The 56526-nt window shown below is 68.9% G+C and carries 54 protein-coding genes and 2 pseudogenes (1 of these 56 only partly in view); 21 read left to right on the plus strand and 35 right to left on the minus strand.

What is annotated here, in order from left to right; all coding sequences use genetic code 11:
* Window positions 1-40 precede the first annotated feature (40 nt).
* The 4 genes from NB3_RS25100 to infC all read right to left on the minus strand — a co-directional run bounded on the left by NB3_RS25100 (window position 41) and on the right by infC (window position 2282).
* Window positions 41-832 carry a TrmH family RNA methyltransferase gene (locus NB3_RS25100; RefSeq protein WP_067808308.1) on the minus strand — a complete coding sequence of 264 codons (792 nt, stop codon included), beginning with the start codon at window positions 830-832 and terminating at the stop codon, window positions 41-43.
* 40 nt (window positions 833-872) lie between these two features.
* A complete protein-coding gene (gene rplT / locus NB3_RS25105) occupies window positions 873-1253 on the minus strand; it encodes a 50S ribosomal protein L20 (RefSeq protein WP_040777418.1) in 381 nt (126 codons plus the stop codon).
* Window positions 1254-1363: 110 nt separating this feature from the next.
* Complete coding sequence (rpmI, locus tag NB3_RS25110) at window positions 1364-1558, minus strand: 50S ribosomal protein L35 (RefSeq protein ID WP_067808310.1); 195 nt, start codon at window positions 1556-1558, stop codon at window positions 1364-1366.
* A 58-nt stretch (window positions 1559-1616) separates the two neighbouring features.
* Window positions 1617-2282: a translation initiation factor IF-3 gene (gene infC / locus NB3_RS25115; RefSeq protein ID WP_084823654.1), complete on the minus strand. Its 666-nt coding sequence runs from the start codon at window positions 2280-2282 to the stop codon at window positions 1617-1619.
* Window positions 2283-2619: 337 nt separating this feature from the next.
* Here infC and NB3_RS25120 point away from each other — a divergent pair, with 337 nt between their 5' ends.
* The 3 genes from NB3_RS25120 (at window position 2620) to NB3_RS25130 (ending at window position 4372) form a co-directional block, all read left to right on the plus strand.
* Window positions 2620-3147, plus strand: coding sequence for a DinB family protein (locus NB3_RS25120; protein ID WP_067808312.1), 528 nt, complete (start codon window positions 2620-2622; stop codon window positions 3145-3147).
* A 4-nt stretch (window positions 3148-3151) separates the two neighbouring features.
* Window positions 3152-3493, plus strand: a complete 342-nt coding sequence (locus tag NB3_RS25125) for a DUF1844 domain-containing protein (RefSeq protein WP_039797319.1) — start codon at window positions 3152-3154, stop codon at window positions 3491-3493.
* Window positions 3494-3661: 168 nt separating this feature from the next.
* Window positions 3662-4372, plus strand: coding sequence for an alpha/beta fold hydrolase (locus NB3_RS25130; protein WP_067808313.1), 711 nt, complete (start codon window positions 3662-3664; stop codon window positions 4370-4372).
* A 47-nt stretch (window positions 4373-4419) separates the two neighbouring features.
* On the opposite strand, the gene uvrA is transcribed toward NB3_RS25130, so the two are convergent.
* Window positions 4420-7371: an excinuclease ABC subunit UvrA gene (uvrA, locus tag NB3_RS25135; RefSeq protein ID WP_067808315.1), complete on the minus strand. Its 2952-nt coding sequence runs from the start codon at window positions 7369-7371 to the stop codon at window positions 4420-4422.
* Window positions 7372-7733: 362 nt separating this feature from the next.
* Between uvrA and NB3_RS25140 the strand changes: the two genes are divergently transcribed.
* Window positions 7734-9290, plus strand: coding sequence for a sensor histidine kinase (locus tag NB3_RS25140; protein ID WP_067808317.1), 1557 nt, complete (start codon window positions 7734-7736; stop codon window positions 9288-9290).
* Window positions 9291-9465: 175 nt separating this feature from the next.
* Here the strand turns inward: NB3_RS25140 and NB3_RS25145 are convergent, their stop codons facing one another.
* Window positions 9466-10608 (minus strand): beta-ketoacyl synthase N-terminal-like domain-containing protein, encoded by a 1143-nt coding sequence (locus tag NB3_RS25145; RefSeq protein WP_067808377.1) that lies wholly within the window; start codon window positions 10606-10608, stop codon window positions 9466-9468.
* Window positions 10609-10887: 279 nt separating this feature from the next.
* On the opposite strand from NB3_RS25145, the gene NB3_RS25150 reads away from it, so the two are divergent.
* The 3 genes and pseudogenes from NB3_RS25150 (at window position 10888) to NB3_RS25160 (ending at window position 15001) form a co-directional block, all read left to right on the plus strand.
* Window positions 10888-12237, plus strand: coding sequence for a diguanylate cyclase domain-containing protein (locus NB3_RS25150; RefSeq protein ID WP_067808319.1), 1350 nt, complete (start codon window positions 10888-10890; stop codon window positions 12235-12237).
* Between the two features lie 10 nt (window positions 12238-12247).
* Window positions 12248-12532: pseudogene (locus NB3_RS25155) on the plus strand (antibiotic biosynthesis monooxygenase family protein); the annotation flags it as partial.
* Between the two features lie 171 nt (window positions 12533-12703).
* Window positions 12704-15001 carry a HelD family protein gene (locus NB3_RS25160; RefSeq protein WP_067808378.1) on the plus strand — a complete coding sequence of 766 codons (2298 nt, stop codon included), beginning with the start codon at window positions 12704-12706 and terminating at the stop codon, window positions 14999-15001.
* A gap of 81 nt (window positions 15002-15082) precedes the next feature.
* Here NB3_RS25160 and NB3_RS25165 read toward each other — a convergent pair whose 3' ends face one another.
* The 3 genes from NB3_RS25165 to NB3_RS25175 form a co-directional block, all read right to left on the minus strand.
* Window positions 15083-15535, minus strand: a complete 453-nt coding sequence (locus tag NB3_RS25165; RefSeq protein ID WP_067808321.1) for a universal stress protein — start codon at window positions 15533-15535, stop codon at window positions 15083-15085.
* A 489-nt stretch (window positions 15536-16024) separates the two neighbouring features.
* Window positions 16025-16438 carry a DoxX family protein gene (locus NB3_RS25170; RefSeq protein WP_067808323.1) on the minus strand — a complete coding sequence of 138 codons (414 nt, stop codon included), beginning with the start codon at window positions 16436-16438 and terminating at the stop codon, window positions 16025-16027.
* Window positions 16439-16466: 28 nt separating this feature from the next.
* Window positions 16467-17366: a helix-turn-helix domain-containing protein gene (locus tag NB3_RS25175; protein ID WP_084823656.1), complete on the minus strand. Its 900-nt coding sequence runs from the start codon at window positions 17364-17366 to the stop codon at window positions 16467-16469.
* 52 nt (window positions 17367-17418) lie between these two features.
* Between NB3_RS25175 and NB3_RS25180 the strand changes: the two genes are divergently transcribed.
* A complete protein-coding gene (locus tag NB3_RS25180; RefSeq protein WP_067808325.1) occupies window positions 17419-17889 on the plus strand; it encodes a VOC family protein in 471 nt (156 codons plus the stop codon).
* Window positions 17890-17948: 59 nt separating this feature from the next.
* Here NB3_RS25180 and uvrB read toward each other — a convergent pair whose 3' ends face one another.
* A complete protein-coding gene (gene uvrB / locus NB3_RS25185; RefSeq protein WP_067808327.1) occupies window positions 17949-20138 on the minus strand; it encodes an excinuclease ABC subunit UvrB in 2190 nt (729 codons plus the stop codon).
* Between the two features lie 496 nt (window positions 20139-20634).
* Between uvrB and NB3_RS25190 the strand changes: the two genes are divergently transcribed.
* A complete protein-coding gene (locus NB3_RS25190; protein WP_084823657.1) occupies window positions 20635-21288 on the plus strand; it encodes a ribonuclease FAU-1 family protein in 654 nt (217 codons plus the stop codon).
* A 57-nt stretch (window positions 21289-21345) separates the two neighbouring features.
* Window positions 21346-21870 (plus strand): ribonuclease FAU-1 family protein, encoded by a 525-nt coding sequence (locus tag NB3_RS25195; protein ID WP_067808328.1) that lies wholly within the window; start codon window positions 21346-21348, stop codon window positions 21868-21870.
* Window positions 21871-21884: 14 nt separating this feature from the next.
* Here NB3_RS25195 and coaE read toward each other — a convergent pair whose 3' ends face one another.
* Both coaE and NB3_RS25205 read right to left on the minus strand, forming a co-directional pair.
* The gene (gene coaE, locus NB3_RS25200) at window positions 21885-23096 is read right to left on the minus strand and encodes a dephospho-CoA kinase (RefSeq protein ID WP_067808329.1); all 1212 of its coding nucleotides are present in this window, start codon (window positions 23094-23096) and stop codon (window positions 21885-21887) included.
* A gap of 1064 nt (window positions 23097-24160) precedes the next feature.
* On the minus strand, window positions 24161-24583 hold the full coding sequence (locus NB3_RS25205; protein ID WP_157111997.1) for a MarR family winged helix-turn-helix transcriptional regulator: 423 nt from the start codon (window positions 24581-24583) through the stop codon (window positions 24161-24163).
* Window positions 24584-24683: 100 nt separating this feature from the next.
* Here NB3_RS25205 and NB3_RS25210 point away from each other — a divergent pair, with 100 nt between their 5' ends.
* Window positions 24684-26120: an MFS transporter gene (locus NB3_RS25210; protein WP_067808333.1), complete on the plus strand. Its 1437-nt coding sequence runs from the start codon at window positions 24684-24686 to the stop codon at window positions 26118-26120.
* A gap of 61 nt (window positions 26121-26181) precedes the next feature.
* On the opposite strand, the gene NB3_RS25215 is transcribed toward NB3_RS25210, so the two are convergent.
* Window positions 26182-26541 carry a hypothetical protein gene (locus tag NB3_RS25215; protein ID WP_218020640.1) on the minus strand — a complete coding sequence of 120 codons (360 nt, stop codon included), beginning with the start codon at window positions 26539-26541 and terminating at the stop codon, window positions 26182-26184.
* A gap of 61 nt (window positions 26542-26602) precedes the next feature.
* Between NB3_RS25215 and NB3_RS25220 the strand changes: the two genes are divergently transcribed.
* Window positions 26603-27214 (plus strand): TetR/AcrR family transcriptional regulator, encoded by a 612-nt coding sequence (locus tag NB3_RS25220; protein WP_067808335.1) that lies wholly within the window; start codon window positions 26603-26605, stop codon window positions 27212-27214.
* 36 nt (window positions 27215-27250) lie between these two features.
* Here the strand turns inward: NB3_RS25220 and NB3_RS25225 are convergent, their stop codons facing one another.
* Window positions 27251-27952: a TetR/AcrR family transcriptional regulator gene (locus NB3_RS25225; RefSeq protein WP_067808336.1), complete on the minus strand. Its 702-nt coding sequence runs from the start codon at window positions 27950-27952 to the stop codon at window positions 27251-27253.
* Between the two features lie 85 nt (window positions 27953-28037).
* On the opposite strand from NB3_RS25225, the gene NB3_RS25230 reads away from it, so the two are divergent.
* Window positions 28038-28712, plus strand: a complete 675-nt coding sequence (locus NB3_RS25230) for an NAD(P)-dependent oxidoreductase (protein ID WP_067808338.1) — start codon at window positions 28038-28040, stop codon at window positions 28710-28712.
* A gap of 192 nt (window positions 28713-28904) precedes the next feature.
* Window positions 28905-29405, plus strand: a complete 501-nt coding sequence (locus NB3_RS25235; protein WP_067808340.1) for a hypothetical protein — start codon at window positions 28905-28907, stop codon at window positions 29403-29405.
* 69 nt (window positions 29406-29474) lie between these two features.
* On the opposite strand, the gene rpsA is transcribed toward NB3_RS25235, so the two are convergent.
* Window positions 29475-30941, minus strand: a complete 1467-nt coding sequence (gene rpsA / locus NB3_RS25240; protein WP_039797295.1) for a 30S ribosomal protein S1 — start codon at window positions 30939-30941, stop codon at window positions 29475-29477.
* Window positions 30942-31181: 240 nt separating this feature from the next.
* On the opposite strand from rpsA, the gene NB3_RS25245 reads away from it, so the two are divergent.
* Window positions 31182-32033, plus strand: coding sequence for a class I SAM-dependent methyltransferase (locus tag NB3_RS25245; protein ID WP_067808342.1), 852 nt, complete (start codon window positions 31182-31184; stop codon window positions 32031-32033).
* On the opposite strand, the gene NB3_RS25250 is transcribed toward NB3_RS25245, so the two are convergent.
* The 4 genes from NB3_RS25250 to NB3_RS25260 all read right to left on the minus strand — a co-directional run bounded on the left by NB3_RS25250 (window position 32011) and on the right by NB3_RS25260 (window position 34917).
* Window positions 32011-32319 carry a hypothetical protein gene (locus NB3_RS25250; protein WP_157111999.1) on the minus strand — a complete coding sequence of 103 codons (309 nt, stop codon included), beginning with the start codon at window positions 32317-32319 and terminating at the stop codon, window positions 32011-32013. The two genes, NB3_RS25245 and NB3_RS25250, sit on opposite strands and share 23 nt — an antisense overlap.
* A gap of 101 nt (window positions 32320-32420) precedes the next feature.
* The gene (locus tag NB3_RS35690) at window positions 32421-32579 is read right to left on the minus strand and encodes a type II toxin-antitoxin system antitoxin (RefSeq protein ID WP_168434213.1); all 159 of its coding nucleotides are present in this window, start codon (window positions 32577-32579) and stop codon (window positions 32421-32423) included.
* 12 nt (window positions 32580-32591) lie between these two features.
* Window positions 32592-33476 carry an SPFH domain-containing protein gene (locus tag NB3_RS25255; RefSeq protein ID WP_067808346.1) on the minus strand — a complete coding sequence of 295 codons (885 nt, stop codon included), beginning with the start codon at window positions 33474-33476 and terminating at the stop codon, window positions 32592-32594.
* A 79-nt stretch (window positions 33477-33555) separates the two neighbouring features.
* Window positions 33556-34917: an FAD-binding oxidoreductase gene (locus NB3_RS25260; RefSeq protein WP_067808348.1), complete on the minus strand. Its 1362-nt coding sequence runs from the start codon at window positions 34915-34917 to the stop codon at window positions 33556-33558.
* Between the two features lie 71 nt (window positions 34918-34988).
* Here NB3_RS25260 and NB3_RS25265 point away from each other — a divergent pair, with 71 nt between their 5' ends.
* Complete coding sequence (locus tag NB3_RS25265) at window positions 34989-35888, plus strand: LysR family transcriptional regulator (RefSeq protein WP_067808350.1); 900 nt, start codon at window positions 34989-34991, stop codon at window positions 35886-35888.
* A 73-nt stretch (window positions 35889-35961) separates the two neighbouring features.
* On the opposite strand, the gene NB3_RS25270 is transcribed toward NB3_RS25265, so the two are convergent.
* Genes NB3_RS25270 through NB3_RS25280 form a run of 3 tightly spaced genes read right to left on the minus strand, consistent with a single transcriptional unit; the run spans window position 35962 to window position 38633 of the window.
* A complete protein-coding gene (locus tag NB3_RS25270) occupies window positions 35962-36714 on the minus strand; it encodes an amino acid ABC transporter ATP-binding protein (protein WP_067808387.1) in 753 nt (250 codons plus the stop codon).
* A 32-nt stretch (window positions 36715-36746) separates the two neighbouring features.
* Window positions 36747-37706 (minus strand): amino acid ABC transporter permease, encoded by a 960-nt coding sequence (locus NB3_RS25275; protein ID WP_067808352.1) that lies wholly within the window; start codon window positions 37704-37706, stop codon window positions 36747-36749.
* A gap of 3 nt (window positions 37707-37709) precedes the next feature.
* Window positions 37710-38633 carry an ABC transporter substrate-binding protein gene (locus NB3_RS25280; RefSeq protein WP_084823658.1) on the minus strand — a complete coding sequence of 308 codons (924 nt, stop codon included), beginning with the start codon at window positions 38631-38633 and terminating at the stop codon, window positions 37710-37712.
* Between the two features lie 932 nt (window positions 38634-39565).
* On the opposite strand from NB3_RS25280, the gene NB3_RS25285 reads away from it, so the two are divergent.
* On the plus strand, window positions 39566-40027 hold the full coding sequence (locus NB3_RS25285; RefSeq protein ID WP_084823659.1) for an SHOCT domain-containing protein: 462 nt from the start codon (window positions 39566-39568) through the stop codon (window positions 40025-40027).
* A gap of 30 nt (window positions 40028-40057) precedes the next feature.
* Here the strand turns inward: NB3_RS25285 and NB3_RS25290 are convergent, their stop codons facing one another.
* Both NB3_RS25290 and NB3_RS25295 read right to left on the minus strand, forming a co-directional pair.
* Window positions 40058-40363 (minus strand): SHOCT domain-containing protein, encoded by a 306-nt coding sequence (locus NB3_RS25290; protein WP_067808354.1) that lies wholly within the window; start codon window positions 40361-40363, stop codon window positions 40058-40060.
* Between the two features lie 9 nt (window positions 40364-40372).
* The gene (locus tag NB3_RS25295; RefSeq protein WP_067808391.1) at window positions 40373-40825 is read right to left on the minus strand and encodes a DUF6325 family protein; all 453 of its coding nucleotides are present in this window, start codon (window positions 40823-40825) and stop codon (window positions 40373-40375) included.
* 259 nt (window positions 40826-41084) lie between these two features.
* On the opposite strand from NB3_RS25295, the gene NB3_RS25300 reads away from it, so the two are divergent.
* A complete protein-coding gene (locus tag NB3_RS25300; protein ID WP_067808356.1) occupies window positions 41085-41564 on the plus strand; it encodes a DUF7144 family membrane protein in 480 nt (159 codons plus the stop codon).
* Window positions 41565-41934: 370 nt separating this feature from the next.
* On the opposite strand, the gene NB3_RS25305 is transcribed toward NB3_RS25300, so the two are convergent.
* A complete protein-coding gene (locus NB3_RS25305) occupies window positions 41935-43029 on the minus strand; it encodes an isocitrate/isopropylmalate dehydrogenase family protein (protein ID WP_084823660.1) in 1095 nt (364 codons plus the stop codon).
* A gap of 79 nt (window positions 43030-43108) precedes the next feature.
* Between NB3_RS25305 and NB3_RS25310 the strand changes: the two genes are divergently transcribed.
* Both NB3_RS25310 and trxA read left to right on the plus strand, forming a co-directional pair.
* On the plus strand, window positions 43109-43639 hold the full coding sequence (locus NB3_RS25310) for a 2'-5' RNA ligase family protein (protein ID WP_067808358.1): 531 nt from the start codon (window positions 43109-43111) through the stop codon (window positions 43637-43639).
* A 47-nt stretch (window positions 43640-43686) separates the two neighbouring features.
* Window positions 43687-44058 carry a thioredoxin gene (gene trxA / locus NB3_RS25315; protein ID WP_067808360.1) on the plus strand — a complete coding sequence of 124 codons (372 nt, stop codon included), beginning with the start codon at window positions 43687-43689 and terminating at the stop codon, window positions 44056-44058.
* A gap of 152 nt (window positions 44059-44210) precedes the next feature.
* On the opposite strand, the gene NB3_RS25320 is transcribed toward trxA, so the two are convergent.
* The gene (locus NB3_RS25320) at window positions 44211-44648 is read right to left on the minus strand and encodes an alpha-isopropylmalate synthase regulatory domain-containing protein (RefSeq protein ID WP_067808362.1); all 438 of its coding nucleotides are present in this window, start codon (window positions 44646-44648) and stop codon (window positions 44211-44213) included.
* Window positions 44649-45074: 426 nt separating this feature from the next.
* Between NB3_RS25320 and NB3_RS25330 the strand changes: the two genes are divergently transcribed.
* Window positions 45075-45389, plus strand: a complete 315-nt coding sequence (locus NB3_RS25330) for a DUF6191 domain-containing protein (protein ID WP_067808366.1) — start codon at window positions 45075-45077, stop codon at window positions 45387-45389.
* 60 nt (window positions 45390-45449) lie between these two features.
* Here the strand turns inward: NB3_RS25330 and NB3_RS25335 are convergent, their stop codons facing one another.
* The 9 genes and pseudogenes from NB3_RS25335 to NB3_RS25370 all read right to left on the minus strand — a co-directional run.
* A complete protein-coding gene (locus NB3_RS25335; RefSeq protein ID WP_067808368.1) occupies window positions 45450-45944 on the minus strand; it encodes a beta-class carbonic anhydrase in 495 nt (164 codons plus the stop codon).
* 200 nt (window positions 45945-46144) lie between these two features.
* Window positions 46145-48889: a DNA polymerase I gene (gene polA / locus NB3_RS25340; protein WP_244892069.1), complete on the minus strand. Its 2745-nt coding sequence runs from the start codon at window positions 48887-48889 to the stop codon at window positions 46145-46147.
* A gap of 115 nt (window positions 48890-49004) precedes the next feature.
* Window positions 49005-50681 carry a DUF885 domain-containing protein gene (locus NB3_RS25345; RefSeq protein WP_244892070.1) on the minus strand — a complete coding sequence of 559 codons (1677 nt, stop codon included), beginning with the start codon at window positions 50679-50681 and terminating at the stop codon, window positions 49005-49007.
* A gap of 54 nt (window positions 50682-50735) precedes the next feature.
* Window positions 50736-51431, minus strand: a complete 696-nt coding sequence (locus NB3_RS36375) for an ABC transporter ATP-binding protein (protein ID WP_228828299.1) — start codon at window positions 51429-51431, stop codon at window positions 50736-50738.
* 87 nt (window positions 51432-51518) lie between these two features.
* Window positions 51519-52547: pseudogene (locus NB3_RS36380) on the minus strand (ABC transporter ATP-binding protein); the annotation flags it as partial.
* On the minus strand, window positions 52544-53962 hold the full coding sequence (locus NB3_RS25355) for a branched-chain amino acid ABC transporter permease (protein ID WP_067808371.1): 1419 nt from the start codon (window positions 53960-53962) through the stop codon (window positions 52544-52546). The gene NB3_RS25355 and the pseudogene NB3_RS36380, both read right to left, overlap by 4 nt.
* Window positions 53959-54996, minus strand: a complete 1038-nt coding sequence (locus NB3_RS25360) for a branched-chain amino acid ABC transporter permease (RefSeq protein WP_067808373.1) — start codon at window positions 54994-54996, stop codon at window positions 53959-53961. The genes NB3_RS25355 and NB3_RS25360 overlap by 4 nt, the downstream gene beginning before the upstream one ends.
* 93 nt (window positions 54997-55089) lie before the next feature.
* A complete protein-coding gene (locus tag NB3_RS25365) occupies window positions 55090-56331 on the minus strand; it encodes a branched-chain amino acid ABC transporter substrate-binding protein (protein WP_371855936.1) in 1242 nt (413 codons plus the stop codon).
* 184 nt (window positions 56332-56515) lie between these two features.
* On the minus strand, window positions 56516-56526 hold the end of the coding sequence (locus tag NB3_RS25370; protein ID WP_039797267.1) for an ANTAR domain-containing response regulator. Its footprint extends 607 nt past the window's final position; 11 of the gene's 618 nt are visible here — the last part of the coding sequence; the start codon falls outside the window, past its right edge; the stop codon is at window positions 56516-56518.

Raw genomic sequence — 56526 nt, forward strand, 5'->3', positions numbered from 1 at the left:
CAAGGGGGCCGCGAACACGCCGCGCCGAAGGCGCGGCAAATCAATACAGCACCCGCGAGTTGGCGTAGAGGCAGATCGCGGCGGCCGTCGCGAGATTCAGGCTTTCGGCGCGGCCGCGGATGGGGATGCGGATGCGGTGGTCGGCGCGGCGGGCGACGGCCGGGTCCAGGCCGTGCGCCTCGTTGCCGAACAGCCAGGCCACCGGTTCGGTGAACAGTTCGTCGGCGTCGTCGAGGTCGACCTCGCCGTTCGCCGCGGTCGCGAGGATCGTGATGCCCGCCGCGGCGATCGAATCCAGCGTCTCGGCGACATCGCGGTGCCGGGCGATCGGCACGTGGAAGATGCTGCCCGCGCTGGCTCGCACGCACTTGCCGTTGTGCGGGTCGACCGTGTCGCCCGCCAGCACCACACCGTCGGCGCCGACGGCATCGGCGACCCGGATGACGGTGCCCGCGTTTCCCGGTTCGGCCATCTCCACCGGAACGGCGAGCATTCGGGGCTTGGCGTCGAGGATCCGGGTCAGTGGCACGTCGAGCAGATCGCAGACCGCGACCAAGCCCGGCGCCGTGACCGTTTCGGCGAGATGCTGCGCCGCCCGGTCGCTGACCAGCGTGGTGCGGACCCCCGTCGCGGCCGCCCCCGCGATCAGGGCGTGGTCGCGTTCCGCGGCCGCCCGCGAATAGAACAGCTCATGGACGCGTTCGGTCTCCAAGGCCGCCGCGACGGCGTTGGCGCCTTCGGCGAGGAATCGCCCCGCTTTCCGCCGCTGCGCTCCGCGGTGGAGCTTGACAGCGGAAACGACCCGCGGATTGCGCTCGCTGAGCGCTTCCACGGGTCGTTCCGGAAGTCTTTCGGTCGTCAACGAACGCGACTCAGGCGGCCGGCGCGTTGACATCCTGCGGCAGGGCGGCCTTGGCGACCGCGACGAGACCGGCGAACGCCTCGGCGTCCGATACCGCGAGCTCGGCGAGGATCTTGCGGTCCACCTCCACACCGGCGGCCTTCAGGCCCTGGATGAAGCGGTTGTAGGTGATGTCGTTGATCCGCGCGGCGGCGTTGATGCGCGCGATCCACAGCTTGCGGAAGTCACCCTTGCGCGCCCGGCGGTCCCGGTAGGCGTAGGCGAGCGAGTGCAGCTGCTGTTCCTTGGCCTTGCGGTACAGCCGCGAGCGCTGGCCGCGGTAGCCCTTGGAGGCCTCGAGGATGGAACGGCGCTTCTTCTGAGCGTTGACGGCCCTTTTGACGCGTGCCACTGGTCAGTCCTGTTCGATCTGGGGGCGCGGGGCGGCGCCCGGAAATGGGTCGGGGGTGGCGACGGAGAGGCTCCGGTCGCGGGTGCGTGCCGGTCTGCGCGAAGGCGCGATCAGAGACCGAGCAGCTTCTTCACGCGACGGACGTCGGCGGCGGCGACGACCTCCACGCCGTCCAGACGACGAGTGCGGCGGGAGGGCTTGTGCTCGAACAGGTGGCGACGGTTCGCCTGCTGGCGCAGCAGCTTGCCTTTGCCGGACACCTTGAATCGCTTCGAGGCGCCGCTGTGCGACTTCATCTTCGGCATGGATTCCTCTATCTGTCGTCCCGGCGGTCGGGGCGGACCGCCGGTGTTCTGATCGGTGTTACTGCGGGCCGGCCGTCTCGGCCTGCTCCGCGGCGGGCTGACCGGCCGGGGCGGCGCTCGGCGCCGGGCGCGGGGCCGACTCCTGCTGCGCCTTCACCCGGGTCTTCGCGCCCTTGTGGGGGGCGAGGACCATGGTCATGTTGCGACCGTCCTGCTTGGCCGAGGTTTCCACGAAACCGAGGTCGGCGACGTCGGACGCCAGCCGCTGCAGCAGCCGGAAACCGAGTTCGGGGCGGGACTGCTCGCGTCCCCGGAACATGATCGTCACCTTGACCTTGGACCCGGCCTCGAGGAAACGCACGACGTTGCGCTTCTTGGTCTCGTAGTCGTGGTCGTCGATCTTCGGGCGGAGCTTCTGCTCCTTGATCACCGTCTGCTGCTGGTTCTTCCGAGACTCGCGCGCCTTCTGCGCCGTCTCGTACTTGAACTTGCCGTAGTCCATGATCTTGCAGACCGGTGGACGGGCATCCGGTGCCACCTCGACCAGATCGAGGTCGGCTTCGAGGGCGACGCGTAGTGCATCTTCAACACGCACGATCCCAACCTGCTCACCTCCAGGTCCGATGAGCCGGACCTCGGGAACACGGATGCGATCGTTGATGCGGGTCTCAGTGCTGATGGGGCCTCCTAGGTCAAGCGGTGTCGTCAGACGACCGCGCGCAATAACTGCAACCCCTGTTCAACACGAAGGCCCCGGTGCGGTATTCCGCGACGGGGCCCGATGTCGACCGATCGCCGACCACGAGTGAACTCGGGTCGACTCTCGCGCAACGGGCTCTCCACGAGAACCCCGGCACGAGAAACCCACCCTCGCGGGCGGGTGACCGGACCGTTGACCCGTACGATGACTCGTCGGCAACGGTGGGAGTCGGGCTCCACTTATCAGCCCCGGAGCAAGCCCGGGGCGGTCGTCAGCGAAAAGTCTAACATTCCGTTCGGCTATCGCCGAATCGGGTCGAAAATACCTTGCCCGGCCACAACCGGCGTGCCACGCTCCCCCGGTGCTCACACCACGCCGCGACCTGCTGCGATGGCAGCTCGACCTGACCTGGTCACTCGCCGGAATCCACCTCGACGCGCTCACTCCGGAGGATTTCCTCTGGGAACCCGCCGAGCCCGCTTGGACGGTACGCCCCGACGCCGACGGCGTATGGCGGCCGGACTGGGCCGACGTTGAGCCCCACCCGATTCCTGTGCCGACGATCGGCTGGCTGACCTGGCACATCGGCTGGTGGTGGGGCGCGGCCATCGACCACGTCGAGGGCGTCACCCCGCCCGAACGGGAGGATGTGCACTGGCCCGGTGACGGCACCGCGGCCGTCGCCTGCCTGCGGGAGCTGCACATCGAATGGGAGCGGGTACTCGACGGGCTCGACGAGGCCGATCTGGACCGGCCCTCCGCCTATCCGTGGCCCGCCGACGCGGGGTTGACGATCGCCCATCTGGCGGGCTGGGTGAACGCGGAGCTGATGAAGAACATCGCGGAGATCGGCCACCTCCGGATGCTCCGGGCGGCGTCGCTAGCCTGAAGGCATGACTGACGAGCTCGACGCCTCCGTACGCGAACTGGCCGACATTCCCGCCGTCGAGGTGATCAGCCGCGCCGCCGTGATGCTGATGAGTTCGGCGGCGGAGAAGCTCGGGCTCGCGGACGAGGACCCCGACACCAGCCCGCGCCGCGACCTGGACGAGGCGCGCCGGGTGATCACCGCGCTGGCCGGGCTCGTCACCGCCTCCGTGGAGTACCTGGGTCCGCACGCCGGACCGATCCGCGAGGGATTGCAGTCGCTGCAACGCGCCTTCCGTGAGTCCTCCGCGCATCCCGACGAGCCGGGCAAGGGACCGGGCGAGAAGTACACCGGCCCGGTCTACTGATCCGACGCCGCACGCGGTCGGCCGTGGCGAGCGCCCACGCCGGACAGCGGAGCGCTCGCGCGGCCAGCGCTCCAGGAAATTCCGAAGAGCGGCCGGAATTGTGACCGAAACACCTACCAGGACAACGAAGTTTAGGAAATTTCCCAACGGGTAAGGCACAGTGAGCCCATGGCTACTCGGATTCTTCTCGCTCCCGGATTCTGGCTCGGTGCATGGGCGTGGGACGAAGTCGCACCCGAGCTGCGGCGGCGCGGCAACGAGGTGGTGGCGCTCACGCTGCCCGGCCTCGACGAAACCGATCCGGACCGGTTGTCGGCCACGCTGGAGACGCAGGCGCAAGCCGTCATCGACGCCGTGCCCCAGGGCGAGACGGTCGTGCTCGTCGCGCACTCCGGCGGCGCGGCGCCCGCCTATCTGGCCATCGACCGCGCGCCCGAGCTGTTCCGCCGGGCGATCTACGTCGACAGCGCGCCGCTGCCGAACGGCTTCGTCATCAACTCGGCGCTCGACATCGCCGCACGCGAATGGACCCTGCCGCCATGGCCGGAACTGGAGGCCGCGGGCAACAGTTTGGCGGGCCTGGACGAGGCCGCCTTGGCCCGGTTCCGGGAGCGCGCCGTGCCGGAGCCCGCGTCCGTCGCGGCCGCCCCGCTGCGGTTGAGCGATTCGGACGCGCGCCTCGCGGTCCCGGCCACCGTGATCTGCAGCAGCATGACCGCCGACCTGGTGCAGAAGCTGCGCGACAACGGGGAAGCGCCCATCTTCGCCGAGCTGGCGCGCATCGACGCCGAGTACGTCGACCTGCCGACGGGGCACTGGCCGATGTGGTCCAGGCCGAAGGAACTGGCCGAACTGATCCACACCATCGCCAACCGCTGAGCACGAAGCGGCGCGGTCCTGGGACCGCGCCGCCTCGGACGAAAAGGTCAGCCGACCGCCGCGGCCTTTTTCGCCGGGCGCTTGGCGGCCTTGGCCGCTGCTTTCTTCGCCGGAGCCTTCTTCGCGGCACTCTGCCGCGCGGGCGGCTGGTCGAGCACTTCCTTCAGGAACTGGCCGGTGTAGCTGTGCGCGACGGCCGCGACCTCTTCCGGCGTGCCCTCGGCCACCACGGTGCCGCCGCCGGAGCCGCCCTCGGGACCCATGTCGATCACCCAGTCGGAGGTCTTGATGACGTCCAGGTTGTGCTCGATGACGATCACCGTGTTGCCCTTGTCCACCAGGCCGTTGATGACGTTGAGCAGCTTGCGGATGTCCTCGAAGTGCAGGCCCGTGGTCGGCTCGTCGAGGATGTACACCGTGCGGCCGGTGGACCGCTTCTGCAACTCGGCGGCCAGCTTCACCCGCTGGGCCTCGCCACCGGAGAGGGTGGGGGCACTCTGACCGAGGCGCACGTAACCGAGCCCGACGTCGACCAGGGTCTTGAGGTAGCGGTGGATCGAGGTGACCGGTTCGAAGAACTCGGCGGCCTCCTCGATGGACATGTCCAGCACCTCGGCGATGGTCTTGCCCTTGTAGTGCACCTCGAGGGTTTCCCGGTTGTAGCGGGCGCCGTGGCACACCTCGCAGGGGACGTAGACGTCCGGCAGGAAGTTCATCTCGATCTTCAGGGTGCCGTCGCCGGAGCAGGCCTCACAGCGACCGCCCTTGACATTGAACGAGAACCGGCCGGGCTGGTACCCGCGCACCTTCGCCTCGGTGGTGGCCGCGAACAGCGTGCGGATCTTGTCGAACACGCCGGTGTAGGTGGCCGGGTTGGATCGCGGCGTGCGGCCGATCGGCGATTGGTCCACCTGTACCAATTTGTCCAGATGGTCGAGCCCGTTGACCCTGGTGTGCCTGCCCGGCACCTGCCGCGCGCCGTTGAGCCGGTTCGCCAGCACCGTCGCCAGGATGTCGTTCACCAAGGTCGACTTGCCGGACCCGGAGACGCCGGTCACCGAGGTGAGCACCCCGAGCGGGAAGGCGACGTCGATGCCCTTGAGATTGTGCTCGCTGGCTCCGACGACGGTGAGCTGCCGTTTCTTGGTGACCGGTCGGCGCACCAGCGGCACCTCGATGCGCTCACGCCCCGACAGGTAGGCGCCGGTGAGCGAGTTCGGATCGGTGAGCAACTCTTCGTAGGGCCCGCTGTGCACCACCCTGCCGCCGTGCTCGCCGGCGAACGGGCCGATGTCGACCACCCAGTCCGAGGCGCGGATGGTGTCCTCGTCGTGCTCGACCACGATGAGCGTGTTGCCCAGATTGCGCAGCCGGGTCAGGGTTTCGATGAGCCTGCGATTGTCCCGCTGGTGCAGGCCGATGGACGGCTCGTCGAGCACGTACAGCACGCCGACCAAGCCGGAACCGATCTGGGTCGCGAGCCGGATGCGCTGCGCCTCACCGCCGGAGAGGGTGGCGGCGGCGCGGGACAGCGTGAGGTACTCCAGGCCGACGTCGAGCAGGAAGCCCAGCCGCGCCTGCACCTCCTTCAGCACCTGCCCGGCGATCGCCGCCTCGCGCTCCCCCAGAGTGAGCGAGTTCAGGAACGCCGAGCACTCGCCGATGGACAGGTCGCTGACGTCGGCGATGGACTTCTTGTCGCCGTTCGCGGCGATGGTGACGGCGAGGATCTCCGGGCGCAGCCGCGCGCCGTTGCACACCGGGCACGGAATGTCGCGCATGTACCCGTCGTAGTGCTCTTTCATCTGCTCGGACTCGGTGTTCTCCATGCGCCGCTGCAGGAACGGCATCACGCCTTCGAAGTCCGCGTAGTACGAGCGCTTGCGGCCGTAGCGGTTGGTGTAGGAGACGTGCACCTGGTCGGCGCTGCCCTCCAGCACGGCCTTGCGCGCCTTCGGCGGCAGATCCTGCCACGGGGTGTCCATGGAGAAGCCGATGGCGTCGGCGAGGCCGGACAGCAGCCGGGTGAAGTACTCGGCGGTCTGGCCGCGCGACCACGGCGCGATGGCGCCGTCGTTCAGGCTCAGCGCCGGGTCGGGCACCACCAGCTCCGGGTCGACCTCCTTGCGGATGCCGAGGCCGGTGCAGTCGGGGCAGGCGCCGTAGGGCGAGTTGAACGAGAACGAGCGCGGCTCCAGGTCCTCGATGTCGAGCGGATGGCCGTTCGGGCAGGCGAGGCGCTCGGAGAAGCGGCGCTCCCGGTCGTGCGCGTGCTCGTCGCGATCGACGAAGTCGAGCACGACGATGCCGTCGGCCAGGCGCAGCGCGGTTTCGATCGAGTCGGTCAGGCGCTGCTTGGAGCTCGGCTTGACCGCCAGTCGGTCGACCACGACCTCGACGTCGTGCTTCTCCTGCTTCTTCAGCTTCGGCGGATCGGTGAGCGGATACACCACGCCGTCCACCCGCACGCGCGAGTAGCCCTGGGTGTTGAGCTGGTCGAACAGATCGACGAACTCGCCCTTGCGGGTGCGCACCACCGGCGCGAGCACCTGGAAACGGATGCCCTCTTCCATGGCCAGCACCTGATCGACGATCTGCTGCGGCGTCTGCTTGGCGATCAGCTCACCGCACACCGGGCAGTGCGGCGTGCCCGCTCGCGCGTAGAGCAGCCGCAGGTAGTCGTAGACCTCGGTGATGGTGCCGACGGTCGAGCGCGGATTGCGGTTGGTCGACTTCTGGTCGATGGACACCGCGGGCGACAGGCCTTCGATGAAGTCGACGTCGGGCTTGTCCATCTGCCCGAGGAACTGCCGCGCGTACGCCGACAGCGACTCGACGTAGCGCCGCTGCCCCTCCGCGAAGATCGTGTCGAAGGCCAGGCTCGACTTGCCGGAGCCGGACAGGCCGGTGAACACGATGAGGCTGTCGCGGGGCAGGTCGAGATCGACACCCTTCAGGTTGTGCTCCCGAGCTCCGCGCACAGTGAGGCGTTCCGCCACAGGCCGTCCCTTCTCCTTCGTGTTCGGCGTCCAGACATACCCCCGGCCGCCATGCTAGGCATGGGCACCGACAAGTTTCGCGGACCGCCCGTCACCTGGACGAATGGCGGGAACCCCGGCGGCAGGACGTCACGGATGAGCCGGGAAACAGGCCAGGACGCCTCCGTAGCATCGCCCTCCCGGCACCACTGGTCAACAGCACGACGTCAACCGGCATTCCCCCGGTCGCCACCGTCACAGCGGACAGCCGAGCGGCGCCGCCACCGGTCGGTCACCGCTCGGCGCAACTGCGCCACGCGCCCACCGGCGCCCGTCTACACTGAGCCCGCTGTGCGCCACCCACCGGCCTCCCCCACTCTCCTATGACGACCCTCGCCTCGCACGTCCCGTCGACGGTGCTCGACACCCTGCGCGCCCTGCTGCGGACCGCCACCCGCTCGGTCGCCGCCCGCTACGGCGCGCTCGGCATCCGCGGACACGACGACCGGCCGGTCGAATTCCTCTTCCAGGGCGTCGACGACGCGATGCCCGCCCACATCGGCCGCTCCCCCGAAGGACACGGCGTCCTCGGATTGCTGCTCGCACACCCGCACCCGATCCGGCTGGACGATCTGTCCGAACATCCGGCGGCCGTCGGCTTTCCCGCGGGCCATCCGCCGATGGGCAGCTTCCTCGGCGTCCCGGTGCGCGTCGGCGAGGAGATCTTCGGCAATCTCTACCTCACCGAGAAGGCGGGAGGACAGCCGTTCACCGAGGACGACGAGGCCATCGTGCTGGCCATGGCCGCAGCGGCCGGTATCGCCATCGAGAACGCCAGGCTCTACGAATCCGCGCGGACCAGGCAGGCGTGGATCGAGGCGACGCGCGACATCGCGACCGAGTTCCTCGCGGGCACCGCGCCGGACCTGGTGCTCGCGCAGGTGGTGGCGCGCGCCCGCGCGCTGACCGGTTCGCAGCAGGCGCTGCTGGCCGTGGTGGCGCCGGCGACGCCGCCCGATGAGGCCACCGAACTCGTTGTGGCGCAATGGTTCGGCCCAGGACCGGGGCCGCGGCGGGTGCGCATCGCCGGTACCGCCACCGGCACGGCGTTCACCCGGCGCGCGCCGGTGCCGGTGCCCGACGCCGGGTCGGTCGATCTCGGCGCCGCGGTCGGTGCGGCGGGGCCCGCGCTGGTGCTCCCGCTGCGGACCGCGGATCTGGCGCTCGGCGTGCTGATCCTGGTGCGGCCGCCCGGGTCTGCGCCGTACCCGGGCGACCTGGTCGAACTGACCGCCGCGTTCACCGATCAGGCGGCGCTGGCCATGCAACTGGCCGAGACCCAGCGCAGAATGCGCGAACTCGACGTGCTCGCCGACCGCGACCGCATCGCGCGCGACCTGCACGATCACGTCGTCCAGCGGCTGTTCGCGGTCGGGCTCGGATTGCGGGCCACCGCCGCCCGCACCGACGATCCCGAAGTGCGGCGACGGCTTTCGGTGGAGATGGACGGTCTGCAGGAGGTCGTGCAGGAGATCCGCACGTCGATCTTCGACCTGCACGGCGGCGACCCGCTGCGCAGGCGGCTCGAGGACGCGATCCGCCAGCAGACCGCCGACGGCGCGTTCCGGACCAGCGTGCGGTTCTCCGGGCCGCTGTCGGTGGTCGGTGCGGCCCTGGCCGACCACGCGGAAGCCGTGGTGCGCGAATCGGTCAGCAACGCGGTGCGTCATTCCGGCGGCAACCGGCTCGCCGTCGAGATCACCGTCGGCGACGAGCTGACCGTGCTCGTGGAGGACAACGGCGCGGGACTGCCCGCAAACGTGACACCGAGCGGACTGGCCAACCTCGCCCAGCGCGCGAGCATGTCCGACGGCCGCTGCACGGTGGAGCGGACCGCGAGCGGCGGCACCAGGGTGCATTGGTCCGCACCGCTGGCCTGACGGTCGGGCGGGCGCCACGATCGCCAGGTCGCCGGCTTCCGAAATCGATTCGTCCCGTCCCATGCCAGCACCACGGGCGATGCCGGAAACTGGGCCGAAAAAGCCAGCGGACGAAAAAGACTGGTAGCGAGCGGTTTCGGCGACCGGCACCGACGCCGAGGCGTCGCGGCCACGGTCACGCGGCGCCGAGCACCACCGCGGAGTTGTTGCCGCCCATGCCGAGGGAGAGTTTCACGGTGATGCCGCCCTCGAACGGCGCGGGGCCGTCCAGCAGTCGTGGATGCGCGGGCGCGACGATCGGGGCCGCGGGCACGATGCCTCGTTCGTAGCCGAGCGCGGCGGCCGCGATCTCCACAGCGGCCGCCGCGCCTTGGCAGTGCCCCGCCAGCGGCTTCAGCGCGTAGATGTGCGGGCGGTCGGCGAACACGTGCTCGAGCAGATGGTGTTCGGCCGCGTCGCACTGCCGGGTTCCGGTGCCGTGCGCGTTGAAATAACGCACGTCCGCCGCGGCGACGTCCGCGGCGGCGAGTGCGCGGCGAGCGCAGTCGACGATCTGCTCGTATGTCGGGTCGACCGAGACCACGTGATAGGCGTCGTTGGACATGGCGCCGCCGAGCACCGCGGCGTAGGGCCGGTCCACCGAACGGGTCAGCACGAACGCCACCGAAGCCTCGCCCATGCTGAATCCGCGGCTGCCCGCTTGGAAGGGCCTGCACGCGTCCAGCGGTTCCGCGTCGGCGACCGCGGCGCCGAGCCGCACGAAACTGTCCAGCATGTCCGGGGTCGCGGACAGGTCGGTCGCGACGAAGAGCACGTCGTCGGCCATGCCCGCGTCCAGCCAGAGCTTCGCGGTGACGAGCGCGACGTTGGCGGAACTGCAGGCGGCGGAGATGTTCATCGCCGGGCCGTGGAAGCCGAATTCCTGCATCAGCATCGAGACCGGCGTAGACGGCAGCAGGCGCAGGTAGTCCCTCGACCGGCGGCGGCCGCCGTCGACGAGGTAGTAGTCGCGCCAGTCCGCCACGTCGCCGAGCACGATGGCGTGCAGCAGGCCGACGGTGCGGCCGGGCCGCCAGCCCCGTTCACGGGCGTCGGCGACGGCCTCCCGCGCCGCCTCGTGCACGGCCCGCCCGTACCGGCTCGCGCTCAGCTCCGGGTCCCCGCCGTCGGGGACGAGCGCGACCCAGGCGTCCTCGTCGCGGCCGGGCCCGTAGCCGGGTTGCAGCGCCGCCGCCGACTTGCCGCTGAGCAAGCCGTCCCACAGCTGTTCACGTCCCCATCCGTATCCGGTGATCGCGCCGATCCCGGCGATGGTCATCCGATTTCGGTGCCGCCGCGGATCGGTGCGGAACCACGGGGCGGTGTTGGGGTCGGCACCCGGCATGTATCGCTCCTTCACCGGCTCCCTGGGCGGGCCGAACCGTCTGCCCCGCCTCGACGCAGAAACCGGTTTCTGCCATGATCGCCGGATCCGGCCCGAGAACGTGCCAGTACTGTGATCGAAGCAATAGCGTGGAGGATGTGATCTTGTCCACGTCGATACCAGAATAATCCCGTGTTCCAATGGCCATAATGGGGTCGATGATCGGGGGTTCGAGTGGGTGACGACAAGCTGGCCGCCGCGGTCGACGCCGCCGAACAGCTGGCCGCGCGCTACCGCTCTCTGGTCGAGCACACCCCGGACGGGATCTGCGTGCACGAGCGCGGCCGGGTGGTCTACGTCAACCCGGCCACCGTCCGGATGCTCGCCGCGGACGATGCCGACGAGATCATCGGCCGTCCGCTGACCGACTTCGTCCACCCCGCCTCCGTGCCGGCGATGCTCGACCGCATCAGCACCCTCACCACCGCGGGCGCGGCCTCGGTCCCCACCGAGATGACCTTGATGCGGGTGGACGGCGGCACCGTACCGGTGGAGACGGTGTCGGTGCTGACCGCCTGGCACGACCACCTCGCCTATCAGGTGGTCATCCACGATCTCACCGCCCAGCGCCACGCAGAGGCCGCGCAGCGCAGGGCCGAGCACTACTTCACCACGGTGGTGTCCCAATTGGAGGAGGGCGTCGTGGTGATCGATCCGGAGGGGCGGATCGAGTCGATGAACCCGGCGGCCAAGCGCATCTTCGGGACCGAAGGGCCCGACGGCATGGTCATCGGGCGCACCATCCAGTCGCTGCCGCTGGTGCTGCTGGACGCCAACGCCCAGCCGCTGCCGCCGAGCCGCCATCCGGTGGCTCGCACGCTGGCCACGGGCGAGACCATCACCGGCTACGTCTTCGGCGTCGACCGGGTGGACGGCCAGCGGCGCTGGCTGTCGGGCAGCAGCCGCCTGCTCAATCCGGGCGACCCGCGCTCGTCGGCGGTGTCCTCCTTCGCAGACATCACCGAATTCCGGGCCAGCAGAAGGCAATTGGAGTATCAGGCCACGCACGACTCGCTCACCGGCCTGGCCAATCGCTCGCTGATCCTCTCGCAGCTGGCCGCCGCGCTGGCCAGCACCGACGAACTGCTGCCGGTGTCCACCGTGCTGTTCATCGACCTGGACGGGTTCAAGGCGATCAACGACACCCTCGGGCACGCCATCGGCGACACCGTGCTGCAGATCGTCGCCCAGCGCTTGCAGCGCGCGCTGCGCGGCGACGATATCGTCGGCAGGCTCGGCGGCGACGAGTTCCTGGTCCTGCTGTCCGGCCGCACCCGCCGCGTCGACATCGACGCCCTGGTGAACCGGCTACGCTCCACCATGGCCGAGCCGATCATCGCGCGCGGGCACCGGATCGAGGTGGACGCATCGATCGGCGTCACCGAACTCGAGGTGGGCGATCGGCGCAGCCCGGAAGCGGTGCTGCACGACGCGGACCTGGCGATGTACCGCGCGAAGCCCCCGGGGCGGCGGGAAGGCACCGTCACCAAAGGCCGCAGGCCCAACAGCACCCACGCGTCCTGACGATTCCGCCATGATCATCGAACACGTACTGCTGCCGGTTCGCCCCGAACTCGCCGCCGATTTCGAAGCCGCCTTCGCCGTGGCACGGCCGATCATCGCGAGCATGCCCGGCTTCCGGTCGCTGTCGCTGGCGCGCGGTGTCGAGTCGCCGGGCCGCTACCTGCTGCGGGTGGAATGGGACCGGCTCGACGATCACGTCGTCGGATTCCGCGGCTCGCCGGAATATCAGCGCTGGAAGGACCTGCTGCACCACTTCTACGACCCGTTCCCGGTGGTCGAGCACTTCGCACCGGTGCCGCTCGCATCGTCCGCCGACCGGGCCTCCACCCGCGGCACCGGGGCCTCACCTGCGGTTACGGCGAGCCCGTCGCAACCCCAGTAGACTCGACAACTCTGCTTTCCATGCGTGCGCGTGCCCGGTCCCGGCGGCGTGCTCGCGCCTGTTCGCGGTGACAAGGAGTTCAGTTTGCCCGACCTCACTCAGGACCGTGCCGCAGGCGGCGGCGCCCCCGAGCGGACCCGCGAAACCGAGCAGGAGCAGGCCTACCTGTCGGTGCTGTACGAGCGGCTCGACGAGATGCGCGACTACGCGCGCAACCGGTTGCGCACCGTGCTGCTGGAAACCGGCGGCACCCCGCAGGCCCGCAGCGAACGCGAATCGTTCACCCAGCTCTACTCCGAAGACCTGGCGAAATACGACGCCGCGGAGCACGGCCTGTGTTTCGGCCGCATCGACCTCGACGGGGAGCAGGACGAGTACCGCTACATCGGCAGGCTCGGCATCCTCGACGAGAAGGACGACTACGAGAGCCTGCTGCTGGACTGGCGGGCCCCGCTGGCGCGGCCGTTCTACCTGGCTACCACCGCCGCGCCGGACGGGGTGACCCGGCGCAGGCACATCCGCTCGCGCAACCGCCAGGTCACCGCGATCAACGACGAGTATCTCGATCTCGACGCCGCGCGCCGGGCGGGCGTCACCGACGCCGACGGCGGCGTCGGCAGCGAGAGCGCGCTGCTGTCCGCGCTCAACGCCGCGCGCACCGGCCACATGAACGACATCGTCGAGACCATCCAGCACGAGCAGGACGCGATCATCCGCTCCGAGCACAAGAGCGTGCTCGTGGTGCAGGGTGGTCCCGGCACCGGCAAGACCGCCGTCGCGCTGCACCGCGCGGCGTATCTGCTCTACACCTACCGCCAGCAGCTGGCCAAGAGCGGCGTGCTGATCATCGGTCCGAACGCCACCTTCCTCGACTACATCGGGCAGGTGCTGCCGTCACTCGGCGAGACCGGCGTGCTGCTGTCCACCATCGGCGATCTGTACCCCGGCGTACAGGCCGCCCGCGAGGATTCGTTGCGCGCGGGCGAGATCAAGGGAGCGCTGACCATCCTCGAGGTGCTCAAGCAGGCGGTGCGCGACCGCCAGGAAGTGCCCGCCGAACCGATCCGGTTGAGCTTCGACGGCTATCCGGTGACGTTGGATCGCAAGATCGCCACCAAGGCCCGCGGCCGCGCGCGCTCCTCGCGCCGCCCGCACAACCTGGCCAGGCCGATTTTCGCCGCCTCGGTGGTCGACGCGCTGACCGACCAGCTCGCCGCGACCATGGGCGCCGACCTCTCCGGCGGGCCGAGCCTGCTCAGTTCGGCCGATCTCACCGAGATCCGCGACGAGATGCGCGCCGACCCGCAGATCCAGGCGGCGATCGCGAAACTGTGGCCGATCCTGTCCCCGCAGGAGGTCCTGGCCGACCTGCTCGCCGACCCGAAGCGGCTGGACCGGGCGGCGAGCTCGCTGGACCCGGCCGACCGCGCCGAACTGCTCCGGCCGGACGACGGCCGGTTCAGCCCGGCGGACGCGCCACTGCTGGACGAACTGGCCGAACTGCTCGGCGTGGACGACACCGAGGAACGCGAACGCGCCCGCCGCCGCTGGCGCGCGCAGATCGCCGAGGCGCAGGACGCTCTCGACATCCTCACCGGCTCCGCGCCCCAGGATCTGGAGGACGACCTCGATCCGGAGATCCTGATGGCCTACGACCTCATCGACGCCAGCCAGCTGGCCGAGCGCCAGGACTTCCGCGCCCGCCAGACGACCGCGGAGCGCGCCGCGGGCGATCGCACCTGGACCTACGGCCACGTGATCGTGGACGAGGCGCAGGAACTGTCGGAGATGGCCTGGCGGATGGTGATGCGGCGCATTCCGAACCGGTGGGTCACCGTGGTCGGCGACGTGGCGCAGACCGGCGACCCGGCGGGCACGTCGTCGTGGCAACGGATGCTCGAACCCTACGTCGCAGCCCGGTGGAAGCTGACCGAGCTCACCGTCAACTACCGCACGCCCGCGGAGATCATGGACATCGCCGCCGACGTCCTCGCCGCCATCGATCCGGCGGCGACCGCGCCGCGCTCGGTCCGCGAGACCGGCGTCGCGCCACGCGCGCACCGGGTCGAGCCCGGCGAGGTGCACGCGGAGGTCGCCCGGCTGGTCGCCACCGAGACCGGACCTGGCACCACGGCGGTGATCGCCCCGCAGGCGCTGGTGGCGCGGCTGGCCGACCTCGCAGGGGAATCGGTGCGGGTGCTGACCGTGCACGAGGTGAAGGGCTTGGAGTTCGACGCGGTCTACCTGGTGGAACCGCAGCAGATCCTGGACGAATCGCCGCGCGGCCCCAACGATCTGTACGTCGCGCTGACCCGCGCCACCCAGCGGCTCGGCGTCGTGCACAGTGCGGACCTGCCCGGCGTGCTCGCCCGGCTGCGCTGATCACGGACCCGGCGAAACGACGAAAGGCTCCGTGCCGCATCGCGATTCGCGATGGCACGGAGCCTTTTGATCGAGGCGGGGTCAGCGCACGGTGTGCACGATCAGCACGTCGGAGCGCGACTTGCGCGCCACGTCCGACGGCACCGAGCCGAGCAGCCGTCCGGCCAGGGTGTTCAGGCCCCGGTTACCGACGACCAGCAGGTCGGCGTCGACTTCCTTGACCAGCGACAGCAGCGATTCCACCGGCTCGCCGACGATGGCGCGCTCGACGATGTCGGCCGCGCCCGCCGCGATCGCCTTGTCCCGGGCGATGCGCAGGATCTCGTTGGTCGGCGCGGAACCGCGTACCTGGTAGGCCTCCTCCTTGAGCACGTCGGCCGCGGCGGCGACGTCGCGGTCGTCGGTCGGGTAGTACGCGCAGGCCACGACCAGGGTCGCGCCGGACACACCGGCCAGGGCCCCTGCCTTCTCGACGGCGACATACGACGAGTCCGAGCCATCGGTACCGACGACAATGGTCCGGTAGGCGGTCATGCTCTCCTCCAACTATGCGGTAGGTCGGGTGCCGCGTGCGGGTCCGTCCGGGGTTCGACCGGGCGTCGGCGCGGCGACTGGGCTCGACCATAGCGGCAATCGGCGTGGAAATTTCAGAAATCGCAAGACATCACACCGGCCGTCCGCGACCATTCCCGCGGCGGGTTCGCCAGGGAATGCCGGAAAGGGCCGGACCAACCAGGGCAGACGCAATTCCGGAGAACTAAACCTGTGAAGTGCCACAACGGCGTCGAACCGCTTTGCCGCGCTGGGATATTCATCACAGAGCCAGGTCCGTCACATGCGGAGCGGCCTGCCCCGCGCGGTAATCGCGCGGTGGGAACGCAACGATCGGGCTTGGACCACCCCTGCGACCGAGACCGCTGCCGATCGTTTGCTCAGAATATGCCGCGAATCGCTCCGACGATGTCGGCGGCTTCTTCTTCCCGCAGTGAAAAGGCCGCGCAATATCGGCGCGCGAGGCGCGGACTAGAGGTCGAAAAGCGGCCCGGTGATGGTCAATCCGAGTTCGTCGACGTGCGCGAAGAACGCGAACAGCATCAGGGCGGCGCCCGCGAGGGCGACGTCCTTGTTGAAATGGATCATCTCGCCCTGCCTGGTCTGCGGGTCGGACTCCTGCCAGAACCGGTGCATCACGAGCGCCGTGGGCAACAGCGCGACGACCAGCAGCAGCGAACCGAGGTCGGCCCAGATGCCCAACAGCACGCTCAGGCCGCCCAGAAGGAACAGCGCCCCTGATCCGAACACGGCGGCCTTCGCCATCGGGACGCCTTTGCTCTGCGCGTAGCCCGCCATCGCCGCGGTCTGGGTGAAATGCCCCAGCGCGGAGGTCAGGAAAAGCAGCGCGAACAACACGCGGCCGATCAACACCACGACGTCCATGTCCAGCTCCTTGTCGGCTGTCCGGCGACTATGCCCGCGTCGGTATGACCTTGGCGGTGACTTCGTTCCGGAGACGTAGCGAATTCTTGGCATATTCCAGGGGGGCCATACCCACTTCCGCGGTGAACTCACGGGAGAAGTGCGCCTGGTCGAAATAGCCCAGTTCCGCGGCCAGCGCGGCGAGATCCTCGGTGCGGCCTTTAGCGAGCAGATCGGCGCCGTCCTGCAACCGATAACGCCGCAATACCCATTTCGGTCCGGCGCCGACGTAGCGACGGAACATGCGCTGCAGCGTGCGGGCGGGGATGTCGAACCGCTCGGCGATCTGATCGACCCTGGTGAGTTCCTGGTCGGCGGCCATGGCGTCGATGATGCGCAGCACCAGCCGATAGGTCGGATCCTCGACCGCGGGATGATCCGCGAGGTATTCCTCGACGACGCGGCGCCGGCCCTCCACGGTCGGCGCGTCCAGCACACGTTCGGTCAGGCTCCCGGCGTCGGGCAGCACCTCGGCGATGGGTACGGCGCGATCGCGGAAGGAGCCGACATCCAGGCCGGTGAACGCGCCGAACCCGCCCGCGCGGAAACGGATGCCGAACGTCTCACCGAGCCCGCTGAGTTCGCGGATGAATTTCGTGGTGGTCACGCCGTTGACGAAGCCGCCGGTGCGCGTCTCGGATCGCTCGAAGGTGACGTTCACGCTGGGATAGGACAAGACTTCCGCCCGGTACGGCGGCCTGCCGCGCAGATCCCAGCCCACCGCCCAGTACCACTCGACGTAGCGGTCCACGGCGGGGCCCGGCGGTAAGCGGACCAGCCAGCGATGCCGTGCCTGCTCGTCCGGATGCAGGATGCCCTTCGTGTCCGCGGGCGCGGCCGGATTACGGGCCTGCGGCGGCTCGGCTGATGGTTCGGCGCTACTCGGCACGGTGTCGCTTTCTTACAAGACCCACGGGCCCGAACCGGCGAAAGTGGTGGTTATGACGAACACAGTGAATCCCATCGCCGACGGCTACCACTCGATCACCTGTTTCCTCGCGGTCGGCGACGGCAACAAAGCCATCGATTTCTACACCGCCGTTTTCGAGGCCGAGGTGATCACTCGCAACGACCTGCCCGACGGGCAGCCCGCGCACGCCGAGCTGAAGATCGGCGACTCGACCCTGCAGCTGGGGATGCCCATCCCGGACAACGGCGTGCTGGCGCCCAACGGCGAGTGGGTGCACACCTCGATCGTGCACTACTGCCCCGACGTCGACGCGGTGGTGCGGCGCGCGGTCGAACACGGCGCCCGCAAGGTCGAGGAGCCGCAGACCTTCGTGACCGGTGACCGGTTCGGCGTGGTGATCGATCCCTTCGGACACCGCTGGGCGGTGCTCACCAAGGTGGAGGACGTCTCGCGCGAAGAGGCCGAGCGCCGGGTGAACGAATGGATGGCCACCCAGGCCTGACGGCTCCGCTGCCTCCGCGGTCGTTCGAGCGACGGCCCGCGGAGGCGGCGCCACCCCGGTCAACTCAACCCGGCGGCGTCCATGCCGCGCAGTTCCTTCTTCAGATCCGCGATCTCGTCGCGCAACCGACCGGCGAGTTCGAACTGCAATTCCCTGGCCGCGTTCATCATCTGCGCGGTGAGTTCTTTGACGAGATCGGCGAGTTCGGCGCGCGGCATCGACTTGACGTCGCGGCCCTCGTACACACCCGCGCTCACCGCACGTCCCGGCTCGCCCTGCGCGCGCCTGCCGCGGCTGGCGTTGCGCCCGGAGCCGCCGACCTCCACCTCGGTCTCGTCGGCCTCGCGGTACACCTGGTCGAGGATGTCGGCGATCTTCTTGCGCAGCGGCTTGGGATCGATGCCCATTTCCTCGTTGTAGGCGATCTGCTTGGCGCGGCGGCGCTCGGTCTCGTCGATGGCGAACCGCATCGAGTCGGTGATCTTGTCCGCGTACATGTGCACTTCGCCGGAGACGTTGCGCGCCGCGCGGCCGATCGTCTGGATCAGCGCGGTGGTGCTGCGGAGGAATCCCTCCTTGTCCGCGTCCAGGATCGCCACCAGCGACACCTCGGGCAGGTCGAGCCCCTCGCGCAGCAGGTTGATGCCGACCAGCACGTCGTATTCGCCGAGCCGCAGTTGCCGCAGCAACTCGACGCGGCGCAAGGTGTCGATCTCGGAGTGCAGGTAGCGCACCCGGACCCCCAGCCCGAGCAGGTAGTCGGTGAGGTCCTCGGCCATCTTCTTCGTCAACGTGGTGACCAGGACCCGCTCGTCGCGCTCGGTGCGCTGCCTGATCTCGTGGATCAGATCGTCGATCTGCCCCTTCGTCGGCTTCACCACGACCTTCGGGTCGACCAGGCCGGTCGGCCGGATGACCTGCTCGACCACCTCGCCGCCGGTCTGCCCGAGCTCGTACGGACCCGGGGTGGCCGACAGGTATACCGTCTGCCCGATCCGGTCGGCGAATTCCTCCCAGGTCAACGGCCGGTTGTCCACCGCGGACGGCAACCGGAAGCCGTATTCCACCAGGTTGCGCTTGCGCGACATGTCGCCTTCGTACATGCCGCCGATCTGCGGGACGGTGTTGTGCGACTCGTCGATGACGAGCAGGAAGTCCTCCGGGAAGTAGTCCAGCAGCGTCGCGGGCGCCGAACCGGGCGGGCGGCCGTCGATGTGGCGCGAGTAGTTCTCGATGCCGGAGCAGAACCCGACCTGACGGATCATCTCCAGGTCGTACTGGGTGCGCATGCGCAGCCGCTGCGCCTCGAGCAACTTGCCCTGGCGCTCCAGCTCGGCGAGCCGCTCCTCCAGCTCGGCCTCGATGTCGCGCACCGCGCGCTCCATCCGCTCCGGACCCGCCACGTAGTGGGTGGCGGGGAAGATGCGCAGCATGTCCACCTGGCGGACCACGTCGCCGGTGAGCGGGTGCAGGTAGTACAGCGCCTCGATCTCGTCACCGAAGAACTCGATGCGCACCGCGAGTTCCTCGTAGGACGGGATGATCTCCACGGTGTCGCCGCGCACCCGGAACGAGCCGCGGGTGAACGCCATGTCGTTGCGGGTGTACTGCACGTCGACCAGCAGCCGCAGCAGCGCGTCCCGATCGATCTCGGTGCCGACCTGCAGCTGCACCGACCGATCGAGGTACGACTGCGGCGTGCCGAGGCCGTAGATGCACGACACCGAGGCGACCACCACCACGTCGCGCCGGGACAGCAGGCTGGAGGTCGCCGAATGGCGCAGCCGCTCGACGTCGTCGTTGATCGAGCTGTCCTTCTCGATGTAGGTGTCGGTCTGCGCGATGTACGCCTCGGGTTGGTAGTAGTCGTAGTAGGAGACGAAGTACTCGACGGCGTTGTTCGGCAGCATCTCGCGCAGTTCGTTGGCCAGCTGGGCGGCGAGCGTCTTGTTCGGCGCCATCACCAGCGTCGGCCGCTGCAACCGCTCGATCAGCCAGGCCGTGGTGGCCGACTTGCCCGTACCGGTGGCGCCGAGCAGCACCACGTCGCGTTCCCCCGCTTTGATCCTGCGCTCCAGCTCGGCGATCGCGGCGGGCTGGTCGCCCGCGGGCTGGTGCTCGCTGACCACCTCGAACCGGCCGCCGATGCGCTCGATCTCGCCGACGGGGCGGAACTCCGAGTGCGCGAGCGGCTGCTCGGCGGCGCGATCCTCGTAGCCCTCCGCCGGAATCTCGGTTGCGAATGCCATGCTCACCAGCGTAGGCCCACCCACCGACAGGTTCTCGTGGACGACGGACGGTCACGAGCGGGCCGATACCTCCCCATCGACGATGTGAAACCGGTCACAGCATGGACGGTCGGCGACCGGCCGGTCACCGAGCGCCACCGATTCGCGCCGACGCGACAGCGCCCGGAGATGACGAACCGCCCGTCCGCCGGGGGGAACCAGAGGGATAGCCGACATCGCCCGGTGGGTACACCGAATGCGAACGTTTCCAACAACTTTGGGCCAACCGGCCCGAGCGGGCTCCGATCGCTCTCCGCGGCACGGAGATCGGCGGCGCGCGCGGGCTCGACGGCGCCCTCACAGCGGCTCCGCGCCCGTTCGGCGCGAACGGTTACATGTCCGAAATGTCCGTTGCCGCAATAGGTTTCGTGTCGGCGAACACCTTATCGCGAACCGCGCGGGCACCAGGACCCAGGTGTAACCTGATCTGGTTGTTCGGACGTGAAGGACAAGAGCCATGAGCGGTCTGATTCCATTACTCGTCGCCGTGCCGGCCATGACCGGCTTCGCCGGGTACGTCGCCAGGGACATCCGGGCGGCGGTTCCCTCTGTCGCGGGCGCCGCCACGGCCGCCCCACCCGGGCCGATCGCCGCGGCGGGCAGACCGGCGCCGCACCGGCCTCGGGTGGAGTTCTTCAATCTGGCCGAACTCAGCAACACCGACGCCAAGGGCTTCGTCCGCCCGGTCGAACGCTTCCACGTCGAGCCGTGGGGCCTGTACATGGCACGCCGGGTCGGCGGACCGGATTCGCACTACCTCGAATCCTGGTTGCTGCCGGGACTCTCGTTGCGCGCGACGCTGGCGCGGACCAACCCGGCACACCACAGGGAGCCGGTCTACCGGCTCGACGTCGGCGAGTTCACCCGGGTCGGCCAGAAGCGCTGGAAGGCGGTGGACCAGTATCTGTCCATCGCCGTCCGCCGCGGCGGCACCGCCGAGCTCCTCGGCGTCGACGAGCTGCTCGCGGCGCATGCCGCGGGACTGGTCGACACAGCGCAGGCGCACCGCGCGTTCGAACGGGCCACGGCCGTGCTGGACGGGCTGGCCGCCCACGATCACCGCGTGGAGAGCTGGCTCGCCGCCAACGGCATCACGCTCACCTGGATGTAGCCCGCGGATTACTGCCTCCGGCTCGACGCGTCGGCGACGGCGGTAGATTCTTGATGCATGACGCAGGCACCCATCGTCGACGTGCACCGGCCCAAGGTCGAGTACTTCAACCTCGCGGATCTGACGAACACGGATCCGAAGGGCTTCGTGCGTCCGGTCGAGAAGTACCACGTCGAGCCGTGGGGCCTGTACATGGCGCGCACCTCGGATCACCCGCAGTTCCACTACATCGAGTCCTGGTTGCTGCCGAAGCTGCACCTGCGCGCGACCATCTTCCACTACCTGCCCGCGCATCGCCGCGACCAGGACTACTACCTCGACATCGGTGATTTCACACCGGTCGCCCCGAAGAAGTGGAAGTCCGTCGACCACTACCTCGACATCGTCGTGCGCTCCGCGCGCGAGACCCAGCTGCTCGACGTCGACGAGCTGATCGCCGCGCATGCCGCGGGCCTGATCGGTCTCGCCGACGCCGAGGCGGCCGTGCAGCACGCCACGGCCGCCATCGACGGCATCGCCGCCAACGGTCACACCTTCGAGGGCTGGCTCGAGACGATGGACATCACCTTGACCTGGCTGTAGGCCGCGGCAGCCGGCTAGCGGGCCGACGATTCCCGCCAGGCCAGCGCCCGGGGATACGCGGCGTCGAACCACGGTTCCTTGACGCCGAGGTAGGCCGCGGTCGCCTCCGCTCCCGTCAGCCCCGCCGCCTTGGCTTCGCCCTCGCGCTTGACCGCGAGATACTCCGCGCGGGCCCCCGCGTCGGCGCGCAGCCAGTCCCGCAGCAGCAGCGCGTACCGCTGCCCGGGCGAACCGTCGACGCGCACATGCACGTTGGCCAAACGGCCGGGGTCGGCGCTCTGGTGGAAGCGCTTGCTCCACAGCGCGGTGTCCGCACCCGCCGGGTCCTGCGGCGTCGGCTTGGGATTGTCCTGGGTGACCTCCGGTCGCGCCGGGAACCCCGCGGCGGCGATGGCATCGCGCAGACCGTCGGCGACGGCCAGGTCGGCGACCGTGATCTGCAGATCGATCACATCCTTGGCGGGCAGCCCCGGCACGGAGGTGGAGCCGACGTGGTCGATCCGCGAGGCGGCGGCGCCGCAGGCCACCCACAGCCGGGCGATCAGCCGCTGCGCCTGCGCGGACCATTCGGGATCGGCGGGCACGAGCCGGATGTCACCGCGGCGGGCCGGGGTACCGGCACGCAGGTTGCGTTCGAACGGCACCAGCCGCTCCGTCCACAGCCTGCGCACCTCCGCTTCCACCGTCCCGGGCGCTCCACTGTTGTCCAGCAACACATCGGCGACAGCTCGGCGCTGCTCATCGGTCGCCTGCGCCGAAATACGCGCCCGCGCATCCGCTTCCGCGACACCACGGAATTCCACCAAACGGCGAATTCGCGTTTCGGCGTCCACATCGACGATGAGCACGAGATTCATCAACGGCGCCAAGCCGTTTTCCACCAGAAGCGGAATATCCTGCACCACAATGGCGTCCGCAGGCGCCGCGGCGATCAATTCCGCGGTGCGTTTTCCGACGAGCGGGTGGGTGATCGCGTTGAGCTGCGCGCGCGCCGCGTCGTCACCGAAGGCCTTGGCCGCGAGGGCGGGCCGGTCGAGACTGCCGTCCGCGGCGAGGATGTCGGCGCCGAACGCCTGCACCAGCGCGGCCAGTCCCTCGGTGCCCGGCTCGACCACTTCCCTGGCGATGAGGTCGGAATCGATGACCACCGCGCCGAGGTCGGCCAGGGCCAGGGCCACCGTCGACTTCCCCGCTCCCATGCCTCCGGTGAGGCCGATTCGTAACATTCGCCCAGTCTCGCATCCGGGCCGCGCGCCGGCCCGCACTGCCCCGAGCGCGTCGCCGCCCACCCACCCGGCGGCAACGGCCGGGTGGGTGGGCAATGCCGCCGAATGCCGGATGCCGTCGTGTATTCCACCGCCCGGGAAGCCATTTGCCCGTTCCGTGACAGCGCCGAGACCGATTCGCAACAATTTCGGATGTTTACGGTTGGCCGCGACGACTTTCCGACACGCCGAGGCAATTACTCGGGCAAAATACTCTGCCGGGCAGTTTCGTTCCGCTAATCTTCGCCGTGGCGATCCCAGGCCGACACCAGCGAAGCAAAGGAACACCATTGGGCACCAGAATCAACCAGACGGGTCGCCACCGCCTGGGCATGGCGGGGCGAGTGCACTGCATTCAGATCCCCGCTGTCGCGGCGGCGCTCGCGGAGCACCGTCGCTCTTGGTTCACCGCGTTCATCAGTCCCGCGCGGCACAGTTTCGCCGCCATGCGGAACCGTCCGGCCGCACCCGCGGTCCGGTGGGTACCTGCTACCGCAAGCTGAACCCGAGCTCGAAGTGGCCCAGCCTCCAGCCAAGGCTGGGCCACTGTTTTGCGTACCCACCGGCGGGTGCGGTGTGCGGCAAGGCAATCGGCCGAACCGAATGCAAGTACAGCTGCAAGATCGCTCGCAGCCGCGACAGTGGGATCGGTTTCGCCGGAACTCGACGGCAGCCATGCGAAAACAGCGTCACTTCCGAGAACGTGAACTCGAACCCTCCACATCGCCTCGCGACAGATTATTTACGAGGGCACTCCGTCGAATCGGCGACGACTCCACCCTCGTCCACGCCGGAGAATCGGCGGCAGGTTTCCATTTCCTGACCACCATCGGAACAAGAGAAAGGCGCCGCCGAAACCGCCACCGATTCCGCTGCATTCCCGCTCGACTCCCGGATTCCCGCACATTGTGGTCGCACGGGATATCGTTATTCGCCAGCGGCGGCCGCGTTTCGGATTCGCGAAGTGGCGCACTCCTGGCTAACCGTCGGATCGAGCCGGGCTCGCAGGCCCCGGCCGCCGTCGCTCAGGCCGACACCACGCGTCGCAGCAGCCCGTACAGCTGCCTGCGCTCCGGTTCATCGAGCACGGCCAGCGCGGGAACGTTGCCGAACACCTCTCGATCGAGGGTTTCCCGAAGCTCCTCCCCCCGCGCGGTGAGCGTCAGCAGACGCGCGCGGCGATCGCTGGGGTGCACCTCCTTGCGCACCAGACCCAGAGCCTCCAAGCGGTCCACCATGCTGGCGGTGTTCGACAGGTCGGCGCCCAACTGACGGGAGAGATCCTTCGGCGTCAGCGGCGTCGCCAATCGCCCCAGGGCCTTGGCCTGCGCCGGCGTCACGCCCAAACGTGCTGTTGTCGCGGCGAAATGCGCGCGCACCAGCCCGACCGCGCGCTGCAGCACGTCGACCAACTCCGCCATGCTCGGCGCCTCTTGCGGTTCGCTCACCGGCCCAGCCTACCCACCGCGCAGTAATTAGTGGTTGACCACCAACAGTTTGGATGTCACCATGGCTGCAAATTAGTGGTACACCACCAGTGAAGGAATCATGACTACTTCGAAGATCGCACCGCGCCCCGGCCTGAGGTCCGGATATCTGGCGTTGACGCTGCTGTGCTCGGTGCAGATGATGCTGAATCTCGACGACACCGTGGTCAACGTGGCCCTGCCCACCATTCAGCGCTCGCTGCACATGCCCGAGAGCGACCTGACCTGGGTCGTCAACGCCTACCTTCTGCTGTTCGGGGGATTCTTGCTCGTCGGAGGCCGGTGCGCCGACCTGTTCGGCGGCAAACGGGTCTTCCTCGTCGGCGTCACCGTATTCGCGGTCTCGTCGCTGACCACCGGCCTCGCGCAGAACGGCCTGATGCTCGTCGCGAGCCGCGCCGGGCAGGGCATCGGCGGCGCACTCGCCAGTCCGGCCGCCTTGAGCATCGTCGCGGGATTGTTCAGCGATCCGCGAGCGCGCAGTCGCGCCTTGGGCATCTGGGCCGGCCTCGGCGGCTTGGCGGCCACGCTCGGCGTAGTGCTTTCCGGCGTCATCACCCAGTACGCGAGCTGGCGCTGGTGCTTCTTCATCAATGTGCCGGTGGCGCTGATCGCCCTGGTCGCGATCCCGCAGCTGGTGGAGACGGGAACTCACGACGAAGCCGAGCGGTCGCGCATAGACGGGCTCGGCGCGGCCTTGATCACCGCGGCGGTGGCGGCGTTCGACTTCGGGCTCATCGACAGCGGCCGGGCCTCCGCCGCGGCGACGGCGTTCCGGTTGGGCGCCGGAGTCGCATTGGTGCTCGCCTTCCTGGCGCGTGAACGGCGCCACCCGTCCCCGCTGATTCCCTTGTCGTTCTTCCGCGATCGCGATCGCGCCGCAGCCAACGCGGCCAATGTCCTGTTCTGCTCGGCGATCCTGTCGATGTTGTTCTTCCTCACCCTTCACCTACAGCAGGTCATGCACTACAGCCCGGCCCGCACGGGAGCGGCCTGGCTGCCGTTCTGCGCGGTGGTGATCGCGGGCTTCGCGACATCGGCGACCCTCACTCCGCGCCTGGGCGTGCGCTGGGTGCTGACCACCGCGATGATCGCCTGCGGTCTCGGCATGCTCTCGCTGTCGCGCCTGTCGCCCGCCGGAGGCTATCGGGAGTTGTTGCCCGGCATGCTGGCCGCGGGATTCGGCATGGGCTTGGCGTTCGTGTCGATCACCATCGCCGCGGTCGGTGAGACCCACGAGGACATCACGGGATTGGCCTCCGGACTGGTGACGACGACCCAACAGCTCGGCGGCGCGTTCGGGCTCGGCGTGCTCGGCACCGTCGCCATCAGCCGGAGCACCGCGCTGCTCGAGTCAGGGAGTTCCGCCGAATCCGCACTGAGCCAGGGATTCCGGCTCGCTTTCGAAGTCAGCTCCGCCATTCTCGCGGTGGCGGCGATTCTCGCGGCGGTCGGCATCACGGCGAAAGCGGGCACCGCCGCGGCGCCGGCTCGCTGAGCGGCATGGAGCGGCTTCGGCGAGCCACCTCGCCGCAGCCGCTCCGGCCCGGATCGCAGGGTCACGCAGCGGCATGTATCCGCCGCGGCGGATTCGGCAGCCCGAGCGCGGCATTGAGTCGGTAAGCCCCACCAAGGCCGTGGAAGATCGCCATGCTCAGGCCGCCGATGCCGATGCTCACCGCACCGGCCCATGGATGACTCGCCAAGTCGGCCCAGTACACGATCAGCGCCGTCAGCAGCAGTCCGAGGAACCCGGCCACGGCATTGCGCACGGGCGCGTTACCCGTGACGTTCGGAAACTCCTCCCCCACCATCCCTTTCACGAAATGCGGAACGGCGTTCACTCCCAGGATTCCGGCGCCGAGGGCCAGGACGACCGTGGTCCACATCGCCACCACCTCACTCTCCAATTCAGTCAACAGTTGTAGACCGAAAGCTACGCCTCGCGGTGCATTGAGTCAACACACGTAGACTGAACTTATGGATGCCCCGACCAGCCGAGCACAGCAACGCCGCAATACCGAGAACCGGATCCTGGCGGCGGCGGGCCGGTTGTTCGCGGAGATCGGCTACGACCGGACGACCATCCGGGCCGTCGCGACGGAGGCGGACACCGATCCGAGCTTGGTGATGCGGTACTTCGGCTCGAAAGAGAACCTGTTCGCACGCGTCGCCGTCTTCGCCGACGACCACCCGATCGCCGGGACGCCCGAGCAGGTGGCCGAACTCCTACTCGACGCGCTCGCCATCAAGCTCGCGGACCGGCCGGTCAACACGCTCGCGGCGATCCGCTCGATGCTCACCCACCCCGACGCCGCCGACGAGGTGCGCGCGGCCATGACCGCGCGGCAACGCGAAGCGGCCGGGCAACTCGGCGACGACGAGGCGGACCTGCGCGCCGGATTACTGGGCGCCGTCACCATCGGCGTGGTGATCGGCCGCCATCTGCTCGAACTCGAAGGTCTGCGCGACGCGCCGCCGCAGCGCATCACCGCCTTGCTCCGCAATGCCTTCCACGACATCGCACACGGCCCCGCCGAGCCGGGCTCCCCCGCGAGCACACCACCGGCAGGCGAGGGCGGCGATGACTGATCCCCGCCGCTTCGAGGACGGGCCGAACCCGACAGGCTAGAAACCGAGCGAACGAACCAAGTCGCGCATCTCGGCGCGGAACAGTTTCCCCGGGTCCTGCGACTGCGGCCGCAGGTGGCCGTACACCTCGAGCGCTATCGGTCCGTGCATCCGGCCCCACAGCCGCAGGGCGAGCCCGAGCGCATCGGGCGGCAGATCCGGGAAGTCGGAGCGGACATGATCGGCAAGGCTCGCGTCGAAGTCGGACCATTCGCAGTCCGGCGCAGACTGCGTCGCCGCGGCTCGTGGCCACACCGCGGCCGTGAGACCGACCAGACCGGTACAGGCACGCAATTCGGCCGCGACGGCGGGTCCGCCGGGCGGCGGCCGATAGCCGGGCACGGGATCACCGTAGATGAGCCGGAATTCGGCGGGCCGTTCGATCGCCCAAGCGCGCACGGCCTCGGCCCAGGCCATGACGCGACCGCCCGGATCCGTTGCGGGAACGGCGTCGCGCGCCGCTTCGAGCCGGTCCACCAAGGCGGTGTAGATGTCGGAGATGAGGGTGGAGATCAGGTCGTCGCGGGTGGCGAAGTAGCCGTAGATCGCGCCCGCGGTCATGCCCATCTCGCGGGCGATGGCGCGCAGCGAGATCGCGTCCGGGCCGCCCTCGGCCAGCAGTCGCAGCGCGATCGTCTTGATGTCCTCCAACGTCTGCGCGCGCAGACGCTCCCGGCGACTTCTCACGATTTCGGCCACGGTTGACACCCTACAGCGTTGGGATACTATCTGCCGTGTTGTAACTGAACGGCGTGTAGTAAATGAACATCGTTAAGGAGAAGTCGTGGATATCGGGGTTTTCGGGGCGACCGGCGTCATCGGTTCGCGCGTGGTCACCGAAGCACTGCGGCGGGGGCACCGGGTCACCGCCTTCACGCGCGACGCGGCGCGTTTCCCCTCCCACCGAGGCGACGAGACCTGGGCAGTGGCCGACTGGCTCGACGCCGACAGCATCGCCGGGGCCATATCCGGGCTGGACGTCGTCGTGAGCGCGGTGAACGCCGGGCACGGCATCGCCGACACCATCGCCAACGCGGACGACTTCGTGGTGGGCGCACGGGCGATGGTCGCAGCGCTCGATCGACAGCCGCGCGTCCGGCTGCTCGCGGTGGGCGGGGCCGGCAGCCTGGAAGTCGCGCCGGGCACACAGTTGCTGGACACCGAAGACTTCACCCGCACCCTCACCGAAGTCCTCGACGTTCCCGCGGACTACGCGCGGGTGGTGCGTGCCCTCCGCGACGCGTTGAACATCTACCGGCTGTCCAACCGCAAGTGGACCTACCTGAGCCCTTCCTCGGGGCGGATCAATCCCGGCGAGCGCACCGGCCGCTTCCGGATCGGCGGCGATCAGCTCCTGGTCGGCGGCGGGGACATCTCCGCAGAGGACGTGGCGGTCGCCCTCATCGATGAGGCCGAGCAGCCCCGTTTCGTGCAGCGCCGCTTCACCGTGGGGTACTGAGACAATCCCGCCGGACGATTCGGTGCGTGGACGAACGAGCAGGCGCCTCGCACGGCGCGATTTCTGTCGTACCCCTCCGGCAGAATAGCGGATGTCGGACGTCGATCCGGTTGCGACACAAAGTAACCCGCAACCCGAGAGATAGGGGTCACCATGCCCGACGTCCTTGCTTCGGCATCCGACCGTCTCGCCGTGGATCACGAACAACTCGTGGCCTTCGCGGCCGAGGTCGAGCGGCACCGTTCTCTGCTGCGTCCCGCCGCGGAGGATTACCGCGCCCGCGTGGCCCAGCGGATCGAGCATCTGGATCCGTCGGACCAAGAGCCGTTCCTGCGGCAGGTGGAGCGATCCGTCGCGTCGCTGCTGATCGACCCGATCCGGCACAGCACCTTGGATCTGGACGCTTACCGGGCGATCCGGGACGGCGCAGCCGTGCGGTTCGACGCCGGACGACGAGCCTACGTCCTGCCTCGGCCGCAGGGCGAACCGCTGGTGATCGGGCCGGGTATGCCGGAACATCGGCTCGGCGTCGTCGCCCGGCTGGCCTCGCTCGGGTTACGGCTCGAGCAGATCCAGGTCGTCGCGCTCACCACGGCTCAGATGGTGGCGCCACACGAGGCGACCCGGCCGCCGGCTCCCGCGCCACGCGTACAACGCGGCACGACGAAAGCGTCACGGCACGGGAAAGCCTGAAGGCGCTCATCGAAACGACTGTGCCCCAACCGGATACCGGTTGGGGCACAGTCGTTCAGCTGATGCCGATCAGGCGTTGCCGGACAGCTTCTCGCGCAGAGCCGCCAGCTGGGCGTCGCTGGCCAGCGAACCACCGGCGGGCTCGGCCTGGCCGGCGGAGGACTGCGAACCGCTCTCCGAGGAGTAGTTCGACGCGCCGCCGCCGTTCGCGGCCTCGGCCGCGGCGTCGGCCGCCATCTTCTCCATCTGCGCGGTGTGCATCTTGTGGCGACGCTCCGCCTCGGCGTAGCGGCCTTCCCACTCCTCGCGCTGCTTGTCGAAGCCCTCGAGCCACTCGTTGGTGTCGGGGTCGAAGCCCTCGGGGAAGATGTAGTTGCCCTGCTCGTCGTAGCTGTCGGCCATGCCGTACTTCGACGGGTCGAACTCGGCGTGGTAGTCCTCGTTGGCCTGCTTGAGGCTCAGCGAGATCCGGCGACGCTCCAGGTCGATGTCGATGACCTTGACCATCGCGTCGTCGCCGACGGCCACGACCTGGTCCGGGACCTCCACGTGGCGCTCGGCCAGCTCGGAGATGTGCACCAGGCCCTCGATGCCCTCCTCGACGCGGACGAACGCGCCGAACGGAACGAGCTTGGTGACCTTGCCCGGCACGATCTGGCCGATCGCGTGGGTGCGGGCGAACTGACGCCACGGGTCTTCCTGGGTCGCCTTCAGCGACAGCGAGACGCGCTCGCGGTCCAGGTCGACGTCGAGCACCTCGACGGTGACCTCGTTGCCGACCTCGACGACCTCGGACGGGTGGTCGATGTGCTTCCAAGACAGCTCGGAGACGTGCACCAGACCGTCCACGCCGCCCAGGTCGACGAAGGCGCCGAAGTTGACGATCGAGGAGACCACACCCTTGCGGACCTGGCCCTTCTGCAGCTGGTGCAGGAACTCGCTGCGCACCTCGGACTGGGTCTGCTCCAGCCAGGCGCGGCGGGAGAGCACGACGTTGTTGCGGTTCTTGTCCAGCTCGATGATCTTGGCCTCGATCTCCTTGCCGACGTACGGCTGGAGATCGCGGACGCGCCGCATCTCGACCAGCGACGCGGGCAGGAAGCCGCGCAGGCCGATGTCGAGGATCAGGCCGCCCTTGACGACCTCGATGACGGTGCCCTTGACGGCCTCGTCCTTCTCCTTGAGCTCCTCGATGGTGCCCCACGCACGCTCGTACTGCGCCCGCTTCTTCGACAGGATCAGGCGGCCTTCCTTGTCCTCCTTGGTGAGAACAAGGGCCTCGACCTCATCGCCCACGGAAACGACCTCGTTGGGGTCGACGTCGTGCTTGATGGAGAGTTCACGAGAGGGGATGACGCCTTCGGTCTTGTAACCGATGTCGAGCAGGACCTCGTCGCGATCGACCTTGACGATGGTTCCTTCGACGATGTCGCCGTCGTTGAAGTACTTGATCGTGGCGTCGATGGCGGCGAGGAAATCCTCGGCGGAGCCGATGTCGTTGACGGCTACCTGCGGCGAGGTGACGGTGGTGGGCATATGTCGGTTTGCTCCGGACGGATTGTGGTCGGTTGCGGACATTGGAACTTTCGGTACGCTGCGATCTCACCGCGAGGTGTGAAGACGGACACTAGGAACGTACCGCACGCGACGCGCGTGAAACTCAGCACGGGTTGAACTTCGGTACGGCTGTACGGAAGACACTCGCGCGTTCAGCGTACGCGACCTCGGTCCGGGCGGGCAAACCGGTCGGGTCGCCACGCCGATAGTCTGATCGGCGTGTCGGAAGATCGCCATGCGCAAGCGAACGCACAGCTCGGAACGGCGGGCACGGTGCGGACCCGAATCGGTTCGGCGGCCAGCAGACTGGCCAGCAGGCGGTGGTGGGACGCCGACGCCGCGCAATACCACGAGACGCACGCGGAGTTCCTCGGCGTCGACTCCCCCGGCGGCGAGTTCGTGTGGTGCCCGGAGGGCCTGCACGAGGGCGACATGCGCTTCCTCGGCGACGTCACCGGCAAGGCGGTGCTGGAGATCGGCTGCGGCTCGGCTCCGTGCTCGCGCTGGCTGGCCGGGCAGGGCGCGCGGCCCGTCGGGCTCGACCTGTCGCGCGGGATGCTCGAGCGGGGTCTCGCGGTCATGGCGCACGGTGGCCCGCGGGTTCCGCTGGTGCAGGCGGACGCCGAGGCTCTCCCGTTCGCGGACGCGTCGTTCGATCTGGCCTGCTCGGCGTTCGGCGCGGTGCCGTTCGTCGCGGACTCGGCGCTGGTGATGCGCGAGGTGGCGCGGGTGCTGCGGCCCGGCGGCCGCTGGGTGTTCTCGGTGAACCACCCGATGCGCTGGATCTTCCCGGACGATCCCGGTCCCGGGGGCCTGACCGCCACCATCCCGTACTTCGACCGCACCCCTTATGTCGAGGTCGACGGCGAGAACGTGCCCACCTACGTCGAGCATCACCGGACCATCGGCGACCGGGTCAGGGAGATCGTCGCGGCGGGCCTGACGCTGGAGGACATCGTCGAACCGGAGTGGCCGGAATGGCTCGACCGGGAATGGGGTCAGTGGAGCCCGCTGCGCGGCGAACTGTTTCCCGGTACAGCCATCTTCGTCACGAGGAAGCCCGCAGCGTGAGGCGGCGGTCGTCGACGAGTTCCAGGATGGAGACCTCGTGGCTGACCAGCAGCATCTGCGTCCGCGGCAGGTCGACGAGCTTGTGCAGGCCGTCCCGGAAGGCTTCGGCCTCCGCCATGGTGTCGAAGTCGAACTCGATGAGGACCCGGTTGGGGTTGTGCGTGAACCGCGCCACCCGGCAGTTGCGGGCTCCGGCATCCGCGAAGAACTGCTCCAGACCGTCGAAGGCGGGCTTCCACGTCTCGTAGTCGCGCACGGTGTCGTCGATATGCACGATCGTGGTCATCATTTCCCCTTTCGGTTCCGATGGCCGGGAATTTGCTGACACCTTGCCAGTCTTCGCGCCATCGGGCCGGGGCGCCATCTCTGATGGGTATCGAGGTCGTGTCACTGCGACTTCGGTTTGCGCCCGGCCTGCTCCAGTGCCAGCCGCAACGCGTATTCGATCTGGGCGTTGATACTGCGCAGGTCGTCGGCCGCCCACTTCGCGATGGCGTCGTGGACGGCCGGGTCCAGGCGTAGCAGCAGTTTCTTGCGCTCGGCCACGGGCAGCCCGCCTCAGGAGTAGAGCGAACCGGCGTTGACGACAGGCTGGGTGGGACGGTCGCCGCACAGCACGACGAGCAGGTTCGACACCATCGCCGCCTTGCGCTCCTCGTCCAGTTCCACCATGCCCTCCTGGGCGAGCCGCTCCAGCGCGAGGCCGACCATGCCGACCGCGCCCTCCACGATCCTGGTCCGCGCGGCGACCACCTGCGCGGCCTGCTGGCGCACCAGCATCGCCTGGGCGATCTCGGGCGCGTAGGCGAGGTGGGTGATCCGCGCCTCCAGCACCTCGATGCCTGCCATCTCGGTGCGCTCGCGCAGTTCCACGGTCAGCTCCTCGGCCACCTCGGCGCCGTCGCGCAGGCTGGTGCGGTCGGCCTCGTGCGCGTCGTACGGGTGCGTCGTGGCCAGGTGCCGGACGGCCGCCTCGGACTGGGTCTCCACGTACTCCTCGTAGTCGTCGACGGCGAAGGCGGCCTTGAAGCTGTCGACCACCCGGTAGACCACCACCGCGGCGATCTCCACCGGGTTGCCGTCGGCGTCGTTGACCTTGAGTTTCTGGGTCTCGAAGTTCCGCACGCGCAACGAGATGCTCTTGCGATCGGTCAGCGGAAGCACCGAGTAGAAGCCGGGCTCGCTCACCGAGCCGACGTAGCGGCCGAAGAACTGCACCACCTTGGCCTCGTTCGGGTTCACGACGGTCAGGCCGGTCGCGAGCAGCAGCAGGACGACGACCACCACCGTGGCCGCCACCGCACCGGCCACGGCGATGCCGTTGCCGTCCCTGGCGCCGACGGTGAAACCGAGCGCGGCGCCGCCGCCGAACAAGACCGTGAGCACGAACCACCCCAACAGCACCAGAAAGCCGTCGAGGTGGAACGCGGAGCGAAGCTGCATGACATCCTCCCAATATCAGAGTGATATCACGAAGATAGCATGCTGCCGCCGCGCCGCACAGGGCGCGGCGGCGGCGCGATCAGCCTGCGTCCGGCCGGATGTTGCGGTTGAAACGGAACAGGTTGCGCGGATCGTGCCGGGTCTTGAGCGCGACCAGCCGGGCGTAGGTCTCCGGCCCGTAACCCGCGCGGGTCTGCGCCTCGTCGGCTTCGGCGCCCGCGCCGTAGAGGAAGTTCAGGCTGTGCCCGAGCGTCCACGGCGTCAGCGCGGCACGGATCGCCGCGCGGGTGGCGGCGGCCTCGGGACCGGTGATGATCCGCACGACATAGGCGGCCTCGCGATGGTCGACGGCGATCCGGGCGCCGCTCGGGCGGGCCAGCGCGCCACCGAGATGACGGACGTCGATCACCGCGCCCGCACCCGAATCCGGACCCGCGACGGCGAGCAGGGCCGCGGCCGTTTCGCCGGTGAATGCACCGAGCAGCGCGTTGGTGGCGGCGTAGGCGTGCGGATGGTCGGGGTCGCTGTGGATGGTGTGCGACTCGGTGTACGGCATCTCGCGCAGGTCGTCCTTCAGCCGCTCCCCGACCGCCCGCAACGGCGCGACCAGCCTTTCCCCTTCCTCCGCGGGCCCGTCGTAGGCGATCCGGATCGAGGCGACGTACCGACCGCGCAGCGGCGCGGGCACCTGCGGGACGTCGGGGAAGGCGAGCATGGTGACCGTCGAGGTGAGTTCCTCCGGCACGGTCGCCGTCCACTGCCGCCACGCCTCCAGCGCCCGCTCGACCAGCGGCGTATCGAACATCAGTTGTCCGCCGTACACCCTGGTGACCGGCACGAGGCCGACCTCCATGCCCGTGACGACACCGAAGTTGCCCCCGCTGCCGAGCACGGCGCCGAACAGCTCGTCGTCCGGCGTCAGCGTGCGCACCCGTCCGTCCGCGGTGACCAGCTCGATCGCTCGCACGTGCTCGGCCGCGTACCCGAACCGGCGCGCGAGCAGCCCGACGCCGCCGCCGAGCAGGTAGCCGACCACGCCCACCGACGGCGACGACCCGTTCACCGGCGCCAGCCCGTGCCCGGCCGCCGCCTCGACCAGCGCGCCCGCCCGCACCCCCGCGCCGACGTGCGCGGTCCGGCGGACCGGATCGATCCGGATGCCGGTCATGCGCCGGGTGCTGATCAGCACGCCGCCGTCCGCGGCGACGGACAGTCCGTGGCCGGTGGCCTGCACGGCGATCGGCAGATCGTGGCGGGCAGCGTATTCCACGGCCGCGCGCACGTCCTCGGCGTGCACCGCGACCACGATCAGGGCGGGCCGATGGGTGTAGGCGGTCTGGAACCCGGCGAGCTCCGCTTCGTAGCCGTCGTCACCCGGACCGAACACCGGGCCGGTGTAGATGTCGCTGTTGTCTTCGATCTGTGCGGCGTTGTTTCCCATGACTTCGACCCTGCCCGGCCAGCGAAAAGAAGTAAAACAGATCGTTATTCTGGTTCCTATAATGATCAGTTATGGAACTGCGCCACCTGCGTTATTTCGTCACAGTCGCCGAGGAAGCGAGCTTCACCCGTGCGGCGGCTCGGCTGCACCTGGCCCAACCGGGGCTCAGCGCCCAGATCCGGCAGCTGGAGCGCGAGCTCGGTCATCCGCTGCTGGACCGGGGCGGACGCACCGTCACGCTGACCGAGGTCGGCGCCGCCGTCCTCCCGCACGCGAAGGCGGCGCTCGCCGCCGCCGAGCGGGTCGGTCACACGGTGGACGAGTTCACCGGCTTGCTACGGGGGCAGGTCAGGATCGGCCTCATCTCGGGAGCCGCGGTCGAGGAATTCGACGTCGCGGCCGTGCTGGCCGACTTCCATCACGACCACCCGCAGGTCGCCATCAGCCTCACCGAGGACACCTCCGAGCGGATGCTCGCCGCCCTCGGCCGCGGCGAGCTGGACGTGGCCCTGATCGGGATGACCGGCGCGGAACCGGATCCGGCCATCGGCGTCGAAGTGGTGCTGGAGACCGCGCTGGTGGCCGCGGTCGCGGCGGCCGACCACGGCTTCGGCGCGGAGCTGCCGCTCACCGCCCTGCGGGATCGTCCGCTGATCTGCCTCACGCCGGGCACGGGCATCCGCGGCGTGTTCGAGCGCGCCTGCGCGGCGGCGGGATTCGAGCCCACCGTCGCCTACGAGGCGGCGGCGCCCGCGCTGCTGCTGCGCCTGGCCGCCCGTGGCCTCGGCATCGCCGTCGTGCCCGAACTCACCGCCGCGGAGGCAGCGGCCTTCGGGGTCCGGATGGTCCGCATCGTCGAGCCGGAACCGCGCGGGCGTCTCGCGCTGGCGTGGCGCACCGACCGTCCCGCGAGCCCCGCGGCCAAAGTGCTGCTCGGCCAGCTGCGCATCGCCTTGCGCGCCGATACGTGAGTACGGTGGGGTCGCCCCGGCCCGACCGGCGGAGGACGGGCCAGGTTCCGCACTCACGTTCGGCGGCCCGGTGTCAGAGCAGTCGCGAGAGGAACGCCTTGGTGCGCTCGTGCCGCGGCTCGGCCAGCACGCGCCGGGGCGGCCCCGCCTCCACGACCACGCCACCGTCCATGAAGACCAGCTGATCGGCGACCTCGCGGGCGAACCCCATCTCGTGGGTCACCACCACCATCGTCATGCCCGACTTCGCCAATTCCCGCATGACGGTGAGCACCTCGCCGACCAGCTCCGGGTCCAGCGCGGAGGTCGGTTCGTCGAACAGCATGAGCTTGGGGTCCATGGCCAGGGCGCGGGCGATCGCCACACGCTGCTGCTGACCGCCGGACAGCTGCGCCGGGTAGGCGTTCGCCTTGTCCGCAAGCCCGACCCGGTCCAGCAGTTCCTTGGCCCTGGTCACCGCGTCCGCCTTGCGCACCTTCTTCACCTGGGTGGGCGCCTCGATGACGTTCTCCAGCGCGGTCCGGTGCGGGAACAGATTGAAATGCTGGAACACCATCCCGATCTCGCGGCGCTGCTTGGCCGCGTCGCGCGGGTGCATCTCGTAGAGCTTGCCGTTCTTCTCCCGGTAGCCGACGATCTCGCCGTCGACGTAGAGCCGGCCCGCGTTCACCTGCTCCAAGTGGTTGATGCAGCGCAGGAAGGTGGACTTGCCCGAGCCGGACGGCCCGATCAGGCACAGCACTTCGCCGCGGCCCACCTCGAGGGAGACGCCCTTGAGCACCTGCAGGGCGCCGAAGTTCTTGCAGACCCGGTCCGCCAGCACCATGGGCGGTGCGGTGGTCTTCGCGACGTCCACGCTCATTTCGCCTTCTCCCCCTGCTGGGCGTCGGCGAGTTCCTGCAGCTGCTTGGTGGTCAGCGTGCGGGAGACGCCGCGCGAGTAGTAGCGCTCCAAGTAGTACTGGCCGATCATGAGCACGCTCGTGATCGCCAGATACCAGGTGGCTGCGACCAGCAGCAGTGGGATGGGCTGGAAGTTCACGCCGTAGATGTCGCGCGCGCGGCCGAACAGATCGGTGCTCAACGGGATGCCGGTGACCAGCGAGGTGGTCTTCAGCATGCCGATGAGCTCGTTGCCGGTCGGCGGGATGATCACGCGCATGGCCTGCGGCAGCACCGTGCGGCGCATGGTCTGGCTCCAGGACATGCCGAGCGCGAACGACGCCTCCCGCTGCCCCTCACCGACGGAGTTGATCCCGGCTCGCACGATCTCGGCCATGTAGGCCGCCTCGTTGAGTCCGAGGCCGAGCACGGCGAAGGCGAACGCGGCCTGCAGCTGCTGCACGTCGAGATGGAAGAACTGCGGCCCGAACGGAACGCCCAGCTGGATCCGGCTGTACAGCGACGGGACCAGGCCCCAGAACACCAGCTGCACGAACACCGGGGTGCCGCGGAAGATCCACAGGTACACCCAGGCCGAGCTGCGCAACACCGGGTTCGGCGACAGCCGCATCACGGCCAGCGTCGTTCCGAGCACGACCGCGATGGCCATCGCGCACACGGTCAGCTCCAGCGTCACGACGGCGCCCGCGGCGATCCGGGTGTCGAACAGGTATTTCCAGTACGTGTCCCAGCGATAGGCCGGGTTCGTCGCGGCGCCGTAGACGAACAGCGCCACCAGGACGAGGATGACCGCCGCCGCTATCCAGCGACCCGGCCTGCGCAGCGGAACCGCTTTGATCGGCTCCGGCTCCCGCGTCGAGTCCGCTCCGCCGGGCCCGGGATCGCCGGGCGCAGGCAGAGTGTCTTTGTCCGCCATCGATCAGCTCACGGCGCCGTTGACGACGGACTTGGCGATCGCGCCTTCCTGCACGCCCCAGTTCTTCGTGATCTCGAGGTATTTGCCTGTGTCGATGAGGTACTGGACCGCCTTCTGCAGCACGGCGGCCAGCGGCGCGCCCTTGGGCACCGCCCAGCCATAGGGCGCGGAGTCGAACACCGGGCCGGCGTTCTCGATCTTGCCGTCGCTCTGCTTGATCGCGTACGCCGTCACCGGGGAGTCGGCCGACATGGCGTCGACCTGACCGAGCACGAGCGCGTTGGTCGCGGCGCTCTGCTCGTCGAACGACTTGATGTCGATGGCGGGTTTGCCCGCGGCGACGCACTTGGCACTCTTGGCGGGCACCTCGTCGGTGTGCTCGACGGTGGTGGCCTGCACGGCGACCTTCTTGCCGCAGGCGTTCTCCGGGTCTACCGGCTTGCCCTTCTGCTGGGCCCACTGGATGCCCGCGTTGAAGTAGGTGGTGAAGTCGACCTGCTGCTCGCGTTCCTTGGAGTCGGTGATCGACGACATGCCCACGTCGTAGGTGCCCGCCTGGATCGAAGGAATGATCTTCTCGAAGGCCGACTCGACGTACTCGGCCTTGACGCCGAGCACGGAGGCGACCGCGTCCATCAGGTCCACGTCGAAGCCGACGATCCGGCCCGTGGCGTCCTTGTACTCGTTCGGCTGGTAGGGGATGTTCACGCCGACGACCAGCTTGCCGGACTGCTTGATCTTGTCGGGGAGCTGCGCCGCGATCTCGTCGACCTTGTCCACCTGCACTTTCGCCACCGAGGGGCCGGTGTCCTCGGTGTTCGTGGTACATCCGGTCAGCACCAGCGCGCCCGCGGCGAGCACGCCCGTGGCGGCTCGCAGGGCGCGCCTGCCGAGAAACGATCGATCAGACACAGCAGCCCTCCACATTTCGGCTCCACGCAACCCGGGCGTCATCACCCGTTTGGCAATCTAAGCGACCGGGCCGCTCCGCGCTGGACAGTAATGCAACAGCAACACGATCTACTCGCGCGACCCCGGCGCACCGGCGGAAGACCATACTCCCGCGGGGTGCCGCTCCGGCGATCGGAGGAGCGACGTCGGCGCGGACAGCATCGGCCCTCTCCGGCCGCCCGACTCCGCGGCCGTCGCCGGGGGTGCGGGTGCGAACGGCCGCCGGGCACAGTCCGGGTGCGGAACGGCCGCCGGGCACGGTCGGGGTGCGAACGGCCGCCAGGCACAGTCCGACTACGCGGCCGTCGCCGGGCACAGTCCGACTACGCGGCCGTCGCCGGGCACAGTCCGACTACGCGGCCGTCGCCGGGCACAGTCCGACTACGCGGCCGTCGCCGGGCACAGTCCGACTACGCGGCCGTCGCCGGGCACAGTCCGACTACGCGGCCGTCGCCGGGCACGGTCCGGGTGCGCGGCTCCGGCGGCGGCCGACCCGCCCGTCGCACACCTGTTCCGTTCGGGCGGCGGCCGAATTCGCCGGCAATCTTGACGATGTCTCCGCCAGCGTCGATGATTATTTGCCGGTCTTTTCCGGCCGGACGAGTTTCTCCGGCTCGGCGGTTACAGCGAACGGCCTATCCGGACACTCGAAAATTGATGCGCCCTAGATTGTTCGCGCGACCGGGCGCCGGTGCATCGTTCCCCTCTTCGGGCGCTTCGCACCGGTACCGCCCCGAATACCGATGCGGGTTCGGCCTACCGGCACAACAGGCATACGACAGGCAGAGCCCGGCACGTCACAGAGAAAGGTTTGTCCTTCCGGCCACCGGGCCGTCCGACGGTCCGATCCAGAACGTGGTGAGCCGTGGATTCCGAATTCGCCGCGGGCTCACCCGAGGAGGTTCATCATGGATTCGTTCTGGGACTACGTGTGGTACACGATCCTCGTATTCGCTTTCGTGGCATACCTGATCGTGCTGTTCCAGATTCTGGTCGATCTGTTCCGCGACCACTCCGTCTCGGGCGTCGCCAAGGCCCTGTGGGTGATCGCCTTGGTGGTGCTCCCCTATCTCACGGCATTGGTCTACCTCATCGTCCGGGGCCGGGGCATGGCGCTGCGCGCCCAGCGAGCCCAAGCCGAGGCGAAAGAGGCCACCGACCAGTACATCCGAGAGGTCGCGGGTAAGTCTCCCGCGGAGAGCATCGCCGAGGCCAAAGCGCTGCTCGACTCGGGCGCGATCACCGTGGCCGAGTTCGAGCAGCTCAAGGCCCAGGCGCTGGCGGGACAGCCCGGTCACGCGCCGCAACCGGGCGCCGCGCAGGCGCCACAGGCGACCGGGGCACCCCCCGCCCGGCCGGTGGCGCGGTGAGCTGCGCCGCGAACCCGGCTCCGCGCCGACTCAGGAAGCGAGGACGCGGGCCTTCTCGGCCTCGAACTCGGCTTCCGTGAGCACGCCCTGTGCTCTGAGTTGAGCGAGTTCCTTCAGGGCGCTGATCCGGTCCATGCCCGCACCGCCGCCACTCGGCGGTGCGGGCGCCTGCGGGGCTGGTTGCGGGGCATATTGCTGCGCGTACGGATCGTATTGCGCCTGCTGTTCCTGCGCCGCCCATCGTTCCCCCTGCCGCCGCGAGACGCGGTTGGAGACGGCGGTCGCGGTCCCGGCGACCACCGCGGTGCGGGCCACCCCGCGAAGCAATCCTGGCATGGCGGTCTCCTATCGACTCTCTGCCTCGAGCGCGTCCAGGGACGACAAAAGGCTCTGCACGGGGATGCGCCCCGAGGCGACGAGCTGAGCGCCGTTGCGGCGCAAGGCGGATGCGAAAGGCGCCGCCCACCTGTTCTCGTAGACCAGGATCGCGGCCGAGCACCCGGGTTCGAGCGCGGCTCCGGCTTCCCTGCGGTCGGCTTCGTCCAGCAGGCCGGAGCCCGCCTCCTCGAACAGGGTGATATCGAAGTCGCCTTCGAGTCCCATGTCCGCGATATCGATTCCGGACAGGGAACCGTCGGCGCCCTTGCGGACGAACGCCAGGTCGAGCACCCGGACGATGCCGCGCTCGACGAGATCGACCAGCATGGGCAGGGCCGACCCGTCGGGGGGCCGATCCGCGGGGAATTCGATAACGAGATAGTCAATAGGACCTATCGGGTCGATATCGGTATCGGTCACCGGAAGCCTCTTTTCCATTTCGATCGGATTCCACGCAGGATCGCCGGAATACACACCTGGCATCGCGGATCCGGGAACGGGCAACTTCGGATTTCGCTGCCCTCCCGATGCTAATCTCAGTGATAGCGTACGCCGCTGACCGACACCCGGTCGCGCAATATCCGGCCCGGCCGCCCCGCAGGGCACGAAGCCCGTTGCGGCATGACGTGCATGCGCACATCCCATGCCGACACGCATAATTCGCGAAAGGGAACCGCAAATGTCGCAACACACGCCGGTGAATCGGGACGACCATCGCGTCCGGCAAGGCATCGCCGCAGGCACGTCGATCGCGGCCGCGATCATGTTGACCACCGTCGGGTTCCTTCAGTTGTTCCAAGGAATATCGGCGGTGGCCGAGGACGAACTCTTCGTCCAGGGCCAGCAATACACCTTCAAGTTCGACTTCACCGCCTGGGGCTGGACGCACATCGTGCTCGGGGTGTTGATGATCGTCGTCGGCATCGCCTTGATGACCGGGGCGACCTGGGCCCGGGTGTCGGCGATCGTCATCGCGGCGCTATCGATCATCGCCAACTTCTTGTGGCTGCCGTACTACCCGGGTTGGTCAATCCTGATCATCGCGCTCGACGTCGTGGTGATCTGGGCCGTCGCGACATGGAACCCGGAGACGACTTTCTCCGAACCGAACGCGGCCACCGGTCCCGGAGCGCCGCGCTCCGGCTCGGCGACGACCTGAGCAGCGCCGCCGCCGGTCGCTTCTGGCACCCGACGCCGTTCCCTGGGTGCGGAATTCATGGATTTCGACGCGAGTGACGACCACGGTGCCGACGCCGCCACGGACCGCGCTGCACGGGGGTCGGCGTGGTGATCGCGCTGGGCGCTTACCTCACCGGCGGCTGAGCCTCGGCCACAGGGGCGCCGTGGATTCGGGCGCGCTGTGGACGCGGTATGGCATCTCCGACGATGACGCACGCCGAATCGGATGCGTGCCTGGGCTTCCCGGGCGCACGCCGCACGCTGATGATTCGTCCCGTCCGGCAGCGACCGGCGGCCCGAGGCGGATAGCGGGACCTCGGCCGGGTGCGGTGCGCGAAACGGTTATCCGGCTACCTGCGGTGCACCCGTGCGCACACCTGCTCGGTGAATTCGCTGGTGGATGCGAGTCCGCCGAGGTCGGCGGTGGCGATGCCCGCTTCGAAGACCGCGGCGACGGCCCGTTCGATCCGCTCGCCGGCCCGCGCCAGGGTCACGTCGCCGTGCCGGGCTGCCAGCCAGCGCAGCAGCATCGCCGCCGACAATTGCAATGCCGCCGGATTCGCCCGGTTGTGCCCCGCCAGCGCGGGCGCCGCGCCGTGCACCGCTTGGGCCATGGCCGTGGTGTCCGAACAGTTCAGCGAGGCGGCCAGCCCGAGTGATCCGCTCAGTTCCCCCGCGAGATCGGACAGGATGTCTCCGAACAGGTTCTCGGTGACCAGGACGTCGTAGTCGGAGGCGGCGCGGACCAAGTGCGCGGCCGCCGCGTCGACGTGTTCGTCGTCCACCTCGATCCCCGGGTACTCCTGGGCGACCTCGCGGCAGACGTCGCGGAACAGGCCCATGGTCAGCGGCAGGACATTGGCCTTGTGCACGATCGTCACCCGTTTGCGTCGCGTCGCGGCCAGCCGGAACGCCTGATGCGCGATCCGCTCGCAGGCGGAGCGGGTCACCAGCCCGACCGACATCGCGATGTCCGGTGTCGGCCGGAACTCCCCCGACCCGGCGAACATGTTGCGGTCGGCGTAGAACCCTTCGCTGTTCTCCCGCACAATCACCAGGTCGATGTCCGGCGCCGCGGCGCGCACGCCGGCGAAGGCACGCGCGGGCCGGATGTTGGCGTAGAGGCCGAAATGCTTGCGGATGGCGCCACCGGGCGCGACGCGATGTTCGGCCGGGTAAGACGCGTTGTCGTGCGGGCCGAGAATCCACGCGTCCACGTCCGCCAACCGCTCGAGCGTCTGCTCGGGTAGCGGCGTGCCGAACTCGGCGATGGCCTGGTGGCCCATGGCCAGCGGCACCCACTCGACCGGGGCGGCGCCCGCCGCGGACAGTGCCTCGTCGACGACCTCCCTCGCCGCGCGCACCACCTCGGGGCCGATGCCGTCGCCGTCGATCAGGCCCAGCCGCAGTGCCCGGTCCAGCCGGGGTCGATTCGCGTCGTTCACCGGAACATCCTCCCGCCGGCGCGCCCCGCCGGCGGAACCGGCCCGCGGACACGCCGGTTGCGGTTACCTTCGGGGGACCATGGTGCAGTCGGTCGAACTACTCCTCGACGAGGCCGCCGACACGGAGATCCGCCGCCAGTGGCAGCTGCTGGCGGAAGCAGGCGTGCCGAGCCTCGCCGCGCGCGCCGACGAGTCCAATCGCCCGCACGTCACCGCCGGGGTGGCCAGGCAGATCTGGCCGCGCATCGAGCAGGCGCTGGACGAGCTGGCCTTCGCGCCGATCCCCGTCCGGCTCGGCGGGCTGGTGGTCTTCGGCGCCCGCCGCCCCATCCTGGTCCGGCTGGTGGTCCCGTCCGAGGCGTTGCTCGCCCTGCATCGCCGGATCTTCCACACGATCTCCCCGTGCCCCGGCGTTCCGGGCAACCTGCATCCGGACGCGTGGACGCCGCACATCACCCTCGCCAGGCGGGTGCCCCCGCACCAGCTCGGCGAGGCCATCCACGCCGTCGCGCGAGACCGGGATTTTCCCGCGACGGTGCTGGGTATCCGTCGATGGGACGGGGATCAGCGGCGCGAGTGGCCGGTCGGCCAGGTCCGCCGTGGAAGATAACCGGAGCAGCCCGCGTTATAGCGAGCACACCGAAACGAGAGGACGTCATGGCCACCCAAACGCTGACCCAGCACAATTTCGATGAGGTAGTCACCGGGAACGACGTGGTACTCGTCGATTTCTGGGCCGATTGGTGCGGTCCGTGCAAGAGTTTCGCACCGACTTTCGAGGCCTCCTCCGACAAGCACCCCGACGTGGTGCACGGAAAGGTCGACACCGAATCCGAGCAGGGCCTCGCGGCGGCCGCCAACATCCGCTCCATCCCGACCATCATGGCTTTCCGGGAGGGTGTGCTGGTGTTCGCGCAGCCCGGCGCGCTGCCGCCCGCGGCGCTCGAGGATCTGGTGACCCAGGTCAAGGCGCTGGACATGGACGAGGTGCGCAAGCAGCTCGCCGAGCAGCAGCAGGCCGGACAGTAGTTCGCGCGGCGCGGTGAACCACTGCGCCGCAAGGGAATTGGTTCGGGCCCGGATACGGACACGCGGAAGCGGCAGTCCGTGTCCGGGCCGGCTGCGCGTTCGGGGCCGGGCGCACCCTCAGGGCGGCATGCCCCGAGGGTGCGAGCCTCGAGTCAGGACGCGCCGAGCAGGTTGACGCCCGCGATCATGGCGCGGACCGTCGACTCGGCGCCGTCGTCCGCGATCGCCGCGCCCCAGCCGCGCCTGCCGTTGCATTCGCACTGCACGAAGGTGGCGGTGCCGTCGGCGGTGCGCCGCTGATGGAATTGCAGGATCTCGACGGGGTAGCCCTCGTCGTAGAGGGCCGAGGTCATCGCCGCGACCGGATTGCCGGTGGCGACGACGGTCCGCATATGCCCGGCGAACTCCAGCGTGGCGGTGAACTCCGCGGTCCTCGCGCCCGCGGGCGACCACTCGCCGAGCCGGATCGGGCCGCCGTGCGCGCAATACCGGCTGTGGAATTCCGCCGAGGTCAGCCCGGCGGCTTCGGCGCGTAGGCCCTTGGGGGCGGCGGCGTGGAACATGTCTGTATCAAGAGTCAGGATGGTCATTGAAAGTAGGTCTTCCCGAAGAATGTCGTGGCTCAGTTGACAGAGGGGACCAGCACTAACAAGTGGATATGCCCGCAGCGAGGGGGCCGGCCCGAATCAGACCCCGCTACGGCGGGCTACTACGAGGACTCGGGGAAGCGACGCCACCATCGCGGTGAGCGGAAGTAGCTCGGCGCGAACCTCGGGCACGGAGGCGGTAGCCTGCGCGGCCACGGAGGGCCCGATGAGCGACGCCGAAAGCAGAGCGCTGTCGCGGTCTGCGACATGGAGCGCTGCGCTGCGGCGGTCGGCGGGATTCGGCACGGGATCGAGGATAGGGACATCGCGGCGCAATAGCAACCACATCCGATGCCCGATTTGTCTACTGACGAGTACCATCGTCGCAGTTCAGGACGGCGCGGCCCGCCGGGGGGTAGCGTCGGTGACATGGGTCTCCTCGTAGCGACGACCATCCCCGGTCTGGCCGTCCTGCTCATCCTGCTGGCCTTCGCCGAAGTCGCCTGGAACAAGCTCACCGGCGGCCGCGCGCTGCCCTGGACCCGCAAACGGTCGGGGCTCCCGGTCGCCGCGGCGGGGTTCGAAGAGGTCACGGCGGTTTTCCAGGGCGGCAAACACCACGAGTTCGAGCAGCGGATGACGGCGCTGATGCACCGGGAGGACGCCACCGCGGGGGCGCCGCCGCGCGACGAGGTCGATCTCGGCGCGGGTTCGGCGCGGCTGATCGCGCGGCGATCATCGTGAAACGCGGTGAGATCCGGGCGATCGCACCCGGATCTCACCGCGGCAGTGTGATTTTCGCCCCTACTCGGGCAGCACCTCGTTCAGCTTGCCGGTGGCGACGTCGAAGACGAAGCCGCGGATCGAGTCCTTGTGCGGCACGAACGGGCTGGCGACGACGCGCGCGATCGATTGGCGCACATCGGTTTCCAGATCCGAGAAGGCCTCCGCGGCCCACTCGGGCTTGATGCCGGTCTCCTCCTGGATGCTCGCCTTGAAGTCGTCGTCGGTGAAGGTGAGCATGCCGCAGTCGGTGTGGTGGATCAGGATGATCTCCCTGGTGCCGAGCAGCCGCTGGCTGATGGCCAGCGAGCGGATCTCGTCGGCGGTGACGACGCCGCCCGCGTTGCGGATGACGTGCGCCTCGCCCTCGGCGAGGCCGAGCGCGCCGTAGACATTGAGCCGCGCGTCCATGCACGCGACCACGGCCACGCCCTTCGCGGGCGGCAGCGGCAGCGGGCCCTGGAAGGCGCTCGCGTACGCCGCGTTGTTCTGCAGGTACTCATCGGTGACAGTCATGGGCCATCCCTGCGCTCGGTATGCGTGAATCCCTATGTATGACCAGCCCCACGGTAGGTGGCCGCGCGGCATGGGACATGGGTCCCGTTCACCGTGATTCGTTTACTTGCGCGCGGTCGCCCGATGATAGCTCTCCGGATGCCGGAGGTCGGGCCCCGTGCGGTGGGGCCCGGCATGTCGGTGCGACGCGCTCGCGCCGGTCAGTGCGCGGCGGAGTCCCAGCTGCGCCCGACGCCGACCGAGACCTCCAGCGGCACCGACAGCGCGATCGCCGCGGACATCTGCTCGCGCGCCAGCGCCTCCAGCGTCTCCCGTTCCCCGTCGGCGACCTCGAACAGCAGTTCGTCGTGGATCTGCAACAGCATCCTGGAGCGCAGGCCCGCCTCTCGCATCGCCCGGTGCACGTTGATCATCGCCACCTTGATGATGTCGGCCGCGGTGCCCTGGATGGGCGCGTTGAGCGCCATCCGTTCGGCGGCCTCCCGGCGCTGCCGGTTGCTGGAGTCCAGATCGGGCAGGTAGCGGCGGCGGCCGAACAGCGTCTCGGTGTAGCCGACCTTGCGCGCCTGCTCCACCACCTCGTACAGGTAGTCGCGGATGCGGCCGAAGCGGGCGAAGTAGACCTCCATCTGCTCCTTCGCCTCGGTGGTGCTGATCTTCAGCTGCGCGGACAGGCCGTAGGAACTCAACCCGTAGGCCAGGCCGTAGGACATCGCCTTGATCCGGCGGCGTAATTCCGGGGAGACCTCGGAGATCGGGATGTCGAACGCTTTCGACGCCACGAAGCTGTGCAGGTCCTCTCCCGAGTTGAACGCCTCGATCAGTCCCTCGTCGCCGGACAGGTGGGCCATGATCCGCATTTCGATCTGGCTGTAGTCGGCGGTCATCAGCGACTGGTAGCCGGAGCCGACCACGAAGGTGTCGCGGATCTGCCTGCCGGTGTCGGTGCGGATCGGGATGTTCTGCAGATTCGGCTCGGTCGAGGACAACCGGCCGGTGGCCGCGATCGTCTGGTTGAACGTGGTGTGGATGCGACCGTCCTCGGCGACGCATTTGAGCAGGCCGTCGACGGTGACCTTCAGCCGGGTGGCGTCGCGGTGCGCGAGCAGGTGCTCCAGGAACGCGTGCTGGGTCTTCTCGTAGAGCGATTCCAGTGCGTCCGCGTCGGTGGTATAGCCGGTCTTGGTGCGCTTGGTCTTCGGCATGTCCAGCTCGTCGAACAGCACCACCTGCAACTGCTTGGGCGAGCCGAGGTTGATCTGCTTGCCGATCACCTCGTAGGCCGCCTCGGCCGCCTCGGCGACCCGGTCGGCGAACTGCCGCTGCAACGTCGCGAGCTGGTCGGTGTCCACCGCGATGCCCGCCGCCTCCAAGGTGGACAGCACACCCAGCAGCGGCAGTTCCATGTCCGCCAGCAGCGGGGTGGACTCGATCTGGGCCAGTTCCCCGTCGAGCGCGTCGGCCAGGTCGGCGACGGCACGCGCGCGCAGCATCTGCGCCCGCGCGAGCTCCGCGTCGGCGGCGTCCTCGTCGTCGAGCAGCGACAGCTGCGCGGTGTCGCCGGTCTCGGCGCGCAGCTCACGGTGCAGGTAGCGCAGCGACAGGTCGTCGAGGTTGAACGTGCGCTGGCCGGGACGCACCAGGTACGCCGCCAGCGCGGTGTCGCTGGTGAGCCCGCCGAGCGTCCAGCCGCGCCCGCGCAGGGCGTGCAGGGCGGCCTTGGCCTCGTGCAGCGCCTTCGGCACCGCCGGGTCGGCCAGCCATGCGCCGAGCGCCGCCTCGTCCTCGGGGGTGAGCACGGTGACGTCGATGTAGCCACTCTCCCCGTCACCCGCCGCGATGGCGAGCGCGCGCACGTCGCCACCGGCCGGGGAACCCGTGCCGATGATCGAGACACCATGGCGCACACCGGCTTTCGCGTGCTCGGCGAGCCAGTCCGCGACCGCGCCGATCTCCAGTGCGCCGCCGCTGATCTCGAAACCGGCCTCCGCCTCCGGCTCCGGCGGAGCCAGCGTCTCGAACAGCCGGTCGCGCAGCACCCGGAACTCGAGATCGTCGAACAGCTGATGGATCTTCTCGCGATCCCACGGCCCCTGCGCCAGCTGGTCGGGGGTGTAGGGCAGCGGCACCTCCCGCATCAGCTCGGTGAGCTGCCGGTTGAGCACCACGTTGCTCAGGTTCGCCCGCAGCGCGTCGCCGACCTTGCCCTTCACCTGATCGACCTTCTCGACCAGGGTGTTCAGGTCGCCGTACTCGCGGATCCACTTCGCCGCGGTCTTCTCCCCCACGCCGGGAATGCCGGGCAGGTTGTCACTCGGGTCGCCGCGCAGCGCCGCGTAGTCGGGATACTGGCCGGGCGTGAGGCCGTACTTCGCCATCACCTCGTCCGGAGTGAACCGGGTCAGGTCCGAGACGCCCTTGCGCGGGTACAGCACCGTGACGTTCTCGTTCACCAGCTGGATGGAGTCCCGGTCGCCGGTGACGATGAGCACGCGGAAACCGGCGGCCGTCGCCTGCGTGGTGAGCGTGGCGATGATGTCGTCGGCCTCGAAGCCCTCGATCGCCATCACCGGGATGCCCAGCGCGCCCAGCACGTCCTTGGTGAGTTCGACCTGGCCACGGAACTCGTCCGGCGTGGCATTGCGGTTGGCCTTGTACTCCGGATACGCCTCGGCGCGGAAGGTCTGGCGCGACACGTCGAACGCCGCGGCCACGTGCGTCGGCTTCTCGTCGCGCAGCAGGTTGATCAGCATCGCGGTGAAGCCGTAGACCGCGTTGGTGGTCTGCCCGGTGACCGTCTTGAAATTCTCCGCCGGTAGCGCGAAGAACGCGCGATAGGCGATCGAATGCCCGTCCAGCAACAGCAGCGTCGGCCGGTCTCCCGAGCCGGGATCGCCGGAGCCGGACGCGGGGGCAGGACGCGGAGCGGTCGTGGGTGAACTCACGCCCCAGAGTCTAGGGACCGGCACCGACATGGCGATACGCCGACACCCGGCAGCCGAGGCCGCCGCGACCGGATCGCGGTTCGCGGGGCGCGACCGGCGATCGCGCCCCGCGCCGTCACAGCGTGCCCGCCAGTTCGCGCAGCACCGGCAGGCTCACCGAGCCGGAGCCGAGCACCACGTCGTGGAAGGCCTTGATGTCGAAGTCGGCGCCGAGCCGCTCGGTGGCCGCCACCCGCTGGCGCAGGATCTCCAGCTGCCCGATCTTGTAGCCGACCGCCTGCCCCGGCATGGCGATGTAGCGGTCCACCTCCACGGTGATCTCGGCCAGCCCGACCGGCGCGTTGGCCACCATGAAATCGATGGCCTGTTGCCTGCTCCAGCCTTTCGCGTGCAGGCCGGTGTCGACCACCAACCGGCAGGAACGCCAGGAGTCGCCCGCCAGCATGCCGAGGCGGCCGAGATCGTCCTCGTACAAACCCATCTCGTCGGCCAGCCGCTCGGTGTAGAGCGCCCAGCCCTCGACGAACGCGGTGTTGGCGAAGGACTGGCGCTGGAAGCGCGGCAGGTGGTCGAGTTCGTTGGCGATGGTGAGCTGCAGATGGTGACCGGGAATCGCCTCGTGGTAGGCCACCGACGCGGTCTCGAAGCGTCCACGGCCGGTGGGATGGTGCTGGTTGACGAAGTACGTGCCCGGCCGCGAGCCGTCGGCGGCGGGCGGGAAGTAGTACGCCGCAGGCGAATCCGCGGCCAGGAACTCGGGCACCGGGACGATGTCGCAGGACTCCTTCGGCAGCCGGCCGAACCAGTTCCCCATCTCGGCGGTCGCCAGGGCGAGCGCGCGGCGGGCGTCGAACATGATCTGCTCGGCGTCGTCGTAGCGCAGGGCGGGATCGTCGCGCAGCCGGGCGAAGATCTCGCCGAGATCGCCGGTGCCGAACAGCCGCGCGCCCACCGTCGCGTATTCCTCGCGCAGCTTCGCCAGCTCGGTGCGGCCGAGTTCGTGGATCTCGTCGGCGCCGAGATCGGGCAGCGTGGTGTGGTGGCGCAGCAACCGCCGGTAGATGTCCTCGCCGTCGCCGCCGAGCCAGCACAGGCCCGGCTGGTCGTCGGGACGAGCGGCGGGCAGCAGTTCGTCGTACAGCGCGTCGCGGTAGACCTGGAACGCGGGCCGGATGACCTCCCGCGTCACCTCGGTCAGTTCCGAGCGCCACGCGGCCTCGCCGTCCCAGCCCTCCGGACCGGCGAAGGTGACGAACGGGTCGGCGGCCACGTCGGAACCGAGGTAGCCGTCGAGCTGGTTGAGCGAGCGCTCGATGGCGATCCGCGCGGGCGTGCGGCCCGCGGCCAGTCCAGCGCGGAAGCGTTCCACGGCTTGGCCGAGCATGTCCCCGAACTGGCGGTAGCGGCGCACCAGCGCCAGCGCGTGCTCCGGCCGCGGCGCGTTCGTCTGCGGCGCCACCATCAGCACGCCTGCGTGCACGCCGTTCATCTGATCGGAGGCCAGCTCCATCGGCCGCCATTCCAGATGCTCGACCGCGCCGCTCAATTCGGTGCGCAGCAGGCTACGGGTGATGCGGTCGGCCCGGCCGAGCCGCTCGGCGTCGAGCGCGTCGACCGCACGCAGCAGCTCGCGCCAGGTCGACAGCAGCCGCTGTTCGGCGTCGACGGACAGATCCTCGATCCGATCGTCGAAGCGGCGGTCGCCGAGCAGGGTCGCCTCGCTCGGCGCCGCCTCGAGCACGCTGTCCCAGTACCGCTCGGCCAAGCTCATCAGCTCGTCGTGACCATCCATGGTCACGATCATGCCTCGAGCCGGGCCGCGCGGCACCGGACTCGGCGGCGCAACTCAACCCACGCCGAGATACGCCGATTTCACCGCGGGATCGGTGAGCAATTCCGCACCGCGACCGGTTTTGGTGACCTCCCCGGTTTCCATGATGTAGGCGCGGTCGCTGCGGGCCAGCGCCTGCTGCGCGTTCTGCTCCACCAGCAGCACCGTGGTGCCCTGCTGGTTGATCTCGCCGATGATCCGGAAGATCTGCTGGATCACCATGGGCGCCAACCCCATCGACGGCTCGTCGAGCAACAGCAGCCGCGGCCGCGCCATCAGCGCGCGGGCGATGGCCAGCATCTGCTGCTCACCGCCGGAGAGCGTGCCGCCGACCTGCTTGCGCCGCTCGAGCAACCGGGGAAACAGCTCGAACACCCACTCCAAGGTCCGCTCGTACTCGGCCTTCTGCTTGAAACCTCGTCCGTGGCAACCCATGTCGAGGTTCTCCTGCACCGTCATGCCGGGGAAGACACCCCGGCCTTCCGGCGCTTGGATCAGCCCGTGCAGCACCCGTTCGTGCGCCTTCATCCGGGTGATGTCGCGGCCCTCGAACAGAATCCGGCCGCGGGTCAACGGCAGCAGGCCGGACATGGCGCGCATCGTGGTCGTCTTCCCCGCGCCGTTGGCGCCGAGCAGGGTGACCAGCTCGCCCTCCGCGACCGTCAGCGAGATGCCGTGCAGCGCTTGGATTCTGCCGTAGTTGACGACCATGTCCTCGACTTCGAGCAGCGGTGCGGCCGCGGTGGGCTCGCGCTTCGCCTCCGGCACCGGCGCGGTGACCGCAGCCGTGCCGAGCGGCCGCTCCGGCTCGGGACCGGGCGGCGCGTCATCCCCTGACACGCCGTCCTGGCTTGCGGCGGAGCGGGTTTCGACCGCATCGACATCCGGCACGCCCAGATACGCGGCGATCACGGCGGGGTTGTCCCTGATGTCGGCGGGCAGCCCGTCGGCGATCTTGCGGCCGAACTCCAGCACCACGATCCGGTCGGTCACGCCCATGACCAGCCGCATGTCGTGCTCGATGAGCAGCACGGTGAACCCGTCGTCGCGGATCTTGCGGATCAGGTCCATCAGCGCGGACTTCTCGCTCGGATTGAACCCGGCCGCAGGCTCGTCCAGGCACAGCAGCTTCGGCTCGGTGGCCAGCGCGCGGGCGATCTCCAGACGGCGCTGGTCGCCGTAGGAGAGGTTGCGCGCCTTCTCCACCGCGCGCGGGGCGATGCCGACGAACTCCAGCAGCGCCATGCCGCGCTCGATGGCGTCGCGCTCCTCGCGCCGATGCCGCGGCGTCCGGAACACCGCGCCGGGCACCGAGGTCCTGTGCCGCGCGTCGGTGCCGACCACGACGTTCTCCAGCGCGGTCATTTCACCGAACAGACGCACGTTCTGGAACGTGCGGGCGATGCCGAGGCGGGTGATCGCGTTGCGTTTGGTCTTGGTCAGCGGTTTGCCGTCGAAGTACACCAGTCCGGCGGCGGGCTGGTAGACGCCGGTGATCGCGTTGAAGCAGGTGGTCTTGCCCGCGCCGTTGGGTCCGATGAGGCCGAGGATCTCGCCGCGGCGGATCTCGAAGCTCACCTGATCCAGAGCGGTGAGGCCGCCGAACTTCACCGTGAGGCCATCGGTGCGCAGCAGCGGCTCACCCACCGCGGTCTCGATATCGCGGCGCGGGGCCACCACTTCGGCGACGGTCGCGGCGTCGGCGAGTTCCGGGATCACCTGGGTGACGTCGACCGTGCCCGCCGACTCGGCCTCCGGTTCGGTCGCGTAGCCCGCGGCCATGTCCTCGTTGTCGAACAGCGCGTCACCCGCGCCCGGCCCGGTCATCGGCCCGCTCCGATCGGCTCGGCCGCGGCCGGTCTGCGCACGGCCTGGTACACCTGCCTGCCATAGGTGAGCAGCTTCTGCCGCACCGGGAACAGACCCTGCGGACGCAGAATCATCATCACCACCAACGCGATACCGAAGTACAGATATTTGAGGTCGCCCAGCGACTGCGCGCCGCCCTTGCGGAACAGCAGCACGCTGCCGAGCAGCAGCAGCGCGAGCACGCCGGTCACCACCATCGCGGTGACGACTCCGCGCCGCGGCCACACGCCGAGCCGACCGGACCACAACCGCCACGCGACGATCAACGCGACGAACACCGCGACATCGATCGCCAGCAGGACGTACCCGGTCGACTCGTTGCTCACCAGGTTCACCGATTGCAGCCGTGCGGGCAGATAGGCGATGACGAACGCGCCGAAGATCACCCCGAGCTTGTTGCCCTGCCCGCCGATGACCACCGCGCACAGGAACAGCATCGAGTTGATGATGTTGAAGCCGGTGGGATTGATGAACTGCACCTGCCCGGCGTAGATCGCACCGGACATGCCGCCCACCGCGGCGCCGATCATGAATGCCCACAGCTTGAACTTGAAGGTCGGCACGCCCATGATCTCGGCCGCGTCCTCGTCCTCGCGGATGGCGACCCAGGCGCGGCCGACCCGGCTGCGCTCCAGGTTGCCGACCACCAGCAGCACGATCACCACCAGCGCCATGCCGAACCAGTACCAATAGGTGCCGTAGCTGGCGCGGTCTAGCAAGTTGGCGCTGTCCGGGTCACCGGGGTTGCCGCCGGAGAACACGCCCTCCGGCCTGCTCGCGGATTCGCCGACGCGCGGGTAGGCGACACCCGACAGGCCGAGGCTGCCGTTGGTGAGCTCGGTCAGGTTCTCCGCGAGCAGCCGGACGATCTCACCGAAGCCGAGCGTCACGATCGCCAGGTAGTCGCCGCGCAGCCGCAGCGTCGGCGAACCGAGGATCAGGCCGGACACCGCGGTCACCGCGACCGCGATCGGCAGGCACGCCAGCCAGGCCCACTTCGGATCGAGCCAGCCGCCGTCGGTCTGGTTCCACGGGCTGTTGGGGCTGGTGAGCAGGCCGACGGTGTAGGCGCCGACGGCGTAGAAACCGACGTAGCCGAGATCGAGCAGACCCGCCTGCCCGACCACCACGTTGAGGCCGATGGCCAGCAGCGCGTACATCGCCACCTGCGCCATCACCAGGCCGAAATTGTAGGAAGGAGTGTTCAGCAGCGGCGGAGGGAACAGCGGAAGCAGCGCCAGCAGCAGGAGGATCGGGACGCCGACGCCCCACTGCGCGGGCCTGCTCAGGCCGTCCCACCAGGTGCGGATCGCGTCGCCGACGCCATGGCGCGCGGTCTCCGGCGTGGCCGCCGTCTTGGTCGTTTCGGTCATGCGCGCGCCCTTCCGAGACTCTCGCCGAGGATGCCGGTCGGGCGAACCATCAGCACCAGCACGAGCACCACGAACGCGACCACGTCGCGCCACTCGGTGCCGAACAGGATCTGGCCGTACTGCTCCACCACGCCGAGCACCAGTCCGCCCAGCAGCGCGCCGCGCAGGTTGCCGATGCCGCCGAGCACCGCTGCGCTGAACGCCTTGATCCCGAGGATGAATCCGCCGGAGTAGATGATCCCGTTCGGGATCTTCAGCGTGTACAGCATCGCCGCAGCGCCCGCGAGCACACCGCCGATGAGGAAGGTGAGCATGATGACCCGCTCCCGGGAAACGCCCATCAGCGTCGCGGTGTCGGGATCCTGCGCCACGGCGCGGATACCGCGCCCGAACTTGGTCCGGTTGATCAGGACTTCGGTGACGATCGCCAGCGCGACGGCGGCGATCACGATGAGCAGCATGATGTTGGTGACGTCCGCGCCGCCGAAGCTGAACTGCACGGTGGGCTCGACGAGCCGGATGGCCTGCTGCGCGTTGGTGCCGCCGAGATCGGGGCGGATCTTCGGCAGCACGAAGTGCACCAGTTCCTGGAGGACGAACGACATACCGATCGCGGTGATCAAGAAGGCCAGCGGTTTCGCGCCGCGCTTGCGCAGCGGCCGGTAGGCCACCCGCTCCAATCCGACTGCCGCGCCGCCGGACACGAGCATGCCAACGACCATCGCCAGACCCAGATACACGACGGTGAGCACCACGCCCTGGGTGTACACATCGGGGCTCGCGGTGAATCCGAAGATCATCAAACCGATCAACTGGCCGAACAACCCGAGCATGAATATTTCCGAATGGGCGAAATTGATCAGCCGCAATACGCCGTACACCAAGGTGTAGCCGACGGCGACCAAGGCATAGATGGCGCCGTAGGTCACGCCGTCGACGGTCAGCCGCCAGAAATTATCGATCAGCGCCTCGTAGTTGAAGTCGATCGAGCCGGCCACCAGATGTGTCCCGGCGGCCGAAGCCATTTGTTTCATTTATTTCCGCCCTCATCCATTCGCCCACCGAACAACGGCACGTACGGGGATTCCGGCGAAACCCCGTACGTGCCGTGCGCCCGGGATCCGGGACTACTTGACCTCGTACACCCAGATCAGCGCGTTCGACAGCTCACCGTTCGGGTTCCACTTGTACTGACGCGCGAGGCCGGCACCGTCGTACGTCCGCACATAGTCGAGCAGGTCCGGACGGGTCACTTTCCCGCCGTCGATGCCCTTGGCCAGAATCGTGGTGAGGTCGTAGGCCTCGACCGAGTACACGCCCGGCGCCTGACCGTTGAGCGCCTCGTAATCCTTGGCGAACTTCTCGGGAGCGGGACCACACGGGCAGGACAGCTTCGCACCCTTGGCCGCGCTGCCCGCCTGGGAGACGAACTGCGGGTCGTTGGTGCCGTCGGCGGAGACGAAGACCGCCTTCACGCCACCGGACTTCAACTGCTGCGCCAGCGGCGCCGCCTCGGAGTAGTAACCGGAGTAGAAGATGGCGTCCGGATTCGCCGCCGCCACCTTGGTGACCGTGGCGGAGAAGTCCTTGTCGCCCTTCTTGATGCTGGCCGCGCACGCCGGGTCGGCGGCGGCGCCGAGGCCTTCGGTGATGGACTTCGCCAGGCCGGTGCCGTAGTCGGTGTTGTCCTGGATGACGCAGACCTTCTTGTAACCGGCACTGTTGACCAGGTACTTCGCCACCGAGGGGCCCTGCACGTCGTCGTTGGCCAAACCGCGGAAGAAGGTCGTCCAGCCGTTCTGGGTCAGCGTCGCGTTGGTCGCCGACGAGGTCACCGAGACCAGGCCCGCGTCGCTGAGAATCTTGCCGGTCGCCTTCGTCTCGCCGGAGAAAGCGGGACCGACCAGGCCGATGATCGAACGATCGTTGACGATCTGCGGGATCACCTGGGTGGCCTTCTGCGGGTCACCTTCGGTGTCGAACTGCTTCAGCTCGATCTTGCAGCCGGGGTTGGCCTTGTTGTGCTTGTCCAAGGCCAGCTTGACGCCGTTGACGATGTTGATGCCGAGCGCGGCGTCGGGGCCGGTCAGCGCACCCGCCATCGCGATGGCCGTACCCGGCGCGCAGGTCGCCTTGCCATCGCCGGCGGGATCGGCCGCCGTGGCCGCGTCGGCCTTCGGCACTTCCTTGCCCTGCTGGTCGACCTGCAGAAGCGGCTGGATGGACAGGCCGCCCGCCCCGTTGGTACCCGAGGAATCCGAACCGCTGCTGGTGGATTTGTCGCTACAACCGGTCAGCACCAGCGCGGCGGCGGCGCCGACGGCCACAACAGCTCGCGTCGAGCGCCTGCGCCATGTCGAACTAAGCACTTTGCACCTCATCTAAGTTCTGTGCTCCCCCGGGGTCGCCGAGGAGGCCGACTCACATCAGCCCGGTCAGAACATAGCGTCGGTACGTTAGTTCCGCATCACATTCGGATCATGCGCGCGACATCGTTCCGAATTCTTGTTCACGACTACGTTTCGTTCGCGTAAATTCTTCCGTGACGCGCGGTCACTTCGGCG

The sequence above is a fragment of the Nocardia beijingensis NBRC 16342 genome, from assembly GCF_001612785.1.
GTDB classification, from domain to species: Bacteria; Actinomycetota; Actinomycetes; order Mycobacteriales; family Mycobacteriaceae; genus Nocardia; species Nocardia beijingensis.

Excerpts from the sequence above, each read along its gene's own strand:
- rpmI (WP_067808310.1), bottom strand. The coding sequence starts at position 1,558 with ATGCCGAAGATGAAGTCGCACAGCGGCGCCTCGAAGCGATTCAAGGTG.
- NB3_RS25125 (WP_039797319.1), top strand. The coding sequence starts at position 3,152 with ATGACTGACGAGCTCGACGCCTCCGTACGCGAACTGGCCGACATTCCC.
- NB3_RS25130 (WP_067808313.1), top strand. The coding sequence starts at position 3,662 with ATGGCTACTCGGATTCTTCTCGCTCCCGGATTCTGGCTCGGTGCATGG.
- NB3_RS25140 (WP_067808317.1), top strand. The coding sequence starts at position 7,734 with ATGACGACCCTCGCCTCGCACGTCCCGTCGACGGTGCTCGACACCCTG.
- NB3_RS25145 (WP_067808377.1), bottom strand. The coding sequence starts at position 10,608 with ATGACCATCGCCGGGATCGGCGCGATCACCGGATACGGATGGGGACGT.
- NB3_RS25165 (WP_067808321.1), bottom strand. The coding sequence starts at position 15,535 with ATGACCGCCTACCGGACCATTGTCGTCGGTACCGATGGCTCGGACTCG.
- NB3_RS25170 (WP_067808323.1), bottom strand. The coding sequence starts at position 16,438 with ATGGACGTCGTGGTGTTGATCGGCCGCGTGTTGTTCGCGCTGCTTTTC.
- NB3_RS25180 (WP_067808325.1), top strand. The coding sequence starts at position 17,419 with ATGACGAACACAGTGAATCCCATCGCCGACGGCTACCACTCGATCACC.
- uvrB (WP_067808327.1), bottom strand. The coding sequence starts at position 20,138 with ATGGCATTCGCAACCGAGATTCCGGCGGAGGGCTACGAGGATCGCGCC.
- NB3_RS25190 (WP_084823657.1), top strand. The coding sequence starts at position 20,635 with ATGAGCGGTCTGATTCCATTACTCGTCGCCGTGCCGGCCATGACCGGC.
- NB3_RS25195 (WP_067808328.1), top strand. The coding sequence starts at position 21,346 with ATGACGCAGGCACCCATCGTCGACGTGCACCGGCCCAAGGTCGAGTAC.
- coaE (WP_067808329.1), bottom strand. The coding sequence starts at position 23,096 with ATGTTACGAATCGGCCTCACCGGAGGCATGGGAGCGGGGAAGTCGACG.
- NB3_RS25210 (WP_067808333.1), top strand. The coding sequence starts at position 24,684 with ATGACTACTTCGAAGATCGCACCGCGCCCCGGCCTGAGGTCCGGATAT.
- NB3_RS25220 (WP_067808335.1), top strand. The coding sequence starts at position 26,603 with ATGGATGCCCCGACCAGCCGAGCACAGCAACGCCGCAATACCGAGAAC.
- rpsA (WP_039797295.1), bottom strand. The coding sequence starts at position 30,941 with ATGCCCACCACCGTCACCTCGCCGCAGGTAGCCGTCAACGACATCGGC.
- NB3_RS25250 (WP_157111999.1), bottom strand. The coding sequence starts at position 32,319 with ATGACCACGATCGTGCATATCGACGACACCGTGCGCGACTACGAGACG.
- NB3_RS25255 (WP_067808346.1), bottom strand. The coding sequence starts at position 33,476 with ATGCAGCTTCGCTCCGCGTTCCACCTCGACGGCTTTCTGGTGCTGTTG.
- NB3_RS25260 (WP_067808348.1), bottom strand. The coding sequence starts at position 34,917 with ATGGGAAACAACGCCGCACAGATCGAAGACAACAGCGACATCTACACC.
- NB3_RS25265 (WP_067808350.1), top strand. The coding sequence starts at position 34,989 with ATGGAACTGCGCCACCTGCGTTATTTCGTCACAGTCGCCGAGGAAGCG.
- NB3_RS25270 (WP_067808387.1), bottom strand. The coding sequence starts at position 36,714 with ATGGTGCTGGCGGACCGGGTCTGCAAGAACTTCGGCGCCCTGCAGGTG.
- NB3_RS25275 (WP_067808352.1), bottom strand. The coding sequence starts at position 37,706 with ATGGCGGACAAAGACACTCTGCCTGCGCCCGGCGATCCCGGGCCCGGC.
- NB3_RS25280 (WP_084823658.1), bottom strand. The coding sequence starts at position 38,633 with ATGTGGAGGGCTGCTGTGTCTGATCGATCGTTTCTCGGCAGGCGCGCC.
- NB3_RS25285 (WP_084823659.1), top strand. The coding sequence starts at position 39,566 with ATGGATTCGTTCTGGGACTACGTGTGGTACACGATCCTCGTATTCGCT.
- NB3_RS25290 (WP_067808354.1), bottom strand. The coding sequence starts at position 40,363 with ATGCCAGGATTGCTTCGCGGGGTGGCCCGCACCGCGGTGGTCGCCGGG.
- NB3_RS25300 (WP_067808356.1), top strand. The coding sequence starts at position 41,085 with ATGTCGCAACACACGCCGGTGAATCGGGACGACCATCGCGTCCGGCAA.
- NB3_RS25310 (WP_067808358.1), top strand. The coding sequence starts at position 43,109 with ATGGTGCAGTCGGTCGAACTACTCCTCGACGAGGCCGCCGACACGGAG.
- trxA (WP_067808360.1), top strand. The coding sequence starts at position 43,687 with ATGGCCACCCAAACGCTGACCCAGCACAATTTCGATGAGGTAGTCACC.
- NB3_RS25320 (WP_067808362.1), bottom strand. The coding sequence starts at position 44,648 with ATGACCATCCTGACTCTTGATACAGACATGTTCCACGCCGCCGCCCCC.
- NB3_RS25330 (WP_067808366.1), top strand. The coding sequence starts at position 45,075 with ATGGGTCTCCTCGTAGCGACGACCATCCCCGGTCTGGCCGTCCTGCTC.
- NB3_RS25335 (WP_067808368.1), bottom strand. The coding sequence starts at position 45,944 with ATGACTGTCACCGATGAGTACCTGCAGAACAACGCGGCGTACGCGAGC.
- NB3_RS25345 (WP_244892070.1), bottom strand. The coding sequence starts at position 50,681 with ATGGATGGTCACGACGAGCTGATGAGCTTGGCCGAGCGGTACTGGGAC.
- NB3_RS36375 (WP_228828299.1), bottom strand. The coding sequence starts at position 51,431 with ATGGTCGTCAACTACGGCAGAATCCAAGCGCTGCACGGCATCTCGCTG.
- NB3_RS25355 (WP_067808371.1), bottom strand. The coding sequence starts at position 53,962 with ATGACCGAAACGACCAAGACGGCGGCCACGCCGGAGACCGCGCGCCAT.
- NB3_RS25360 (WP_067808373.1), bottom strand. The coding sequence starts at position 54,996 with ATGAAACAAATGGCTTCGGCCGCCGGGACACATCTGGTGGCCGGCTCG.